Raw genomic sequence first — 54534 nt, 5'->3', positions numbered from 1 at the left:
TCGGCGTTCATGCTCTCGCTCGCGGCGGTCGTGGGCCTGTACGCCGTCGCCGTCTCCGTCCGCTTTATCGACCGCCGCAACCAGCGGACCTACTACCACCCCACCTTCCAGTTGCTGCTGGTCGGCGTCACCGGCGCCTTCCTCGCCGGCGACCTCTTCAACCTCTTCGTGTGGTTCGAGGTGACGCTGATGGCCAGTTACGTCTTCGTCGCCTTCTACGGCGGCGCCGAGCACACCGCCGCGGCGATGCGGTACCTCGTTTTGAACGTCCTCGGGAGCGTCTGCATGCTCGTTGCCGTCGGCGGTCTCTACGCGACCGTCGGGACGCTCAACATGGCCGAGATGGCCCAGCGACTCGTCGCGTCGCCGGCCAGCGTCCGGGCCGCACCGCTGGTCGGCTTCGGCGCGCTGCTCTTCGTCACCTTCGCGCTGAAGGCCGGCCTGGCCCCCTTCCAGTTTTGGGTGCCCGCCGCCTACCGGGCGGCGCCGATGCCCGTCGCGGCCGTGCTGGCCGGCGTGACCAAGAAGGTCGGCATCTACGCCATCGTCCGCCTGTACTTCACGGTCTTCGCCGGCGCGGCGGTGTCGGTCCGCGTGCCCGGGCTCCCCGGCACCTCGCCCCTCGCGGCGCTCGCACCCGTCCTCGGGGTGGCGGCGGCCGCAAGCGTCCTCGTCGGCGGAATCGGCGCGGTGAACCGCGACAGCGTCGACGGCCTGCTGGCGTACTCCTCCATCGGGCAGGTCGGCTTCATCGCCGTGCCGATTGCAGTCGCCGCGGCCGACCCGTCGCTGCGACGCCTCGGCCTCCTGGCCGCGCTGATCTACGCGCTGCACCACGCCCTGACGAAGGGGCTGCTCTTCTTCGTGGCCGCCGTCGTTCGGGACGTGGCGGGGACGACCCGCCTCGCGGAGGTGGGCGGTCTCGGCCAGCGGTCGCCGATCCTCGGGGCCGTCTTCTTCGTCGGCGGCCTCTCGCTGGTCGGCATCCCCCCGCTGGCCGGCTTCTTCGGCAAACTGCTGGTCTTCGAGGTGGCCGCCGCACGCCTGACCGCGGCGCCGACGCCCGCGGCCGTCCTCACCGTCCTCGTCCTGCTCGTCGGCGCGCTCCTGACCATCGTCTACACGACGCGGGCCTGGATGAGCAGCGTCTGGGGCGTCGAGAGCGAGCGCGTCGAGACGGGGAGCGTCGACCGCCCGCTGGTCGCGCTGGTGGCGACGCTTGCGGTGCTGGTCGTCGCCGTCGGGGTCGGCTTCGAGCCGGTGTACCGGTTCGCCGACGCCGCCGCGGGGGCCGCGCTGGACACCGACGGCTACGTCGAGGTCGTGCTGGGGGGTGCGGGGACGTGAAGGTCCGGCGGTGGCCCGCGACCGGCGTCGTGTTCGCGGTCATCTGGGTGTTCGTCACCGGGCCGGCGCTCGCTCCCGTCCCGCTCCTGCGAGCCGCCGTCGCCGGTCTCGCGGTCGGACTCCCGGTCGCGTACGTGTTCCGGCGGCTCTACGCGCCGACGGTCGACCTCGCCCGGGTCGCCGGCGCGACCCCCGCGCTCGCCCGGTACGTCCTGACCTTCGTCCGGCAGATAATCGTCGCCAACCTCGACGTCGCCTACCGGGTGCTCGCGCCGGGGATGCGGCTGGAACCGCAGGTGGTGTTCGTCCCGCTGCGCGTGGAGACGGCGCTGGGCGTCACCACCATCGCCAACAGCATCACCATCACGCCCGGGACAGTGACGCTGGACCACGACCCCGAGGAGAACGGTCTCTACGTCCACACCATCGACGGCCGCGACATCGACGCCCTCGTCGACCCCATCCGCGAGTGGGAGGACTACGCGCTGGCCATCTTCGACGAGGACGCCGACCCGGCCGACCCGACGCCCGCGGTCCGGGTCCACCCCTCCGACTACCCGCCGGAACCGAAGACGATACCCGAACCGGGCGTCGGCGAGGCGCCGGGCGTCGGGGGGGGCGCCGACTCCGGCGCGGAGACGGGAGGTGACGGCGATGGCGGGTGAGGCGCTGGCCGCGGCCGCGGTCGACGCCGCCCTGGTCGTCGTCGCGGCGCTGTGTCTCCTCTGTGGCTACCGGGTCGTCGAGGGACCGACCGTCCCCGACCGGGTGGTCGCACTCGACGCCATCGCCACCAACGTCGTCGCCATCGCGGTGCTGTTCGCGCTGAAGACGGGGCGCGGCCTCTACGTGACCGTCAGCCTCGTGCTGGCCATCATCGGCTTCCTCTCGACGGTCGCGGTCGCGAAGTACATCACCGAGGGCGACATCATCACGAGGCGGGAGTGATCATGAGGGAACCGACAACCGACGAGACGGCCGGGGCGAATCTCGGGGGAGGCGAGCCGTGAGCGCGGCGCTCGTCGAGACCGTCCGGAACCTGACCGTGGTCGCGCTGGTCGCGTCCGGGACGTTCTTCCTCGCGGTCGGCACCCTCGGACTGCTCCGGCTTCCGAACGTCTACAACCGGATGCACGCCACCAGCAAGCCGACCACGCTCGGGACCGCCGCGGTCTTTCTCGCCGGGTTCGTCCGGTTCGGCCCCGGCGGCGCCGGCCTCGCGTCGCTCATCGGCATCGTCTTCCTCTTTTTGACGGTGCCGACGGGCGCACACATGATCTCGCGGGCCGCACAGAAGACCGGCGTCGAGTTCCTCGTCGGCGTCACCTGGCCCGGCCCCGGCGAGAACGAGCGCACGCGGGACGACGAGCGGGACGACGGCGAATCGGACGATCCGGGCGAGGAGTAGGGAGTTATAGGGGACTGACATCCCACTCGCTTCACTCGTGAATCACAGCCAATCGGTAGTAATGTACGTCACTGTATTCATCGCTTCTCGACTCGGGAACCTTTCGATAACGCGCTGGATGATATGGTAGAGTTCGTGCGCGGGGAGCGACTGGTCGGAGACGTAGAATACGCCACTGTGAGAGTCTGCCGGCATCTGCACAAAGTCGTCGTCGCTGGTGACGATGAGGCGGCCCTCTCGGACGGCGTACAGACGAATCGTTGTGTCGTCGACGCCTTCGCCCAATTCGTTCACATCGACGACACGCTCTACATCGTGGCCTGCTTTGTCGAGTTTGTCGGCCAGCGGAGCCGCGATGTTCTCGTCAAGCAGAAACGACACCCGCATACCTACGATTCCGGCAGATCGTCGGGACCGGTGACGATTTTCGGGTCCTCTTTTGCGGCTTCGTGTAGCTCTCGACGGCGTTCCTCGACCGCCCGCATCTCTTCGGGGTGGTCGTGATAGTACGCCAGTGCGTGATAGACGTCCGAAGCAGTGAGGTCAAAGCGGTCTGCTACCGTCTGGGCGCTGAGGTCGCGCTCTTCGACCAGCGCGTGGATGTGGCTCACGGTGATTCGCCGGTCCCGGATATGGGGCTCGTCGTGAATACCCGACTCGTCACCCGAGATGACGGTGTTCATCTGCTTCGACATAGCGTAAAATACCATCGCAGTGGCCTTCAGTCTTTGCCGGTGCAGGCAGTCGCGGGCGTGTTGTCGTCGACCAACGAAACGTCTCCCGAACCGCTCGATACGCAGTCACGTTCGTTCGGCTACCTCTCCGAAGTGAGGGTGCAAACAAGCTCCGTGAGCGGTTCTATGACGCTCTCGGCTACAACAGCCCGCGAAGCCGGGCGAACAGCCCACCGTCGCCGTCGCCGGAGACGTCCTCGCCGGCCAGGTGCGCCAGCACGTCGTCGGTGTCGTTGGGCACCGGTTCGGGGTCGCCGCCGGCCGCCGCCGCGGCGTCGGGGTCCTTCAGCAGGTGGCCGGTCGTCAGACAGACCACATCCTCGCCCGACCCGACGACGCCCGAATCGCGGAGTTTCCGGAGGCCGGCGATGGAGGCCGCCGAGGCAGGTTCGACGCCGACGCCCTCGCCGGCCAGCGCGCGCTGGGCGTCCGTGATCTCCTCGTCGGAGACGGCGACGGCGGTCCCACCCGTCTCCCGGATGCCGGGCAGCGCCTTCGGCGCGTTGACGGGGTTGCCGATGCGGATGGCGGTCGCCACCGTCTCCACGTCGTCCCACCGCTCGATGCCGTCGGCGTCGGACTCGATGGCCTCGACCATCGGCGCCGCCCCCTCGGCCTGGACGCCGGTGAGTTTCGGCACGTCGCCGGGCGCCAGGTCGCCGCCGGCGACCATCTCCCGGAAGCACTTGTAGAGAGCGGCGGTGTTGCCCGCGTTGCCGACCGGCAGGACGATTCGGTCCGGGAACCGTCCCTCGTCGGCGTAGAACTCCTCGAGTATCTCGAGGCCGATGGTCTTCTGGCCCTCCAGGCGGAACGGGTTCAGCGAGTTCAGCAGGTACGCCTCGCCGCGGTCGGCCAGTTCCTGGACGATGTCGAGACACGAATCGAAGTTGCCGTCGACCTCCAGGATGCGTGCGCCGTGGAGGCTCGCCTGGGCTATCTTGCCGGCGGCGACCTTCCCCTCGGGCAGCAACACGAGCGTCTGCAGGCCGGCGCGGGCGCCGTAGGCGGCCAGCGCCGCCGACGTGTTGCCCGTCGAGGCACAGGCCAGTCGGTCGACACCCAGCTCCTGGGCGACACGGACGCCGACGGTCATCCCGCGGTCCTTGAACGAGCCGGTGGGGTTCATCCCCTCGTGTTTGACGCGGAGGTTTCGGACGCCGACGGACGCCTCGAGGCGGGGGACGTAGTGCAGCGGCGTGTCGCCCTCGGGAAGGGTTACCCCCGAGTCGAAGGGCAGGGCGGCGTCGTACCGCCAGACGCCCGATCCCTCGAAGTCGTCGAAGGTGGGGTACGTGTCGTAGCGAGCCTCCAGCAGGCCGTCGCACTCCTGGCAGGTGTAGCGGACCGACTCGAAGGGGGCGTGGTCGTGGCCGCACTCGATGCAGCGCAGCCAGACCCCGTCGTCGGCGACTGCCGGCTCCGTCGGGGCGTCGGGGAGCGTTAGCTCGGCCATCGGTCGATGCTGGCGGCGAGCGGGCAAAAAGGGGGCGGTCGGCGCCGGACTTGCGGCCGTTCAGACGTCCCGGACGTAGCCGTAGTGTCGCATGCACTCGGCCATCTCCTCGGGGGTGTCGTGCTTGTGGAGGGTCGTCGGCGTGTCGCAGTAGTACGTCTCCCCATCGAACCGCAGCGTCATCTCCTCGGGACTCCCGAGTACGTCGGTCCGCACGACGAGCCGTTCCCGCTGGCGGAGACGCTCCAGTAGCTCCTCGGTGTCGTGTTCGCCGGCCTCGACGACCGTTGGACCGCTCATACCGCCACGAGGACCGGGACCCACTTGACGCCTTCCAAAGCCGGCCGTCCGTCAGCCGAATGTCTGACAGGCGGTAACACTTAACACATACCCTCCTCAAGCGACGTCTGTAGGGCGATACTGCCCGGAACGAACCATGCCAGCGCCACTCCAAGACGACGGCGACAGCCCCGAGACGACGAGTACCCGCTGGGCCGAACTCCACCTCGAGAGCGGCGAGGTGGTCATCTACGACACCGAGGAGCCGACCGCCTGGATTCAGTCGTCGGGCGCCGTCTCACTGGAGGCGCTGGTCTGAACGCTACTGGCCGGGGAACTCGTCGATCCGCTCGTGGACGTATGCGGCCCACTCGTTGAGCGTCTCGTGCATCAACTCGCGGGCCTCCGCGGGCGGCGTCGCGCGGTACTGGTAGACGTGGCCGCCGCTGTCGAGCAGGCGCCGCTGTCTGTCGGCAAGCCCCTTCTCCCGGAGCGTGGCGAGCCCGCGGTTGACGTTGCTCCGGTCTCGGTCGACCCTGTCGGCCAGTTCCGCGACGGTGCTGTCCGGGACCTCGAGTAGCTCCACGTAGAGACGCGCTTCGTGGTCCTGTATCCCGAAGACACAACGGAGCACCTCCTCGAAGCCCGGCTCGGAGTCCAGCATGAGGTCTCGGAACCGCGAGGGATCCGGGTCGGCTTCCATGTCTGCCGGGTAGGTCCCGCGGGCGATAAATCCACCCGATACCGGACGGTAACCCCGTCGCCGGCCGCTCCGGGTCGACAGCGGCGGGACCGCGACCTCTACCCCTCCAGCAGGTACGTCAGAAGCGCCTTCTGTGCGTGGAGTCTGTTTTCGGCCTGGTCCCAGACGACCGCGCGGTCGCTCTCCAGCACCGCGTCCGTTATCTCCTCGCCCCGGTGGGCCGGCAGACAGTGCATCACCAGCTGGTCGTCCAGCAGTTCCTCGTCGAGTCGGAAGCCGCCCGCCTCGAAGACGTCGAGTTTCGCCTCGCGTTCGGATTCCTCGCCCATGCTGACCCACACGTCCGTGTAGACGACGTCGGCGCCGTCGGCGGCCGCCTCGGGGTCGGTCGTCGTCTCCGGCGCGTCCCCGAGTTCGGCGGCACGAGCCAGCACCTCGTCGTCGACGGCGTACTCGGCGGGCGTGGCGACCGTCAAATCGAGCCCGACCATCGCCGCGCCGAGCACCAGCGACTGACAGACGTTGTTGCCGTCGCCGACCCAGGCGACGTCGGCGTCGAAGCCGCCGAACCGCTCCCGTATCGTCAGCAGATCCGCCAGCGTCTGACACGGGTGGGCGTCGTCCGTCAGGCCGTTGACCACCGGCACCGTCGCGTACTCGCCCAACTCGACGACGTCGGCGTGGTCGAACAGCCGGGCCATGACGACGTCGACGTACCGCGAAACCGCCCGCGCAGTGTCCTTGATCGGCTCGCCGTGTCCGAGGTGGACGTCGTCGGGCCCGAGGAAGATGGCGTGGCCGCCCAGCTGGGTCGCGCCCGTCTCGAAGGAGACCCGGGTCCGCGTCGAGGGCTTCTCGAATATCATCCCGAGCGTCCCGTCGGCCATCGCCTTCGGCGTCTCGCCGTTCTTGTAGTCGGCCGCACGGCTCAACACCGTCTCCAGTTCCGCCGCGGTCAGGTCGTCGATGGTCAGGAAGTTCATTGCAGGTCCTCCGCGACGGCCTCCAGGACCGCCACCGCGCGGTCGAGTTCGCCCAGCGCGAGCCGTTCGTCCGGCGCGTGGTCCAGCGCGGAGTCGCCGGGACCGTACGTCGCCATCGGGCAGTCCCAGGAGCCCGCATAGAGGTTCATGTCGGCCGTGCCGGTCTTCCGGAGCAGACGCGGGTCGCCGCCCGCCTCCCGAATCGCGGCGCGGAACGCCCGCGCGACCGGCGTTCTGGGACTCTGCATCGTCGGTTCCACCGCGTCCGTCCAGTTAACCGTACCGGCGCCCAGTTCGCCGTCCGCCAGTTCCCGGACCTCCTCCGTCGAGTGGGCGGGCGGCACCCGCAACTGGACCTCCATCGTCGTCTCGACGGCGAGACCGTCCTCGCTGACGCCGCCCTCGACGGCGACGGGCTTGGGCGTCACCTGCTCGAAGACGGGTTCGTAGTCCTCCGCGGCGAACCGTTCCTCGACGGCCGACCACCACGCGATAGCGTCCTGGATGGCGTTGTTCTCCGGGCGGGAGGTGTGGCCCGACTCCGAGGTGGCGACGTAGGTGCCCTGGAGGATGCCCCGGTAGCCGAGCGTGATGCCGTCCCAGCCCGACGGTTCGCCGTTGACGACGGCGTCGGGCGCCTCGCGGTCGTCGACGAGGTGGCGGGCGCCACGGGAGGTCGTCTCCTCGCCGACGACGCCGACGAAGGAGACGCCGGTGCGGACAGCCGCGACCGCAAGCGCCGCGAGCGGACCCTTCGCGTCGACCGAGCCCCGTCCCCACAGGACGGGACCGTCCTCGCCGTCCTCCACCCGGACGGGAATCTCGCCCGGCACCGTGTCGATGTGGGAGGTGTACAGCACCGAGTCGTCAGCGGGCGCCCGGACGTTGCCGACCTCGTCGCGGTAGACCTCCCGGCCGTGGTCCTCGAAGAAGGCCACGAGCGCCGCGGCGCACTCGTCTTCCTCGGGCGTCGGCGACGGGATGGACACGAGCGTCTCCAGCAACGCGCGGGCCTCCTCGTCGGCCGCCAGGCGGTCGGTCGTCTCGCTCACGCGACGATCGCCTCCAGGGCGTCGACGACCTCGTCGGCGTGCTCGCGCTCGACGGTCAGCGGCGGCAGCAGTCTGACGACGCTGCGACCGGCGGGCAGCGCGAGGATGCCGTGCTCGACGGCGAGGTCCCGCAGGATGGGGTTGGCCCCCCGTTTCACCTCGACGCCGACCATCAGCCCCTCGCCGCGGACCTCCCGGACCGACTCCCCCAGGGCGTCGCGCAGTTGTTCGACGAGGTACTCGCCCACCGCGGCGGCGTGGGACGGCAGATCTTCCCGCGTGATGACGGAAAGCGTCGCGCCCGCGGCCGCCGAGACCACCGGCCCGCCCGAGAACGTCGAGCCGTGGTTGCCGGCGTCCTCGGCGATCCACTCGCGGACCAGCGTCGCACCGACCGGCAGGCCGCTACCGAGCCCCTTCGCCGTCGTCAGGACGTCGGGGACGACGCCGTGGCCGTCGGCGGCCCACAGCGTCCCGGTCCGGCCGAGACCCGTCTGTATCTCGTCGAGTATCATCGCGGCGCCGGCCGCCTCGGTCGCCTCCCGGACCGTCCGCAGGTACGCCGTCGAGGCGGGGTTGATGCCGCCCTCCCCCTGCAGCGGTTCGACGATGACCGCGGCCGTCTCCTCGTCGACGGCCTCCCGCATGGCCTCGCTATCGCCGTAGGGGACGAACTCGACGCCGCCGGCCAGCGGCTCGAAGCCCTGCTTGTACTGCTTCTTCCACGTCGTCGCCAGCGACCCCATCGTCCGGCCGTGGAACCCCTGCATCGTCGCGATTATCTTCGAACGGCCGGTCGCGTGGCGGGCGAACTTCAGCGCCGCCTCGTTGGCCTCCGTCCCGGAGTTACAGAGCCAGACGTTGTCGATGTCGCCCGGCGCGAGGTCGGCCAACTGCTCGTACAGCGCCGTCCGGGGCGCGTTCGGGTACGACGCCTGGACGTACAGCAGTTTCTCGATTTGGGCGGTCGTCGCATCGACCACCTCGGGGTGGCAGTGGCCGACCGGCGCGCAGGCGTAACTGGCGCCGAAGTCCAGGTACTCGTCGCCGTTCGTGTCGTAGAGGTGGACCCCCTCGCCACGGTCGATGCCGATGGGTTTCTCGGAGAAGACGAATCCGCTCATTGGTACGACGTATGTTGAAAATTCGGCGAATACCTGATGTTTTCCGTCGCCTCGACTACCGCAGACACCTCGGAAGCCCTCGCGCTCTCGTGTGCCCGCGGCTCGCGGCTGCGCCGCTCGCCCTTCGCGGCCTCCCTCCGGTCGGCCGCGCACGCCTCGCTGTGCTCCTCGCTCACTCCGTTCGCTCCGGTGTCCTCGCGCTGCTGCGCCGCGCGAGCGGGCCGAGGGACCTCCGGTCCCTCGCGGCTTGCTTCGCCGGGGACACGACGAGAGCGCTCGCCCTTCCAGTCCGCCAGGGGAGTGAGAGTGGTGTCGGCTGTCGCTCTCGGCTGCCTGGCAGTCTGTGCTGTATCAAAACCGGCCGCTTCGGTGTCGTGTTGTATGGAAATCGCGCCGGTGATAATGGTCATCACTCGGCACCTCCGAGTGCGGCGGGGAGGATGTGGGTGCCGCCCCCCTCCAGCGCCGACCGGACGGGGGAGTCGGCGTTGGCGTCGGCGACGACCACCTCGCTTGCGCCGCCGGCCAGCGCCTCCTCGGCGGCCATCACCTTCCGACCCATGAATCCCTCGGCGGCGTCCTGCAGTTCCTCGTACTCGTCGGGCGTCGCGACCCGTTCGATGAGCGTCGCGGGGTCGTCGGGATTCCGGTAGACGCCGGCGACGTCGGTCAGCGAGACGAGCGTCCCGCCGAGTTCGGCCGCGACGGCCGCCGAGGCGCGGTCGGCGTCGGTGTTGACCGCCACGCCGTCCTCGGCCAGCATCGGCGGCGAGGCGACGGGCGTGTAGCCGTCTTCGAGCAGCGTCTCCAGCAACTCGCCGTTCACGTCCTCGATCCTCCCGGAGTGGTCGCCGCGGCGTATCTTCTTCTTGCCGTCCTCCACGACACGGACCGCCGACTTCCGGGAACCGGTGAGGAGGCCGCCGTCGACGCCGGACAGTCCGACGGCGTCGCACCCCTCGTTCCGCAGGCCGGTCACGAGGTCGGTGTTCACCAGCCCCGCCATCGCCATCTTGAACACGTCCATCGTCTCGGCGTCGGTGAACCGGCCGACGACGCCCGACGGCGTCTCGACGTACTCCGGTTCCATGCCCATCCGCTCGAGGGCGTCGTCGACCGCCGTCGAACCGCCGTGGACGACGACGACGTCGATACCCTCCTCGACCGTGGCGGCGACATCGGCCAGCGCGCCCCCGGGGTCGACCGCGCGGGCGCCGCCGATCTTGACGACGACGGGGTCGCCGTCGGCCATGTCAGGGCGCCCCCACCGGATGCAGACCGGTGAACTCCAGGCCAGCGGTCTCCTCGAAGCCCAGGGCGACGTTGGCGGCGTGGACCGCCTGGCCCGCCGACCCCTTCATCATGTTGTCGATGGCCGAGAAGACGACCACGCGCCGGTTCCCGGGGTCGAGTTCGAAGCCGACCTCCGCGTAGTTCGAGCCGGCGACGGCCTTCGGCTCGGGGTAGCGGTAGACGCCGGACCCGCCGGCCACGAGCCGGACGAACGGCTCGTCCTCGTAACTTTCGCGGAACGCACCCCAGAGGTCGCCCTTCGAGACGGGCGAGTCGGGGTAGACGTGACAGGTCGCCGACGCGCCGCGGGTCATGTCGACCGCGTGGGCGGTGAACGACACCGAGGTGCCGAGGAACTGCTCGATTTCGGCCTCGTGGCGGTGGCCCGTCGGCGCGTAGGGCCGGACGACGCCGGACCGCTCGGGATGCGAGGAGGCCTCGCCGCCGCCGGCGCCGCCCTCCGAGGAGCCGACCTTCACGTCGACGACGATTCGCTCGTCGCCGCCCAGGATGCCGTCGTCGAACAGCGGCTTCAGCCCGAGGATGGCGGCCGTGGCGTTACAGCCGCCCGAGGCGACGATGTCGGCGCCGCGGAGGTTCTCGCGGTTGAGTTCGGGCAGCGCGTACTCCGCGTCGGCGAGCAGTTCCGGCCGGTCGTGGCCGTCGTAGTACTCCTCGTACTGGGCCTCGCTGTCCAGCCGGAAGTCCGCGCTGAGGTCGACGACCGTGTCGGCCGCCTCCCGATAGGCGTCGATGTGTTCCATCGAGACGCCGTGGGGCGTACACGCAAAGAGGACGTCCACGGATTCGAGGTCCCCCGGGTCGGAGAAGCGGAGGCCCATCCCCCGCAGGTTCGGGTGGACCGACCCCACCGTCTTGTTCTCGTAACTGCGAGAGGTCGCCTGGACCACCTCGAACTCGGGGTGGCTTTCCAGCAGGCGGAGCAGTTCCCCGCCGGTGAAGCCGCTCGCCCCGACGACGCTGGCCGTTTTCATGCGGTCACCTCGACGCCCTGCACCGTCGCCTCGAGCCAGTCGACGACGGCGGCGGGGACATCCACGTCAGTCACCTCGTTGAGCGCCTTGAACTCGACGGTGTGATTGACCTCGTGGACGGTGTACTCGCCGGAGTCGGCCCCGCCGACTTCCATGAGGTCGACGCCGAGCAGGCCGCCGCCGACGGCGTCGGAGGCGCGCTCGACGAGGTCGGCCATCGCCGGCGTCACCTCGATTTCCTCGGTCTCGGCACCCTGGGCGGCGTTCGTCAGCCAGTGCTCCGAGGAGCGGGCCATCGCGGCGACCGGCTCGCCGTCCGTGGCGACGACGCGGATGTCGCGGCCCGGCTTCTCGACGAACTCCTGAATGTAGAACACCTTGTGCTCGTAGTGGCCCAGCGTCTCCTTGTGCTCGAGGATTGCCTCGGCAGCCGAGCGGGAGTCGATTTTCGCCATCAACCGACCCCACGAGCCGACGACCGGCTTGAGCACGCAGGGGTAGCCGAACTCCTCGATTGACTCCAGCGCCGACTCCTTGGTGAAGGCGACCTCGGTCGCCGGCGTCGGAATCCCCTCCTCGGCCAGCACGAGACTGTTGTGCGCCTTGTCGGCACAGACCGCCGCCGTCTCCGGGTCGTTGACCACCGGGACGTCGTAGGCGTCGACGAACCGGGTGATGTACCGCGACCGGCTGGTCGCGAGACAGCGGTCGACGACGATGTCGACGCCGTCGAAGGCCGCCGGCGGCTCGTGGACGCCGAACCGCTCCTTGCGGACGTCGATCTTCGTCACCTCGTGGCCGCGGTCCCGGAGTTCGCTCAACAGGAGCTTCTCGTCGCGGCGGATGCGCGAGTAGAGGATTCCGACGTTCATGCGGACCCCTCGCGCGACGCTGCGGTCGTCCGGCGGGCGGTGCCGACGTACACGGCCCTACTCCCCCCAGTCCTCTTCGAGTTCGGGCGCCGTATCGAGGTCGACGGGGTCTTCGCCCACGACTTCGAGTTCGGCACCGCAGGTGGCACAGTCGACTATCTCTCCGACCTCCAGGTCGTCGTGCAGGTCCAGGTCGGCCCCGCACTCGGGACATTCCGTCATCGTACCCCCCACTCGGCCCGGGACGCACTTAAGCCCTTCGGACCTATCAGAATAAAGTAACGACATATACCTCACTCTAACGGCGTCAGAGCGCACAATTACCGCCCAAACTGAATTTGGTATCAGTATTCTGGTAGTACGTCCCCGGCAGGGGACGGCGGCGGCCCGCGGCGCGGCGGGTCCCGCGGGAAGGCGACGCACTGTGGGCCGCCCGCCACCGTCTCGTCCGTCGGTCGTCGCTCAGACATACGTCGCCACCTCCGCCTCGAGGCCGTTCTCGGCCGCCGCGAGGTCCGCACGGCGGGACTCGACGGCGGCGGCGTCGGCGTCGATGTCGTCGCGGGCCTCGGCCAGCGCGTTCTCGACGGCCGCGGGCGCGGGACCGCCGACCGAGTCCCGGGAGGCGACGCTCGTCTCGGGGTCCAAGGCCGCCTCGACGGCCTCGCGGTCGACGTAGGCGTCGAGCGACTCCGAGAGCACCGCCTCGGCAGCGGCCTCGCACGCCGCGTAGTCGCTCCCCTCCTCGGCGGCGCGGGCGACCACCTCGTGGGCCGTCCGGAACGGCACGCCGGCCATCGCCAGCAGGTCGGCCACGCCGGTCGCGGTCGAAAAGCCCTCGCCGGCCGCCGCCGAAAGCGCCTCGGTCCGCCAGTCGGCGGTGGCGACCGCGCCGGCGGCGACCTCCGTGGCCGCCTCGACCGCCTCGACCGCCTCGAAGGCGTGGGGGTGGGCCCGCTGCAGATCGCGGTTGTACGCCCGGGGAAGCCCCTTCAGCGTCGACAGCAGGCCGTTCAGGCCGGCCGCGGCGTCGCCGGCCGTCCCGCGGACCAGTTCCATCGTGTCGGGGTTCTTCTTCTGCGGCATGATGGAGGACGTCGAGGCGTACTCGTCGGCCAACTCGACGTAGCCCTGCGTCGAGTAGACGACGAGGTCCTCGGCCAGCCCCGACAGCGTCGTCGCGAGCGTCGCAGCGGCCGCGGTCGTCTCGACGAGGAAGTCCCGCGCCGAGGCGGCGTCCATCGAGTTCACGACGAGGCCGTCGAAGCCGAGCAGTTCGGCCGTCCGCTCGCGGTCGACGTCGAACGGCGTGCCCGCGAAGGCCGCCGCGCCCAGCGGCGAGCGGTTCACCCGCTCGTAGGCGTCGAGCAACCGGTCGGTGTCGCGTGCCAGCGCCGACTCGTAGGAGGACAGGTAGTGCCCCAGCGTCGTCGGCTGGGCGGGCTGGAGGTGGGTGAAGCCCGGCATCACGGTGTCGGTGTGGTCGGCCGCGGCGTCGGCCAGCACCTCCCGGGCCGCGAGCGTCGCCTCGGCGACGTCGAGGACGTCCTCCCGCAGGCGGTACCGGATGCAGGTCGCCACCTCGTCGTTGCGCGAGCGAGCCGTGTGCATCCGGCCGCCGCGGGCGCCGACCCGGTCGATGACCGCCGTCTCGATGGCGGCGTGGACGTCCTCGCCGTCCGGGAGTTCGCCGTGGCCCGCCGCCTCCACGTCGGCGAGTGCTTCGAGGATGGCAGCCGCGTCCGCCTCGTCGACGATGTCCTGCTCTGCGAGCATCACGACGTGGGCGCGGTCGACCGCCAGGTCCGCCGCGAAGATGCGCTCGTCGGCCGCCAGACTCGACAGAAAGTCGCGGGCAGGGCCGCCGCTGAACCGCTCGCGGCGGACGACGTCTCGCGGGTCGCTCCGCTCCCCGCTCGACCTTTTCGAGGCCCGCTGGGCCTCGCTCCCGTCTTCGCTGTCCTCCTCGTCGGTCATGGTCACTCCTGGCCGTCGATGATGCTGTTCGCCAGCCGTTCCTGGAAGCCGTGGTACTTGGCGACGCCGGTGGCGTCGGCCTGCTCGATACCGCCCATCACGTCCTCGGTGTCGAACGAGGAGGCCTCCGCCGAGTAGACGGCGTACGTCGAGTCCCGGCCGACCGGGCGGGCCTGCCCGCCCTCGAGCCGAATCGTGACCGTGCCCGTGACGCGGGTCTGGGTCTTCTCGATGAACGCCTCCAGCGCGCCGACGAGCGGCGCGTTCACCAGTCCCTGGTATCCCTTCTCGGACCACTCGTGGTCGACGCGCCCTTTGAACGCGCGCTCCTCCTTCGTGAGCACGAGGTCCTCCAGCGCGCGGTGGGCGTTCAACAGCACCGTCGCCGCGGGGTGCTCGTAGTTCTCGCGGACCTTCAGCCCGAGCATGCGGTCCTCCATGATGTCGGAGCGACCGACGCCGTAGGCGCCCGCCACGTCGTTCAGTTCCTCGACGAGTTCGACCGGCTCCATCTCGTTCCCGTCGAGACTGACCGGATAGCCGTTCTCGAAGCCGATCTCGAGTTCGAGCGTCTCCTCGCCCGGCGCGGTCGTCCACTCGTATATCTCCTCGCCGGGGACGTAGCTCGGCTCCTCGAGTTCCGACCCCTCGATGGAGCGGCTCCAGAGGTTCGTGTCGATGCTGTACTTGCCCTCGTCGCCGCCCGAGACCGGAAGATTACGCTCGGCGGCGTACTCCTGTTCGAAGCTCCGCGTCAGCCCGAGCTCCCGGACCGGCGCGATGACCTCCATCTCGGAGTCGCGCCAGACGGCCTCGAACCGGAGCTGGTCGTTGCCCTTGCCGGTACAGCCGTGCGCCAGGCCCGTACAGCCCTCGCGCTCGGCCACCTCGAGGATGGCCGCCGCGATGACGGGGCGAGCCAGCGCCGTCCCCAGGGGGTACCCCTGGTAGGAGGCGTTCGCGCGGACGGCGTCGAAACAGAGGTCGGCGAACTCAGCCTTCGCGTCGACGACGTAGTGTTCGAGGTCGAGCGCCTCGGCGGTTTCCTCGGCCTCGGCGAACTCCTCTGCGGGCTGGCCGACGTCGACCGTGACGCCGACGACCTCGTCGTAGCCGTACTCCTCTTCGAGCAGCGGGACGCATACCGTGGTGTCGAGCCCCCCGGAGAAGGCGAGCGTGACGCGTTCGTTATCTGACATTTGTGGTTGGTTTTGATTCGGGGACCGTCGTCCGGACGGTCGTCGTTGGAAACTGTGCGAGCGCGACGGGGAGGTGGTACTGTTCGGGCCTAACGGCCCGGTCGTCGCGGTCGCGGGAGAAGAACGGACCCGCCGGTGGCTTCGCGCGTGCCGGAGCGGTGGGTCCCGGTCATGTACATCACCCTACTCCGACGGCGGTATTAAACCCTTGCGGGTCGGCAAGAATGATTTGTGACTCGGTGCCGTGGGACAGACGGCGGCCCGGTCGCGGCGCACCCCACGGCCGTGCGGCCTACTCCCGTCGCCGTATCGCCAGCACGACGAGCGCGGCGGGAATCACGGCGAGAAGCAACGCCTGCAACACCAGCGTGGTGCCACCGCCGCCACCGCCCGCCGGTGTCGGCGTCTCCGTCGGCGTGGCCGTCGGCGCGTCGGGGTCGACGAACTCCGCGAAGAACCCCGAGAAGTCCGACGTCATCGGGTTCAGGAGGACGCTGTTCTGTCTGGCCCGGAGCGGCGAGGGAGCGGTCCGGTTCCGGCGGTACCCCTCGGGACCGTGGACGGCCACCTCGCGGTTCGGCTCGTAGCCGGCCCGGAACGGCTGGGCCACGATGACCTTCCGCCGGTCGGCGTACGCGAGGTTCTGCCAGTCGGCACGGACCTCGACGCGACCGTAGTCGCCCTGTTCGTAGGTGCGGACCGAGACGTTGTGGACGCGGGTCTCCCAGCCGGCCTCCTCGCTGGCGTTCTCGGCGGCACCGCGCAGTTCGGCGACGACCGCCGCCCGGAACGCCGCCCGCCGGCTCTCGTTGTCCGTGTAGGACTCGTAGGCCGTCCGTCCCTCCTCGGCCGAGAGGTCGAAGGCGTTGACGTAGTAGACCGTCGCGTTCCCGTCCGCCTCGAGTTCGATGCCGAGGAGCGACCGCTCGGGTTCCTCGTGGGCGGCCGCACCGACGCCGACCGCCACGGACAGACAGAGAGTCACGACGGCCAGCGCCGCGAGCGCTCGTCGCATCGCCCGTTCGTCCGTGACCCTGTGGCAAATCGGTTTCGCTCCCGTCGCATCCCGCGCCGGCCGGCGCGGGCCCGGACGCCGACGGCGTACCTCCGAAACTAGCCACAGCGCTTTTGCGCCCGCCCATCCGACCCCCGGGTATGCTCCCGAACAGAGGCAGCCTCGAGGTCGAGGACCTCCTGAAGATCATCCTCGTCTTGATCATCGTCTGGATCCTCATCGAGATCGTCATGGAGGTCATCAGCTTCGTCTTCGCGCCGCTCGGGCCCCTGGTCGGTCTCGTCATCGTCGCGCTCATCATCGCGTACTTCCTCGATTACATCTAGTGTACAGCCTCAACGCGCCGGTTCCGACGGCGGTCGCCCGCCTGGCGAGCGGTCTGGCGGCCGACCTGCTGGACGCCACCGTCCGCGAGCGCCACACCCTCGTCGTCAAGCGCCTCGGCGACGGCGACCCCGGGGCGCTGGCCCGCGATGTCCGCGAGTTCGTCGCCGGCACCGCCCCCTTCGAGGCGCGCGTCACCGGTGTCGGGGGGTTCGATGACCCACCGACCGGTTCGGCCCCGGTCGCGTACCTCCGCGTCGAGTCGCCGGCCCTCGAACGACTCCACCGGCGGCTCTGCGAGCGGTTCGGGACCGTCGACGACCTGGAGGGCGACGATTACGTCCCGCACGTCACCGTCGCCCGCGGCGGCGACGCCGCCCGCCTCGTTGGTCGAGATGCCGACGTCGAGTGGACCATCGACCGACTCCTCGTCTGGTCCGGCCGCTACGACGAACCGGTCGAGGAAATCGCGCTCCCCTAGAAGAGGAGAAACGAAAGCAGGATGCCCAGCGCCGAGAACAGGATTACGACCCCGATGGGGTTGAGCGCGTACCGGAGCGGCGTGTCGTAGACGACCCGCTCGGTCGTCGTCCGCGGTGGCCGCACCGCCCGGACGGGGCCCGAGGCCAGGAGCGCCGGCCGGACCGGGGCCTCGGCGGCGCGGTCCACGAGCACCTCGGCGTCGAGTTCGCCGGCCGCCTCGAAGCGTTCGGGGTCGTAGCCGGCCGAGAGCAGCGCACCGGCACAGGGCTTGCAGACGACGTACTCCCGGTCGTCCTGGGTGTAGGCCGCCAGTTCGGCCGCCGAATCGGCGACGTGCTGACAGCGCTGGCAGACGTGCTGTCGGTCCGACCGCATCGTCGCGACGGCCGGCGGCGCGTCCGGGTCGGGAAACAGCGGCGCGTCGGCCTTCCGGTCGCCGTAGGCCGGGTCGTCGGCGTGCAGCGTCGCGTGACAGGGCTCACAGAGGGTGACCAGTTCGTCGAGCGCCTCCATCGAGGGTGCCGAGAACGGCACGGTGTGGTGGACCTCGAGTTCCCGTCCGGCGTCGGCGCCCGCCTCGTGGCCGCACCGCTGGCAGACCCACCCGTCCCGCTCGATGGCCGCCTCCCGGAGGGCCTCCCAGCGCGGTCCCTCGCCGTCGCGGGTTCGGCGCCGCTCGGCGCGCGGTTCGAGGCTCATGGCTCCGGGGGCGACCCCCCCCAGGCGTCCACGTCGCTGTAGAAGTTCAGCATGCCTATCTTGAGTTTGTCCGGTTCGACGTCGATGTGCTCGCTGCGCTCCTCCGGCGGGAAGGCCGGATAAACGCTGTAGTCGCCCAACTCGACGCGGTTCTCGTGGGTGTACCGCTCGTCGATGAGCACCCGGACGCCATAGTCGGTCGGCGAGCGGACGACCCGGCCCAGCGCCTGCCGCGTCTTCCGCACCGTCGGTATCTCGACGGCGTAGTGCCAGCCGGCGTCCTCGTCGCCCTCGTCGTCGCCGAACGACCCCTCGTAGGCGCGCTGGACGGCCTCCATGCGGTCGTCGAGGTGGGGATAGGGAACCCCGACCACCAGCACCGTGCGGGCGGCGTCATCGTCGAAGCTGACCCCCTCGGCGAGCGTGCCCCACAGCGACGTGAACAGCACCGCGTCGTCGTCGGCGACGAACGTCTCCCGGAGATCGTCGGCACGCGTGCCGGGTTCGTCGAGGTACGGCGTCGCGTCCCCCGAGAAGCGGTGGTAGTAGCGCTCGGCCTCGGCGTAACTCGGGAAGTACGCGAGCGTGTTGCCGGGCGTGAATCGGACGGCGTCCTCGATGGTCCCGCCGACCGTCTCCTGGACGCCGGGGTCGTCCCGCTGGCTGGCGAACAGCGCGGGCGTCTCGACGGCGTAGGTCCGGCGCCGCTCCTCGGGGAACTGCTCGCCGTAGGCCATCGTCACGGGGTCGTCGAGTCCGAGGACGTCCTCGGTGACGTCGAAGGGCCGCAGCGTCGCGCTCATCAGCACCGTCGCGTGCAGCTCCTCGAACAGCGGTTCGGTCACCTGCCGCGGCAGGCAGGTGTACAGTTCCGCGCGGCCGACGACGCCCGTCTCCGTCCGCCGGACGCCGACGACGGGGTACTGGCCCGGTTCGACAGCGGCGTCCATCCACTCCTCGACGAACGCCGCGGCCGACAGCGTCGGACACTCCTTGCGGGTCGTCGCCTCGCCGTCCTTGTAGGCCTGCTCGTAGCGGCGGTCCAGTTCCTCGCCGAGCGCCAGGGCCGCCTCGAGGTCCGTCTCGTACCCCTGGCCCGTGTAGTGGTCGAGGAAGGAAACCGAGAGGTCGTCGCGGCCCGTCTCGCTCTCGACGGTGACGTCCTCCCACTCCTCGCCGACAGCCTCCCGCTCGCCGAAGCCGAACGAGTCCTCGTAGGTCTCGACCAGCGCCGTCCGGAAGGCGCCGAGGACGTTTTCCGCCGCCTCCGCACGGGCGTCGTCGCACTCCTCGAGTTCGTCGAGGGCGCCGTCGAGCGTCCGCTCGGCCAGCGTCCGGGTCGCGTGGTCGCGGGCCGCGTCCGCGACGTTGTGGGCCTCGTCGAACACCGCGATGACGTCCTCGGGGTCCCGACCCAGCCACCGGAAGAACTGCTCGCGGATCATCGGGTCCAGCAGGTGGTGGTAGTTGCAGATGGCCAGGTCGATGCCCTCCATGCCGTCCTTCAGCAGTTCGTACCCACAGAGGTCCATCTCGTGGGCGTGCTCGTAGATCTCGTCGGGCGTCCGCACGTCCTCGTAGAGCCACGCGTAGAAGTCGTCGGTGTTCTCGGTGAGGTTGTTGTAGTAGCGGTCACAGACGTTCCGCTCCTCGCGGAGCGCCGCCATCGACGCCTCCAGTTCGTCGAGTTCCTCGGCGACGGCACCGCGGGCGCCAGCGGCCTCCTCGTCGCCGTCCTGGCTGGCCTCGAGCAGTTCCCGCTCCCGTTCCTCGAGGTCGGCGGCGTCGGCCTCCATGTCGACCAGTTCGCGGGTCGTGTCCCGCAGCGCCTGACACTCCTCGTAGCCCACGTCGATGTGGCACATCGACGCCTTCCCCCGGAAGACGACGGTGCGAATCGACTCCTCGGCGTTGATGGCGCGGGCCTCCTCGATGAACTGGCGGGTCTGCTGGTGGACGTTCGTCGTGATGACGACCGTCTTGCCCGCCGCCCGGGCGTACTCCAGGGCGGGCACGAGCGAGGCGAGCGTCTTGCCGGTGCCGCAGGCGCCCTCGAAGAGGACGTCCCGCCGTTCGACCAGCGCCTCCCGAATCTCTTCCATCGCCTCCGTCTGGTGATCGTACGGCTCCTCGTAGGGGAAGAAGCGACGGGCGCCGTCCGACTCGGACACACCTACTACTCCGGGGTTTTCGGATAAAAGGGTTCGGCGACCGGGGTGGAAGTTATTCCCGGAGCCCCCGAACCGCAGCGCCGATGTCGGCCACCAGTCGGGCGTCGTACGTCCAGAACCCCGAGTACCGGTCGTCGTCCCGCTGTCGGGCGAGGAGCGCACGCGCCCGCTCGCCGTCGCCGGGGGCCTCGAAGACGAGGAACCAAAACCGGCGGACCTCCTCGGCTGGCTCCGAGTGGAACGTGACGCCCGCCGGCGCGTCGTCGGGGGACGATTCGGCGTAGACGTGGACGTCGAGGTCGGTCTCGGCCGCGAGACGCTCGTAGACGTGACGCTGGCGGTGGAACGCCTCGACCCGCTGGAAGCCGACGTCGAGTCGCCCGCGACCGACGCGCCAGGCGAACCCCTCGATTTCGCGGGAGGCGACGAGCAGGTGCCGCCGCTCCAGCGAGGCGAAGACCGCGTCGTCGAGCAGTTCGAGGACGGCCTGCCGCCCCGCCCCGTCGACGTCGTCGAGGTCCCCGGCGGGCGCCTCGAGGACGTGCCGCAACCGCGATACCGGTATCGCCCCGAGGAACTCGTCGTCGCTGCTACGGACGACGACGAACCCCGACGTTGCGCCGGCCGGGAGCCGTCGCCGGATCACCGTCGCGTTCCGCGTCTCGAACCCCCGGAGTTCGTCGCCGCCGCCCTCGCCCGCGTAGAGGACGAGCCGTTTCCGCTCGGCTTCGACCTGCCGGAGCAGGTCGGCAGGGGTCACGCCGGGTCGCTGCGAGCGTCGTACTCCCGGGCCCGTCTGAGTATCGACGACAGTTCCGACGGGAGCGGCGACAGCGCCACCCTCCGCTGGTCGGGATCGTAGGCGACGAGACCCGCGTGGTCCAGTTTCGGAAGGTCGTTGTGGTACAGCGTATGCCGGATTCGATCCCGCGTCTCCGTACCGACCGAACGCGACCGACCGACCGCCTCCCACCCGGCGAGAACGTCGCACAGCTCCCGGACGCTCGCGGTGTCGTTCTCCTGTAGATAGTAGAGCACGCGTCGCCTCGGTTCCCGCGAGAGCGCCCGGTAGAACTCGTCGGCGTCGACGGACGGCTCTCGCCGTTCGTCCTCCCGTTTCGACTCCGTTCGTTCCGATGCGTCCCCGATCATGGTAGATGCTAACGTTCTAGCTAGCGGCAAATAATACTACCGATGCGGAGCCGAGACGGACCGGCTGCTGGAGGCGTGGCGACGAACGGAAGGACGGCGAGTCGAAAAGGTCGGTCAGGCCAGCGCGTTCAGCATCAGCACGAACACGCCCAGCAGGACCCCGAAGGCGACGACTGTGCGGGGGTCCATCGTGGGCGCGTTGCGACTCTCCTCGTCGAAGTACCGGACCAGCCCCGCGCTGGACATCAGCCCGCCGGAGTTCTCACCACTGCTCATACGCCCCGATTCGCGTCGGAGGCCCTAAGGGTTTCGGCACGGACCGGCGGTTGGGCCGTCCGAGCGGCCGGTTGGGAAACCCTTATGCGCGCGGCTGGAAAAGTCCCGATAGTCATGCCCGTCACGCTCAAGGACTTCTACGCGGACTGGTGCGGCCCGTGCAAGACGCAGGACCCCATCCTCGAGGAACTCGAGGAGGACTACCCCGACGTCGCCTTCGAGAAAGTCAACGTAGACGAACAGCAGGAGGTCGCAAACGAGTACCAGGTTCGCTCGCTGCCGACGCTCGTCGTCGAGAACGACGACGGCATCGTCGAGCGGTTCGTCGGCGTCACCCAGCGGGACGACATCGAGACGGCCCTCTCGCAGGCCGGCGCCTGACGGCGGCCGTCCCGCTCGCTTCTACTCGACCAGCGCCGACTCCAGCGCCTGCAGCGGGTGCCGTATCTCGTAGCCGGTGCCGTGTTCCATCTGCATCGCGCAGGTGGGACACTCCGTCATGCCGACCTCGCCGTCGGCGGCCTCCATGTGCTCGAACATCTCGGCGCCGATCTCCATCGAGTAGTCGTACTTCTCGGCCTTCCAGCCGTAGGTGCCGGAGATGCCCGAACAGGAGTCGCCGACGTCCTCGATGTCGGCGCCCTCGACCTCGCGGAACGTCTCTACGGCCTGCCGGGCCAGCCCCTGATTGCGGGCGTGACACGGCGCGTGGTAGGCGAAGGACTCCCCGTCGAGTTCGGCCTCGGAAAGCGCCCCCTCGAGGTCCTCGTTGATGCGGAGGTACTCCAGGGCCTCGAAGGTGTGCTCGGCGACGTCGTCGACGCCGTGGAGGTCGAACAGTTCGGGGTACTCCTGGCGCAGCGCCATCGAACAGGAGGTACAGGAGGCGATTACGTCGGCGCCGTCGCCGATGGCTGCGACCAGGTTCTCGACGTTCGTCTCGGCGTGCCGCCGGGCGTCCGGCAACATCCCGTTTGCGAACATCGGCGTCCCCGAGCACTTCTGCGGCGGCACCAGCACCTCGTAGCCGAACTCCTCGTAGACCCGGACCATCGCCTTGCCCACCTCCGGGGTGTTGTAGTTCGAGTAGCAGCCGTGGAAGTACGCCACCCGCTTGTCGGGGTTCTCGACGGCGGCACCGCCGCGCTTTCGCCACCACTCGCGGAACGTCTCCTCGGCGAAGTCGGGAAACTCCCGCTCGCTCGTGATGCCGAGCAGTTTCTCGCCGGCCCACTGCGTGACGCCGAGGCCGGTCACGAAGTTCGCCAGCCGGGGCGTCTTCGAGGCGATGGCCGCGAAGAACCGGTAGTTCGAGAGGATCCGGTTGCGGACGTACTCCCGGGAGAGTTTGTCCATCTGCTCGTCGACGTACTCGCCGCGAGCCTCGTTGTGCATCTGCGACAGCGGCACCGAGGAGGGGCAGGCGTCGTCACAGCGCATGCAGTTCGAACACGAGGTGATGGAGTCGTCGATATCGGCGTCCTCCTTGCGCTTCAGGCGCCACTGCTCGGGCCCCTGGAACTTCGGGCCGGGGAACGAGTCGTCGACCTCGGCGACCGGACAGGAGGTGTCACAGGAGGTGCACTTGTAACAGGAGTCCGACCCGGCCCGCAAATCGAGGTCGCCGCCCTCGAAGACGTCGACGGCGTCGTAGTCGTCGGGGTCGAGCGGGTCGGACGCCGCCCCGGTGCGCTCCTCCTCGTCCGACCCCGTCATCCCGGCACCTCCGCTGCCGCCTCGCGGCCGGCGACGAGGCCGGTCGCCAGCGAGACGCCGCTGGCGGACTTCTCGCGGGCCACGTCGGCGCCCGACAGCGTCGCGCCGGCGACGCGGACGTTCGGGAACTGCACCTCACCGTCGGGACCGAGCGGCCGGAGTCGGTCGTCGGTCCGGACGCCGAAGCGGGCGTACGGCTGGTCGCCGAAGGCGTCGTCGACGTACCACTCGTAGCGGTCCGCCGGGTGCGGGACGTGACACCCGAGCACGGGTTCGCGGACGCCCTCCCGGTCGGCGTCGATGCCCTTCCCGACGAGGCCGCCCGTCGCCAGCACGACCGCCTCGGCGGCGTAGGGCACCTCGCTGCCCGTCCGGTCGACCAGCAGTCGCTCGATGCGGCCCGCCCCGTCGGTCTCGCAGTCGACGACCGGGACGCCGGTCTCGTAGCTGACGCCGGCCGCATCGAGCGCCCCGTAGAGGCGGTCCTCCAGGCGGAGCCCCGGCAGACTGGGCGGGCCCATCGGCACCTCGAAGACGTCGGCGCCGAGCCGGTCCGCGAGGGCGGCCCTGACGGCGGCGGCCTCGTCGTCGCCGAGGAACGCCGGGAAGCCGACGCGTTCGGCGCCGCCCTCGACGTCGTCGAGGTGCGGTTCCACCGCGGCCGCAAGCGCCGCCCGCGCGGGCGTCCCCTCGACGGGTTCGTCCCGGTCCAGGGCGTGGGCGAAGCGGGTTATCTTGGCGTCCTCGCGGAAAGCCGCGGGGAACGCGACGTCGGCGCCGGCAACCTCGAAGGGAACGTCCGCGGCCGCGAGTCGGTCGGCGACCATCCGGGCGTCGAACGCCGACAGCGACCGGAAGCCGACGACGAGCATCGGCCGGTCGTCGCTGGCGAGGCCGGCGGCGGCCGAGGCGGGGTACCGGGCGGTCGGCTTGACCGCACCACCGAAGGTCGGCACGAGGGCGTTGCGGTCGGTGTGGCCGCCGCGGTAGCCGTCGACGGCGTCGTCGAACAGCGCCAGGCCCGCCCGCAGGGCGTCGGCGCCGACCAGGCGGTAGGGGTGGCTCTCCGGCAGGCGGTCGACGGCCTCGAAGGGGTCGGCGAGCGGGCCCTCCGGGTCCGGCCGGTCGGTGACGGCGCCGGTTCGGGCCGCCGTCGGCGTCGCCGTCGGGTCCTCGCCCGGCGGGTCGACCGGCGGCAGGTAGCCCAGCGCGTCGACGAGTCCCGAGGCCTGCTGGAGCGTCGACTGCTTGTGAGAGACCAGCCGGACGTCGGCACCCTCGCGGGCCGCCGACAGCGCGGCCGTGACGCCGGCGAGACCGCCCCCGACGACCACCACCTCGCTCGCTATCGCCATCCGGTCCCCCCGTCGGTCGCGGCGGATTCGCCGGGGGGCCCGGAGCCGTCGCGGGAACGGTCGCCGTCGTCGAAAGCGCCGAAATCGACCGAATCCTCGAGGATGGCGGGGTCGGCGTCGCGGTTCATCGTCGTCGCGTGCAGCATCCGGTTCAGCATCGCCTGCGAGAGCTGGTCGCCCCACAGCGCGTGCCGCTGGCCCTTCCAGCGCTCCTGGTACAGTTCGTCCAGCGACTCGCGGGCGGTCCCGGCGTCGAAGTCGGGGTACAGTTCCGCGGCCATCCGGTGACAGCAGAACGCCCCCTGGCAGTTGCCCATCGAGGCACGCGTCCGGATGCGGACGGCGTCGAGGTCGCTGCCGGCGTCGTCGATGGCGTCGCGGAGTTCGGCGCGGGTGACAGCCTCGCAGTCACAGACCACGGGGTTGGGACCGTCGACGTCCAGCACCGCCTCGGTCCGGGAGCCGAGCCGCTGGGCCGAACGGCGCGCGACCGGCGACCGGAGACCGAACGCCCGCATGTTCGATTCGAGGACCGAGGCGTCCTCGCTGCCGGGCAGCGGCGTTTCGGCCGTCCGACAGGTCGCGGAGACGCCGAGTTTCCCGCAGACGTGGTCGGCTACCCGCTCGGCCATCAGCCGGTAGGTGGTGAGCTTCCCGCCGACGATGCTCGTCATCCCGGGCAGACCGTCGCGGTCGGCGTGGTCGAGCAGAAAGAAGTCCCGCGTGACGTCGGTGGGGTCCTCGGTGCCGGAGCCGGGCGGTTCGTAGAGCGGGCGGACGCCCCAGAAGGAACGCAGCGTCCGGGCCTCCGCGAGGACGGGGACGAGTTTCGCCAGTTCGTCGACGACGAGGTCGACCTCCCACCGCTCTTCGGGGTAGTCCTCGGGGTCCGCCACCTCCTCGTCGGTCGTCCCGAGGATGCAGGCCGTCTCGTGGGGGACGACGATGTCGGCGTCGCCCTTGGGTCGACAGCGGTTGATCACCGTGTCGACCTGCCGGCTGTTCATCACGGTCATCACGCCCTTCGAGGGCCGGACCTCGACGTCGACGCCGGCCATCGCACCCAGTTGCCCGGCCCAGGCGCCGGTCGCGTTGACGACGTGGTCGGCCTCGATGCGCTCGGTGCCGGTGCCGTCGCCGCGCTTCTCGGGGTCGGTCCCGTGGTCGAGTTCGACGCCGACCACCTCGCCGGATTCGACGAGGACGTCGGTCACCTCGGCGTGGGTGGCGACGCGGGCGCCGTGGGACTCGGCGGCGGCGGCGTTGGCCACGCAGAGCCGGAAGGGGTCGATGGCCGCGTCGGGCACCGCGATGGCCCTGTCGATGTCCGCCGCGAGGTACGGTTCGCGCTCGCGGGCCTCCTCGGCGGAGAGGACCTCGGCGGGGATGTCGCAGGCCTCCAGTCCCTCGAGTTTCTCCTGGAAGTACTCCTCGGTGTCCTCGGGCCGTTTGACGAACAGTCCGCCGGTCTCCTCGACGCAGTGGGCCGCGATGTCCCGGAGGACGTGGTTCTCCTCGATGCACTCGGTCGCGCTGGCCCGGTCGGAGACGGCGTAGCGGCCGCCGCTGTGCAACAGGCCGTGCATCCGGCCCGTCGTCCCGTGGGTCAGGTTCCCCTTCTCGACGAGCGTGACGTCGATGCCCCGCATCGAGAGGTCCCGGGCGATGCCACAGCCCGTCGAGCCGCCGCCGACGACGAGGACTTCGGTCACGTCCACCCGCGTAGGTCTCGGGAGACCTTATTCTTACCTCCGGCGGCCGCCGTCCGGTAATTATGCGGCCGAGCCCCCCGACCACCGCCGACGCCGCTCGGTTCCCCGCTGTCGCCGTACCCTCGCGTGGTAACGTCCTGCACAAACTTTATCGGATCGTGCGGTGATGTTCACGTTCGCTTCCCGTCCAGTAGTGAACTATCGGTCGGCGATTGTGAAGCACGACGGCCGCAGACACTCGAAGGAGAGACGATGGCAGCAAACACCTACGTCGGTGCGGTCGACCAGGGGACGACGGGCACCCGGTTCATGGTCTTCGACCACGGGGGCCAGGTCGTCGCAGAGGCCTACGAGAAACACGAACAGATCTACCCGGAACCCGGGTGGGTCGAGCACGACCCCGCGGAGATATGGGCGAACACCAGGACCGTCGTCAGCAGGGCGCTCCGGGAGGCGAGTCTCGACCCCGAGCAACTGGCGGGAGTCGGCATCACCAACCAGCGCGAGACGACCCTGATCTGGGACGGCGAAACCGGCAAGCCCGTCTACAACGCCCTGGTCTGGCAGGATCGCCGAACCACGGACCGGGTCGAGGAGCTACGGGCCGACGGGAAGGCCGAGTGGATACGCGAGAAGACCGGCCTCGAGTGTGACGCCTACTTCTCGGCGACGAAGGCCGAGTGGCTCCTGAACAACGCCGACCCCATCGAAATCGACCGCATCGGACCGGGGGACGTCCGCGAGCGCGCCGAGGCCGGCGAACTCATGCTCGGCACCGTCGACTCGTGGCTGATCTACAAGCTCACGGGCAACCACGTCACCGACGTCACCAACGCCTCCCGGACGATGCTGTACGACATCCGGGAGATGGAGTGGGACGACGAACTCCTCGAGGAGTTCGACGTTCCCGCCGAACTGCTGCCGGAGGTGCGACCGTCCAGCGACGACGCCCACTACGGCCACACCGACCCCGAGGGGTTCCTCGGCGCCGACGTTCCGGTCGCCGGCGCCTTAGGCGACCAGCAGGCCGCGCTGTTCGGTCAGACCTGCTTCGACGAGGGCGACGCCAAGAACACCTACGGCACCGGCGCCTTCTTCCTGATGAACACCGGCGACGAACCCGTCGAGTCCGACCACGGCCTGCTGACGACGGTCGGCTTCCAGCGCTCGGGCGACCCCGTCCAGTACGCCCTGGAGGGTGCCATCTTCGCCACCGGCGCCGCCATCGAGTGGCTCGTGGACGTCGGACTGATCGACGACCCCGCCGAGACCGCCGAACTCGCACGCGCCGTCGACTCCACCGACGACGTCTACGTCGTCCCCGCCTTCGCCGGACTGGGCGCGCCCCACTGGGACGGCCGCGCGCGCGGCACCATCGTCGGGATGACCCGCGGCACCCGCCGCGAGCACGTCGTCCGGGCGACGCTGGAGTCCATCGCCTACCGGACCCGCGACGTCGCCGAGGCCATGGAGGCCGACTCCGGCATCGAGATGGGCCGGCTCCGCGTCGACGGCGGCGCGGTCAAGAACGACTTCCTCTGTCGGCTCCAGTCGGACGTCCTCCAGACGGACATCGTCCGACCCGAGGTCGACGAGACGACCGCCCTCGGCGCGGCGTACGCCGCCGGCCTGGCCGTCGGCTACTGGGACTCCGTCGACGAACTCCGCGCGAACTGGCAGGTCGACCGTCGGTTCTCCCCCGAGATGCGCCGCGGGCAAGCCGACGCGATGTACGACCGCTGGGGCGACGCCGTCGAGCGGTCGCTCGACTGGGCCGAAGAGGAGGAGGGCGAACCGTGACCGCCGCTTCCCGCGCCCGGGCCTGCCGGGACCCCGCTTTTCGACGCTGGTCTGCCGGCGGCGCTTCGACATCGAACACGGGGGGAGCCGGGGGGTCGCGGATCACACCTGCTCGAAGTTCGCGGGCGAGGTGGCCGCTCGGACCGATGGAAAGCGAGGAAAGAAACCAACCAGAAGGCAGGATAGATTATTACGTCCGTGGACCCGATAGGTAGGTGTGATGGCCTCTTCGAGTAGCGAACCCTCGGACGAACTGGCAACCGCGGTGGGACGGTACGTTCTCGGCGACCTCTCGCTCGGACGTGCCGCCGAAGCAGCCGGTATGTCCCGCTGGGAGTTCGAGGAACTGCTGGAGGAAGCTGGCTTCACGTCGATCTATGGGCCGCGCACCGACGACCAGCTCCAAGTGGAGCTCGACGGCGCACTCGATCTCGGCGAGTAGATGCCGGACGGGTACCCGCAGCCCGTTTTCCTCGACGCAACCGTCATCAGTAATTTCGCCAGCGCGAACTCCGTCGACTTCCTCGTTCACCTCCTCGAAGCGCCATTCGTCGTCCCTGCGGTCCGTGATGAAATCGAACGGGGCGTCGATTTCGGCCACGAGTACCTGTCCGAAGCGGTCGAAGCGTTCGACGACACTCTCCCAGTCGGCGACGTTCCACCCGAAGCGGAGGGCGTAAAGCTCCGTGACCGGCTCAATCCCGGAGAGACGGAGACGTTACGCGGAGCCGTCGAACGTGACGGGACCATCGCCACGGACGACCTCGCAGCGCGCCGTCTTGCGGCGGAACTAAACGTCTCCGTTACCGGGTCAATCGGTCTCCTCGTCCTCGGCATCGAACGCGAACGCATCGACAGCGAAACCGCAGACGAATGGGTGGATGTCTGGCAGAACGAACGCGGATACTACGCCCCCGTCGAGAGCGTTACCGAACTACTGGACGAATAGAACCGGCGAGAACGGAATCGGAGAGTCGTCGCGCAGTCGTGAACCTCTCTGACGTGACTGTTTACCGGACACTCTTCGAAACCATCCGCGGGAACACGGACCGCCTCGGTGCTGCCGAAGAGTATACAACGCGCGAGAAAAGCGGAGACCAGAGATGTCGTCCCGTCGGCCTTAGGGTAAGAGAGCCAAGGGCCGGATTTGAACCGGCGTATAGCGGCTCTGCAGGCCGCCGCGTAAGGCCAGACTCTGCCACCTTGGCGCACTCGGACGTAACGCTGTGGACCGTTTAAGCGTAGCGGTCCACCCGCAGCCGCGGAACGTCGAGGAAGCCGGAGCGGGTCGAGCGGGACCGGCGGTCCCGCTGACCGTGCGAACGGCGACCGCGTCGCCGTGAGCAGAGAGTGGCTCTCCGCAGCGAGCGAAGCGAGCGAGGAAGCCCGAGGGAGTAAAAAGTGGGTCTAGTACGACCGCGGCAGGCCCAGCGTGTGCTCGGCGACGTGGTTCCGCATCATCTCGGTCGAGCCGGGCGCGACCTTGCCCAGCCGCGACCCCTTCCACATCTCGATGACGGTGTACTCCCGCGAGAAGCCGTTGCCGCCGTGGGTCTGCAGCGCCACGTCGGTCGCGTCGTGCCCGACCTCCGTCGCCCGCAGCTTCGCCATGTTGGACACCTCGGCGGTCTTCTTCGGGTCCGGTTCGTTGTCGACCATCCAGGCGGCCTTCCGGGTGAGCAGCCCCGCGGACTGTAGCTTCGCCCACGAGTCCGCGATGGGGTGCTGGACGCCCTGGTGGGCGCCGATGGGCTGGTCGAAGACCTCACGCTCGTTGGCGTAGTCGACCGCCCGCTCGATGGCGCACTTGCCGACGCCGATGGCGCCCGACGCACCCAGCAGTCGCTCGGGGTTGACCGTGTCGAACAGCTGGTACAGACCCATGCCCTCCGTGCCGATGACGTCGTCCTCGTGGGCGCGGTAGCCGTCGATGGACAGTTCGAACTGCTTTTCTGGCGTCGGGATGCCCACGTCGAGTTCCCGGCGCTCGATGGCCGAGTCCTGCGGGTCGACGAGAAATAGCGTTATTCCCTGCATCTTCGCGGACTCGTCCTTCGGCGACGTCCGGGCGACGAGCAGCATCCGGTCGGCGAGGTCGACACCGGAAATCCACTGTTTCGTGCCGTCGATGACGAACTCGTCGCCGTCCCGCTCGGCGAAGGTGTCCATGTTCGGCGCGTTGTGGCCCGCGTCGGGTTCCGTCAGCGCCATCGCGAAGTTCACGTCGCCGTCACAGATGCCCGGCAGCCACTCCTCCTTCTGCTCCTCGCTGCCGTTCTCGGTCAGCGTAATTCCCCCGAAACAGACGTTGACGACGAACAGCATCTCCGCGCCGAGACAGCCGTTGGCGCACAGTTCCTCGACGATGGCCGACAGTTCCCAGAACCCCATCCCCTCGCCGCCGTACTCGGTGGGGATGGCCGCCCCCAGGAAGCCCGCGTCGGCGCAGTCGTTCCAGAACTCCGTCGGTTCCTTGCCCTCCGAGACCTCGAGGAAGTACTCGTCGTCGTAATCCGACGCGATCTCCCGGGCCGTCTCCCGGATCATCTCCAGTTCCTGTGTCTCCTCGAAACCGACCGACGGGGATTGTGAGACTGTCATACACACCGCAAAGGACCGCAAGCACTTAAACTGTGGAACTTACCACGCTCGCAGAGTTTACAGCGATGTGACGGGTACGTAAATGAAAAACCCCCACCCAGCTGACGCTGAGTGGGGGTTGAAAACGGGAATGAATGGCAGGCGGCGAACCGGTTTTCCCAGAGGCTCGCGCACTCCAGTACTCGTCGGAACGCTGGCGGGCTTATCTTCCGTGTTCGGGATGGGTACGGGAGTGTCCCCGCCGCTGTGGCCGCCTTAACGCCGGCTCGCGGAATCGAACCGCGATGCGGTACCAACCGCCGGTGGTGTCCGTGTGTACGTGCGATCCAGTTTACGCCCGGACCCGCTTCATCGGGCGGAGCGACAATGATTGGTGGCTTCGGTCGGTTAGTGCTCGCGGGCTGAACGCCTCGTTGCCTCGGCGCGTACACCCCGAGTCTATCGAACTCCTCTTCTAGGAGAGACCTCGGTGACGCTTCTTTTCCAGGTGGGTTTCCGGCTTAGATGCGTTCAGCCGTTACCCCGTGGTGCGTAGCTGCCCGGCAGCGCCCTCTCGGACGACCGGTAAACCAGTGGCACCCAACCGTAGTTCCTCTCGTACTATACGGTCGTTCCTGTCAAGCGTCAGACACACCCAGTAGATAGCAGCCGACCTGTCTCACGACGGTCTAAACCCAGCTCACGACCTCCTTTAATAGGCGAACAACCTCACCCTTGCCCGCTTCTGCACGGGCAGGATGGAGGGAACCGACATCGAGGTAGCAAGCCACTCGGTCGATATGTGCTCTTGCGAGTGACGACTCTGTTATCCCTAGGGTAGCTTTTCTGTCATCAATGGCCCGCATCGGGCAGGCTCATCGGTTCGCTAGACCACGCTTTCGCGTCAGCGTTCCTCGTTGGGAAGAACACTGTCAGTCCATCTTTTGCTCTTGCACTCTCCGTCGGGTCTCCGTCCCGACTGAGATGGACTTAGGGCGCGCTCGATATCTTTTCGAGCGCGTACCGCCCCAGTCAAACTGCCCGGCTATCGGTGTCCTCCTCCCGGAGTGAGGGTCACAGTCACTGACGGGTAGTATTTCACGGGTGCCTGGGCGCCGTGCTAGCGCACGGGCCTCGGTAACGGCTCCTACCTATCCTGCACATCAGCGACCATGTCCCAGCGACAGCCTGCAGTAAAGCTCCATAGGGTCTTCGCTTCCCCCTGGGTGTCTCCAGACTCCGCACTGGAACGTATAGTTCACCGGGCCCAACGTTGGGACAGCGACGCTCTCGTTAATCCATTCATGCAAGCCGCTACTGAAGCGGCAAGGTACTACGCTACCTTAAGAGGGTCATAGTTACCCCCGCCGTTGACGGGTCCTTCGTCCCATTGTACTGGGTGTTCAGATACCCGCACTGGGCAGGATTCAGTGACCGTACGAGTCCTTGCGGATTTGCGGTCACCTATGTTGTTACTAGACAGTCGGAGCGTCCTAGTCACTGCGACCTGCCTCTCTCCGAGGCAGGCACCCCTTATCGCGAACTTACGGGGCCAGATTGCCGAATTCCCTAACGTCGGTTGTTCCCGACAGGCCTTGCCTTTCGCCGGCATGAGCACCTGTGTCGGATCTCGGTACGGACGTCGTGCTTGCCTTTTCACGGGCCCCAGGTTGAACCGACTTACGCTATCCTGCCGTTCGTCCGCTTCGTGCCGTTACGGCTTCCACGGATTTGGACAGTTCGACCGGGCGAAGGCCCGGTTCGGTCGACCCCAAGGCGTCGGCGTTGAGTGCACGGCGGCACTGGAATATTAACCAGTTTCCCTGTTTGACCCGCTCGAATTGCGACGAGTCTTAGGACCGGCTAACCCTCGGCTGACGAACATTGCCGAGGAACCCTTGCTCATTAGGCCGTCGGGATTCACACCCGACTATCGCTGCTACTGTAACCAGGATTTTCTTCACCAGTCGGTCCACTCGAGCTCTCGCCCGAGCTTCCACCCAACCGGAGTGCCGACCTACGGAACCACGCGGTGAGGCGTGTCGCCAGGTCTCGGTGGTGGACTTGAGCCCCGATCATTTTGGGCGCCCCGAACCTCGGCCGGTAAGCTGTTACGCTTTTCTTAGAGGGTAGCTGCTTCTAAGCTCACCTCCCGGCTGTCTAGGGCTCGGGACCACCTTCAATCGCACTTAGTCCACACTTGGGGACCTTAACCCAGCTCTGGGTTGTCTCCCTCACGCTGCACAGGCTTACCCCGCACAGCGGACTCCCTGCGTCCACGGCGTCCGTGAGTTCGGAGTTTGACAGGAGGTCCGACTCCTCTCGGAGTCGGGGCCTCCAATCAGTCTCTCTACCCCACGAACTACCTCGGCAGAGGTCATGCTTCGACATGTTTCGGTCGGAACCAGCTGTTTCCGGGTTCGATGGGCCTTTCACCCCTACACGTAGATCACGAGAGGGTATTGTAGGACACCAACTCTAACGGACCTCCACGTAGCTTTCGCCACGCTTCGTCCTGTCCACGCGTAGATCACCCGGTTTCGGGTCGTACCCGTCTGACTCCCCGCGCTTGAACACGGCGGCCCTGGCAATGCTGCGGCCATGTCGGTTTCCCTACGCCTTCCCCGATACTCGGGTTAGACTCGCCAGACAAGTACACTCCCTGGTTCGTTTTTCAAAACGTACGACGGAACACCGGCTTCCGGAGCGTCCTACTGGAGACTCGCGTCTCGGTCGTTTTGCTACGGACCTTTCGTGCCCCGTCGCTCTATCGCCACCTGATTTCAAGCCCTATTTCACCTCCCTTCTCGGGGTGCTTTTCAGCGTTCGCTCACGCTACTTGTTCGCTATCGGTCTCAGGACGTATTTAGTCTTGGCAGACGATGTCTGCCGGATTCACGAGGAATTTCCAATCCCCGTTACTCTGGAGCTGACGCACGGCGTACTAGGTCCCGATACGGGGTTGTCACCCTGTATCACGCTCCGTTCCAGGAGACTTCTCGAGACGGTTCGGCCGATGGGAGTCAGTCCGAACACCACATTGCCCGAAGGCTTCGGTTTGGACTGTGTCGCGTTCACTCGCGGTTACTAACGACATCGCATTCGCTTTCTCTTCCTGCCCCTACTAAGATGTTTCAATCCGGGGCGTTCCCCATTGCGCGAAGCAATTGCGGTGGGGATTCCCATTAGGAGATCCCAGGTTCTAAGCCTCCGTGCGGCTCCCCTGGGCTTATCGCAGCTTGGCACGTCCTTCGTCGGCGCCTGAGCCGAGCTATTCACCAGATGGCACAGTAGCCACGGTAATGATAGATCGCTCTGCGACCCGATGAAACGGGTCCAGTGAGCGTCTGGATCGCACGTACACACGGTCTCATACACTCGCCCGTCGACTGCGGGAGAGCGTCCACCCTTCCCACTCGCGCTTGCACGGAGTGGTGCATCGGTTCTGCGTACCCGAGTCGAACCGCGTTTCCCACTTAAGGGACACGGTTCGAGGCGGGTACGTGAGATGGACCCACTGGGATTCGAACCCAGGGCATCCTCCTTGCAAAGGAGGCACTCTACCACTGAGCTATGGGCCCGACCAGCTAGCCCTGACAGTTCAAAGGTGCTCGGTCGGCCACGGTCACCGAACGACGATAGACGGCCAAAGGTGGGCTGGGGCGAACCCCAGTCCCGGACGTTAGGAGGTGATCCAGCCGCAGATTCCCCTACGGCTACCTTGTTACGACTTAAGCCCCCTTGCGGAGCCCAGATTCGACCTGGGAACCAGGCCTCATCCGGACCCCACTCGGGTGCTTTGACGGGCGGTGTGTGCAAGGAGCAGGGACGTATTCACCGCGCGCTTCTGACACGCGATTACTACCGAATCCAGCTTCATGCGGGCGGGTTTCAGCCCGCAATCCGAACTACGACCAGGTTTAGGAGATTAGCTTCGCCTCTCGGCGTCGCGTCCCACTGTCCTGGCCATTGTAGCCCGCGTGTAGCCCAGCTCATTCGGGGCATACTGACCTACCGTTGCCCGTTCCTTCCTCCGTCTTGGCGACGGCAGTCCCCCTAGTGTACCCAGCCATCGCGAGATGCTGCTGGCAACTAGAGGTGCGGGTCTCGCTCGTTGCCTGACTTAACAGGACGCCTCACGGTACGAGCTGACGGCGGCCATGCACCTCCTCTCAGCAGCGTCGGGTAAGGTCATCAACCTGACCGTCATTACTGCTGTCGGAGCTGGTGAGATGTCCGGCGTTGAGTCCAATTAAACCGCAGGCTCCTCCGGTTGTAGTGCTCCCCCGCCAATTCCTTTAAGTTTCATCCTTGCAGACGTACTTCCCAGGCGGCTCGCTTCACGGCTTCCCTACGGCACAGCACAGGCTCGTAGCCTGTGCCACACCTAGCGAGCATCGTTTACAGCTAGGACTACCCGGGTATCTAATCCGGTTCGAGACCCTAGCTTTCGTCCCTCACTGTCGGATCCGTCCTCCCGAGGTGCTTTCGCCATCGGTGGTCCGTCCAGGATTACGGGATTTCACTCCTACCCCGGACGTACCCCTCGGGTCTTCCGGTCCCAAGCCGAACAGTTTTCGCCGGACGCCCACACGTTGGGCGCGTGGATTTCCCGACGAACTTGCTCGGCCAGCTACGGACGCTTTAGGCCCAATAATATCGGCCATCACTTGGGCTGCCGGTGTTACCGCGGCGGCTGGCACCGGTCTTGCCCAGCCCTTGTTCCTGTACCACCTTACGGTACAGAAAAGCGAGGGCTCTATGCCCTCGCACTCGGTGTCCCCCTATCGCACTGGCGTGCAGTGTAAAGGTTTCGCGCCTGCTGCGCCCCGTAGGGCCCGGAATCGTGTCTCAGATTCCGTCTCCGGGCTCTCACTCTCATGACCCGTACCGATTATCGGCACGGTGGGCCGTTACCCCACCGTCTACCTAATCGGCCGCAGCCACATCCTATGGCGCCGGAGCGTTTCACACATCCGCCACTCCAGGCTGGATGTGCTATCCGGGATTAGCCTCAGTTTCCCGAGGTTATTCCGGTCCATAGGGCAGTTTGGCCACGTGTTACTGAGCAGTTTGCTACGTTAGACGTACAACTCGCATGGCTAAGTCGGACACCGATAGCAATGGCCTCCGGCAGGATCAACCGGAATGTGTTCCCCGAACTTGTTACCCAGCTCGGGGAGGGTTTGGCGGGAACACACCCAAAAGGTGTGTTTCCATCAATGTCTATCGGCGTTCAGTGACGCTCGGACCGACCGAGTGTCACCGAACTGCCAGGGCTAACATCAGATCCCATCTATACGGCGGACCGCAGGGGTGGAATCCTCATTTCCTTCGGACCTAATCGTAGTCCACGACGGGTCATAAACCCACCGGAACTCGACCGGTCCGTGAGCGAGAGCGGGTTCGAACCACCCTCGACCACGTCGCGTCACGTCCGGCCGCCACGGCGGTCGCAGCGAGCCGAATCGAGCGTCGGATCGGCGGTGTGCCGAGCCGACCTCCGTACTTGGGTTCGAGCGCCCTGATACACTTAAGGGCATCGAACCGGGACGACGCCGGAATGCGATTCCACGCCGCCCTCGTACTTCAACCGAAACGCCCTGTTACACTTAAGGGCGTCGGATTGCCCGCGCCGGGCGATGGCCCGGCGAGGTGCGTACTCCGAATCGAGCGCCCTGTCGAACATAAGGGCGTCGATACGAGACGACTCGAAGAGCCGTCCCGCCCGGGGCGTCACGCCCCGCGTCCTTCGCGTTCCGTTCGATGGGAGTGGTAGTATTAAGCCCATCGAAGTACACGGACCACGTCACGCGATTTCATGGCCCTAGTGCCGTGTGAATGGTCCCCGCGTGAGTCCGGAACGCCCACCCCGAGGTCCCGGCGCGCGCGGTCGCCCATGGGCCCGTCTCACACATGTCGGGTTTCGGGTAGGAAACTGTGGCGCGGCTGGAAACCGTATCCGTCATCCCGCGCGCACACGCGAGGTCGGGACGCGTGAGGGCCGCGCAGCCCCGGCTACGGGGCGGCGATGCATAGCCGTTCGGAAAAACGTGAGTGCTTAGATTTCCTCGAGGTGCTCGATGCCCTGCTTGGAGACGTTGGCCTCCGTTATCTCCTCGGGCATCCAGTCGGGGCTGTCGTCGGGTGCCGCCTCCTGCCAGGCCCAGCCCTCGTAGATGTGGACTTTCTTCGTTCCCTTCTCGCGGAGCCGAAGCTCCTTGTGCTCGGCGTGCTGCTCGGTGTCGGCGGGGTCGAGCCGACGGGCAGCTTTCAGCGCCGCCTGTCGCGGCGTCCGTCCCGAGAAGACGCTCGTCTCGTTGCCGGTCTGGTCGCGTAGCGCGAAGTTTCGTTTGTCGTCGTCGTCGCGTGCCATGGTTTGCTCTCCTCCGTGCGACAACTGCACACACGCCGTTATAAATATATCCCCCAAGCGGGGTGTTTCCGTCCCCCGACTTATAAACGTCGCCGCGAAGCGAGTCGAAAACCCGCCGACGGAACCCGCCATCGACCCCTCTATCACCCTCCTGCGCGCTCGCGCGCACCCCGATTCCGCGGCGCGCGCACGGTACACTTATGTGTCTCGTGTTGCGAACGACCGAACGTAACCCGATGGTGCGAAAGAAGAAGCTCAGCCCCAGTGGCGCCAAAGACGAGGACGGGGAGTACCACAACGTCCACGTCAACCTTCACGAGGACGAACTCGCCGTGGCAGGGATGGAGATCGGCGACGAGGTGTTCGTCCGGGTCCGGGACGGGAAGATAATCATCCAGAAGGCCGATCCCGACGAGGTCGAACACGACTTCTGAACGCCACTGCTCCCGACGCCGCACCGCGAGACCGGGGTGCTTAAGCGCCTCGGACGGTCCCTCCCGGTAATGCCCCTCTACGACCTGGCGAAACCCCTTCTGTTCCGGCTGGACGCCGAAACCGCCCACCGGACCGTCCACGAACTCCTGGCGGCCGTCCAGGACACGCCACTCGAGGGCCTCCTCGCCGACCACTACACGGTCGTCGACTCCCGACTCCGCGTGGAGGCGTTCGACAACACCTTCCTCAACCCGGTCGGCGTCGCCGCCGGCTTCGACAAGAACGCCGAGATTCCCCCGGCACTGGCCGCGCTCGGCTTCGGCCACATCGAGGTCGGCGGCGTCACCGCCGAACCGCAGGCCGGCAACCCCCGCCCGCGGATGTTCCGACTCCCCGAGGACCGGGCGCTGATAAACCGCATGGGGTTCAACAACGACGGTGCCGACCTCGTCGGCGAGCGCCTGGCCGGACTCGACTGCCGCGTCCCCGTCGGGGTCAACCTCGGGAAGTCCAAGTCCACCCCCAACGACGAGGCGGAAGACGACTACCTGTACACCTTCGAGCGCGTCCGCGAGGGCGGTCCCGCGAGCGGGGCCTCGCCGGACGCGTCCGGCGGTGGCGACTACTTCGTCGTCAACGTCTCCTCCCCGAACACGCCGGACCTCCGGGAACTCCAGCAGCGCGACCGTCTGGAGTCCATCCTCGGGACGCTGCAGGACGCCGGCGCCGCACCCCTGCTCGTGAAGCTCTCGCCGGACCTCCCCGACCCCGCCGTCGAGGACGCCCTCGAGGTCGTCGAAGAACTCGAACTGGACGGCGTCATCGCCACCAACACCACGACGAGCCGACCCGCCGACCTCCGGGGCGCGGCCGCCGACGAGGAGGGTGGTCTCTCCGGGGCACCCATCGAAGAAGAGGCGACGAGCATGGTCCGCTTCGTCGCGGAGCGCACCGACGCCCCCGTCGTCGGCGTCGGCGGCGTCTCCGACGCCCGCAGCGCCTACGAGAAGATACGCGCGGGCGCCTCGCTGGTCCAGCTGTACACCGGCCTCGTCTACGAGGGCCCCGGCATCGCCAAGCGAATCAACGAGGGGCTACTCGAGTTGCTGGAGCGGGACGGCTTCGACTCCGTCACCGAGGCCGTCGGCGCCGACCTGTAGCGCGGCCCCCGGTCCCGCCGCTCGCCCGACGGCCGGTTCCGTCACGTTCCCGCCGACGAGCCACGTCCCCGTCGTCCGGGCGACGTCGGCCCGCATCGCCGCCGGACTCCGGGGCGGCGGCCCCTCTCCCCGCTGTGTGCCGTAGGCGCCGAACCCCGAGTGGGTGACCCCCGACAGTTCGACGACCGTGGCGTCGTCCGGCAGCAAATCGCGGCGCTGTCGTTCGGTTTCGGCGTCGATGACCGCGTCCTCGGCGCCCAGCACCGACAGCACCCGGAGGTCCGTCCCCGAGAGGTCGCGGTCGCAGTAGGCGGCGTGCAACACCAGTCCCTCGAGAGCGGCAGCGTTCCCGGCGGCGTACCGACACGCCGTCGCGCCGCCCAGCGAGTGCCCGCCGACGTACCACGACTCGACGGCCGGCGCCGCCTCGACGGCCGCGTCGGCGCTGCCCGGCGACAGTATCGCGAGGTTGAGCGGGGCGTCGACGACCACGACCACCGCGTCCCGCCCCTCGACGATGCCGGCCGCCGTCGGGACGTAACTCTCGTGGTTCACGCGCGCGCCGGGGTAGTAGACCAGGCCCGTCGTCGCCGGCGTGACCGGGCCGCTCCGGACGACGGTCCCGCCGTCAAACCGCTCGACGGTCACCGAGTCGTCGGTCTCGACCGCCGAGACAGCGGCCTCGTCGGGGCCGTAGCCGATTTCGAAGTACGCGGCCGCTCCCGCGGCACCGAGCAGCGCGGCGCCGAGCAGTACCGCGAGGATGGTTATCGCGACGTTGCGGCGAGTCCACTCCACGTTCAATCGAGGCGTGCCGAAGCGATAAACGGACGGGACTACCGGAGCGCGTCAAGCCGGAACTCGAAGCCGGCCACGGGCACTTCCAGGTCGTGTTCGACCAGCACGCGTGGGTGGACCTCGCCGACGACCCCGACCGACTCGCCGTCCAGGACGACCTCGGCGGTCCGGCCGTCGATGAAGGAGGGGTGGTCGGTCGGCGGCGTCGACAGGTCGGCGTCGAACGCGCGGGCCAGCGCCTGCAGGCGTGCCTTCGCGTCCTCGTAGGAGGCGTCGTGTCGCGCGACGACGCCGGCCACCGAACGGTGCTCGGCGACGTGCGTCGGTTCGTCGTCGTCCTCGGCGGCGACCAGCCCGATCTCGGCGAGGTCCTGCGGGTACGCGCGGTGGGTGTTGTTCTCCAGGACCATCATGAGCGACGGCAGCGCCCACGTCCGGACGACGGTGTAGTCCTCGCTGTAGGGGCCAGTGATGGTCGGCGGCTCGCGGGCGCCGACGGCATCGTCGTCCGGCGACAGCCCCATCCGGTCGAACAGTTCGGCCTCGCTCGTCATGTGGAAGTTCAGCAGGTCCTCGAAGCCGAGTCCGACCAGCGCGTCGCGGGCGGCGTCCTCCAGCCGCGACGTTTCGTGGCGACCGCCCACCGTCGAGACGTCGGGGTACCGCGGTTCGAGGTCGTTGAACCCGTAGGCCCGGCCCACGTCGTCGACGACGTCCATCGGGTGCAGCACGTCGACGCGGTACGGCGGAACCTCGACCTCGTAGGTGAGGCCGTCGTCGTCAGTGTCGGTGTCGGCGTCCGTGTCGGCGTCGGTCCCCGCGACGGAGGCAGTCTCGGTCGTCCGGGTGGGCACCTCCTCCAGTTCGACCTCGTCGGCAGGGGTGCCGCCGGTGCCGCCGGCGCCGTCGTCGGTCGTCACCCCGAGCCCGGACCGCTCCAGCAGGTCGACGACCTCCTCGCCCGCGACGTCGATGCCGAGCGTCGACTCGATGCGGTCGTGGCCGACCGTCTTCGTGTCCGTCGAGAGGTCCGGCCGCCGGAGCGTCCGGTCGGCGTACTCGACGTCGACCGCCTCGATTCGGCCGCCGCGGGCGTCCAGGGCGTAGCAGACGATGGCGAGCATCCGGTCGATGGTCCACTGGTCGGTGCCGGTCATCTCGACGAACAGGTCCCGGGAGCCGGCCTCGACCTCCGTCCGGCGGCCGTTGATGACCGGCGGGAACGAGAACAGGCCGATGTCGTCGTAGATGGCCGGATAGCGGTCCAGGTCCGCGACGAGGTCGCCGTACTTGTCCCCGATGGGGTGCCCGGAGAGCACCGCCGCGGGCGTCCGTTCGGCGTCGTCGTCCAGCGGGACGAAGGTGTCCCCGTCGGGGTCGACGCCCCGGTAGACGATGCGCTTGTCGCCGTCCTCGCCGGCCGGCTTCAGCATCGCCAGGTCGTGGACGCCGATGGCGCCCTTCGCGCGCTTGCGGCCCATCGTCGCGTGGAGTTTCTCCTGCAACTGGATGAGCGACTCCAGTTCCGCCTCCCCGAGGTCCAGCCCCCGGACGACGGCGCCGGTGACGTAGGGCCGCTCGTCGGGGACCGACCCCTCGACCTCGATGGTCCACTCGGCGTCGTTGCAGTCCGGGACGTAGACGCCGCGGTCGGCGCCGTACTGGTAGCGCAGCGAGCGGGCGATGCCCTCGACGGAGAGGCGGTCCAGCCGGTCGGGCGCGAACTCCAGTTCGAACTCGCCGTCCTCGGTCTCGCCCTCGAACTCCAGGCCGAGCGCGAAGAGGTCCGACTTCAGTTCCTCGTCGTCCTTCTCCTCGTGGCCGGTGAGCCGCCGCAGTTCGTCGGGATCGACGTCGACGACGGGCATCAGTACACCACCTCCACGTTCCGCAGGAGGTCGAGGTCACACAGCGTCCCGTGGACGTCCCGGATGTCCTCGAAGCCGTACATCAGCATCAGCAGTCGCTCGAGCGCCAGCCCCCAGGCCATCACGTCGCACTCGACGCCCAGCGGCCGGAGCACCTCCTCGCGGAAGATGCCCGAGTTGCCGATTTCGATGAGTTCGCCCGTCTCGGGATGCTTGCCGAACAGCTCGAAACTCGGCTCCGTGTAGGGGTTGTAGTGCGGCTTGAACTCGAGGTCGGTGATGCCGAACTGCTCGTAGAACTCGGTGAACGTGCCCATCAAATCCCGGACAGACAGCTCCTCGGCCATCACCCACCCCTCGATCTGGAAGAACTCCAGCAGGTGGGTCGGGTCCAGCGTGTCGTTGCGGTAGACCTTCTCGACGCTGAAGTACCGCTGGGGCGGTTCCAGTTCGCCGACGGCCTCACCCGAGAGGTACCGCATCGACAGCGACGTGGTGTGGCCCCGCAGCGCGATCGCGCGGGCGAACTCCTCGCTCCACGGCGAGTGGTAGCCGTCGCCGTCCTCGCCGACGCCGTTGCGGTGGGCGTCCTCGACGCGGTCGGCGAGTCCCTCCGGCAGGTCCTCTCCCTCCATCGCCGGCACGTCCAGCGCGAAGCGGTCCCAGTGGGTCCGCGCCGGGTGGTCCTGCGGCATGAACAGACAGTCGTTTATCCAGAAGTCCGCGTCCGCGTGGGGGCCCTCCATCTCCGAAAAGCCCATGCCGACGAGGACGTCCTTGACGCGGTTGGCGGTCTGTCGGAGGATGTGCTTCTTGCCGCCGTCGATGGTCTCGGCGTCGGCCTCGACGTTGTACTCGGCGAACTCGACGTCGGCCCACTCGCCGGAGGTGAGCAACTCCGGCGTGACGGCGCCGACCGTCTCTGCGACCTCGACGCCCTCCATCAGCGCGGTGACGCCGTCGTCGGACAGCGTCACCGACCGGACCGTCGTCTCGGTCCGCTCGACGAGTCCGCGGGACTCCAGGCGCTCGAGGACGCCCGCGTCGTGGTAGCCCGCAGAGCCGTCGGCGACAGCCGACAGCGCCTCGACTTCGGGGTCGTCGCCGCCCGCGTCGGGGTCGGCGACGACCTCGCCGCCGTCGATATCGCCGAGACCCTTCCGGGCGAAGTTCGTCAGCGCGATGTCGACCGCCCCGCCCTCGAGGCCCGAGGCACCGACGAGACGGCCCATCTCGACGGGTTCCTCGTCGGCGCCGGCCTCGATGGCGGCCTCGTAGAGGCGGCGCTCCGGCAGGCCGTCCTCGAGGTAGCGTTCGCCCTCCTCGGTCAGCGAGAGTTCCTCGGCGACGTGTTCGTCGACCTCCAGCAGGCCCGCCGATTCGAGTTCGAAGGCGGCTCCGGTGACGGCGGCGGGGTCTTCCTCGAGTTCCTCGGCGAGCTGTGCGATCGTCTTCGTCTCGGTCGCGCTGGCGGCTCGAAGCAGCGCGACCTGCGTGTCGGGCAGTCTCATTGGCGGATGTGTAGGCGGCTGGCTGTTAGCGGTTCCGACTCGACGACGGGGTTTCTCCGGCCGACCGCTCGGGGTCGGCCGGGTCCACCCCGTCTACGGCGAGAAAAAGCCGAACCCGACAGCGACGGGGCGGTCGGAAGCGACGCCGTCCGTGGCGGGTTCGGGTGCCATGTGCGACCGATTGCCGCTCGGGAACAAAAGCGTTGTGTCCGCCCCTCACCGCATCGAGCCGGCGTCCACGAACGAGCCCTGCTCGGCGGTCAGCCAGCGGGTCGTCGCCGCCGCCTCGTCGGGGTCCGGCGGGTGCAGCGTGCACTGGAGCAGGCCGTCCTCGACGGTGGTCAGGCTCGCACACAGCGGCGGTCGGTCCGCCCGTCGCAGGGGCCGGTCGGCGTCGTGGTCGGTGGTCGACATCGGTGAGTTCTCCTCCGGGCGTGAAGAGAGGCCCGACCACCTTCAACCGGGACGACGGTTGCCGCGAATTCAATCGTTTTCGGGACGTTTCGAGCCGTTTTCGGCCGTTTCAGGTCCCGTGCTGCCAGCTGTCCATGTACTCGGTCTGCTCGTCGGTCAGTTCGTCTATCTCGACGCCCTCGGCGGCGAGTTTGATTTCGGCCACCTCGCGGTCCAGTTCGTCGGGCACCTCGTGGACGCCAGGGCCGTACTCGTCGCTGTGTTCGACCATCTCGCGGACGCAGACGGCCTGGACGCCGAAGCTCTGGTCCATCACCTCGACGGGGTGGCCCATGGCGACCGGCGACGCCAGGTTCACCAGGCGGCCGTCCGCGAGCACGTTGATGCGGCGGCCGTCGTCCATCCGGAACTCCTCGATACCATCCCGGACCTCCTGGCGCGACGCCGCGAGGTCCTCGAGGGCGTCGAGGTCGATTTCAACGTTGAAGTGGCCGGCGTTGGCCAGCACGACCCCGTCGGACATCCGCTCGAAGTGCTCTTCGACGATGACGTCGCGGTTGCCCGTCGTCGTGACGAAGACGTCGCCCTTCTCGGCGGCCTCGGCCATCGTACAGACCTCGTAGCCCTCCATGTGGGCTTCAAGCGCCCGGCGGGGTTCGACCTCCGTGACGACGACGTGGGCGTTCTGTCCCTTCGCCTTCTTGGCGACGCCGCGCCCGCAGTAGCCGTAGCCCGCGACGACGACCGTCTTGGAGGCAAACGAGAGGTTCGTCGTCATCGCGATGTTCGACAGCGTCGCCTCGCCCGTCCCGTGGACGTTGTCGAACAGCCGCTTCATCGGCGTGTCGTTGACGGCGAACATCGGGTACTTCAACTCGCCGTCGTCGTCCATCGACCGGAGGCGGTGGACGCCCGTCGTCGTCTCCTCGCAGCCCCCGACGATGGAGTCGATGAGTTCGGGGTAGTCCTCGTGGATGGCCATCACCAGATCGCCGCCGTCGTCGACCGTGATGGTCGGTTCGTGGTCGATGGTCGCCTCGATGGCAGCGTAGTACTCCTCGTCGTCGACGTCGTGTTTCGCGTAGGAGGTGACGCCGTCGACGGCGTCCAGCGCCGCCGACACGTCGTCGTGGGTCGACAGTGGGTTACAGCCCGTGATAGCGACCTCCGCGCCGGCCGCCGCGAGCACCTCCGTCAGGACCGCGGTCTTGGCCTCGACGTGCATCGCCATCGCCACGACCTCGCCGGAGAGCGGTTTCTCGGCGGCGAACTCCCCCTCGATGGCCGTCATGATTGGCATGTGCTGGCGGGCCCAGGCTATCTTCTTCCGCCCGGACTCCCGGGCGCTCGCGGGGTCGTCGAGCTGTTCGGTTATCGTCGGGTGGGTCATGTCCGCCACGAGGGGCGAACGCGGGAAAACGCTACCGCAACGGGACGAACCGCAGAAGGGAACGTCGCGCGTCAGTGAAACCGAACGGCGTCAGGCGCCGTTGCCGGGCGTCTCGTCGTCGTCGGCCTCCTCGTCGTCGCTCTCTTCGTCGTCTTCGTCATCCTCTTCGCTCTCCTCACTGTCGTCCTCTTCGTCGTCCTCGCTCTCTTCGGTGTCGTCCTCTTCGCTCTCTTCGTCATCGCCGCGGTCGTCCGGCGGGCCACGCTCGCCGTCCTCGGGGCCACGGTCCTCCGGCGGACCGCGCTCGTCGTCGCTCTCGTTACCCGCGTCCTCCGGCGGGCCACGCTCGCCGTCCTTCGGTCCGCGGTCCTCGGGCGGGCCGCGTTCGTCGTCGCTCTCGTTACCGGCGTCCTCCGGCGGACCGCGCTCGCCGTTCTCGCCGCCCTTGTCCTCCGGCGGACCGGCGTGGTCGGGCGCGTTGCCGGGGTTGTTCTCCCGGACGAAGTCCGCGATGGCCTGTCCGACGCTCTCGTTGCTGTCGCCTTCGAGGAGCTGCTGGACGAACAGCGAGACGCGCTGACCGAACGGAACGGTCGCGCCATCGTTCAGCGTGACCTCCGAGGTCGTCGTCCGGTTGCCGTCCTCGACGCTTATCTCCAGGCGAACGCCCTCGTCGGGGGCCGGAATCTCGACGGTGCCGTTCTCGTCCGTCGTGTACGTGCCCGTGCCCTCGTAGACGCTCTCGTTGTCGTCCGTGTCGGTCTCGTTGTCCGACGTCTCGTTGAGATCGTCCTCGTCCGTGTCGGTCTCGTTGTCCGACGTTTCGTTGTCGTCGACCGTCTCGTCGTCGTCCGTGTCGGTCTCGTTGACCTCCTCGTCGTCCGTCTCGTTCTCGTCGTCCGTCTCGTTCTCGTCTTCGTCGTCGGTGTCCTCGACGGCCGACACCGTCACGGTGGCTCCTTCGACGGAGCCGTTCGCGTCCTCGACGACGATGACCACGGTGTCGTTACCGGCGTCCCTGACGTCCATCGTCAGGTCGCCGTCGGTCTCCGTCTCCGTCTGTGCGACCGCGAAGGCGGGGCCGACCACCGACAGCACCAGGAGTGCCGCCAGTGCGACCGCCGTGATGCGCTGTTTCGAACTCATCTCACCTCGACCACAGGAACGATTCCTCGATAAAGGGGGTATCTCGTTCAGGGAGTTCACCCGGGTTTGCGTCTCGAATAGAGACTTTCAGATTCGTTTAGAAGATTCAAAAACGATTCTCGTCGTTTAATCCGCTATTCTGACGCCCGGTCGATCGCGGCCCGCGCGTGCCGCTCGGCCTCCCGTCGAACCGCGCCGGCGTCGAACGGAACGACCGCCCGGTCCCGCATCAGCACGTCGCCCCCCACGACGGTGTGGCGGACGTCCGACCCCCGGGCGGCGTACGCGAGGTGGCTGACGAGGTCGTGTGCGGGCGTGAGGTGCGGCGCCTCGAAGTCGACGACAGCGAGGTCGGCGGGCGCACCTTCCTCGATGCGGCCCGCCTCGAACCCGAGCAGGTCGGCGCCGCCCCCGGTCGCCGCCCGGACGGCCGCCCCGGCCGGGACCGCGCTGGCGTCGTCGGCCGCGAGTTTCCCGACCATCGCCGCGTCCCGGAGTTCGTCGAGGACGTCGAGGTCGTTGTTCGAGGCGGCGCCGTCGGTCCCGAGACCGACCGTGACGCCGGCGTCCAGCAGTCGCTGGACGGGTGCGATGCCGCTTGCGAGTTTCATGTTCGAGGCCGGACAGTGGGCGACGCCCACCTCGCGGTCGGCGAGCAGTTCGATCTCGGCCCCGTCGAGGTGGACGCCGTGAGCGATGAAATCGCCGGCAGCCAGCAGCCCCCGGTCGTCGGCGTACTCCAGCGGCCGGGCGCCGTGCTCCTCGACGATCGGCGTCACCTCGGCTTCGGTCTCGTTCGCGTGGTAGTGGACCGGAACGCCCGCATCGCGGGCGCGGGGGACGAACTCCGCGAGGAGGTCGCCGTCGACCGTCGTCAGCGAGTGCGGCATCAGCGCGGTCCGGATTCGGCCGTCCGCGGCGCCGTCGAGTTCGCGGGCGACGGCGAGACCCTCCTCGAAGTCGGCGCGGGCGTCGGCGTCGTCCTTGCCGACGGTGACGATGCCGTGGCCGAGTCGGGCACGGAGGCCGGCCTCCTCGACGGCCGCCGCCACCTCCGGGACGTGGAAGTACATGTCGCCGAAGGCGGTCACGCCGTTGCGTATCATCTCGAGGAGGCCCAGTCGGGCGCCGGCCCGCACGTCCTCGGGTTCGAGGGCGGCCTCGACCGGCCAGATGTCCTCCTGCAGCCAGGGGTCCAGCGGCTTGTCGTCGGCGTAGCCGCGAAGGAGCGTCATCGCGACGTGACAGTGGGCGTTGACCAGCCCCGGAACGACGAGACAGCCGTCGGCGTCGAGCGTCTCGTCGGGACCGTCGGCCGGGTCGCCGACCGAGACGATGCGGCCCCGCTCCCGGTCGACCACCACGTCGGCCTCGGTGACCGTCAGGTCGGGCGCGAGAACGTGCCCGCCCGATATCGCCAGTGTCTCCATGCCGCGCCGTTCGCCCACCGGGGGATTGAAACTGCCGACACGGCGCCGGCGGCGGCCTCATCGCTCGATTCCGGGGGCGCCTTTTTGACGGCCGACGGAAAACGGCCATCAATGATGGCGTGGCTGTTGCCGGTCTGTCTCCTCCTGACGGTGGTCGCCGGCAGCCTCTTTCTCGTCGCCTATCTCTGGTACCGTCACGCGCTCAGGCTCCACGCCGAGTCGCTGTTCCCGGAAGACGCCCTCGGCGTCCGGTTGCTCCGCTACGGCGGGGCGGCGGGACTGGCCTCCTTCGGCGGCTTCCTCCTGACGTTCGTCTTCTACCTGCTCGCTGCCGGGACCGGTAGCACGGCCGTCACCGCGACCGTCCCGCTGCTCGAGGTGGCGGTCGGCCTGTTCCTCCTGTCGCTGTCGACGTTCCTCGTCGCCGGCGTCGGCTACGGGACCGACGCGCTTCGTGAGCGATTCGGTGGCGTCCGATAGGGCAAAGGCCCGCCCCCCACAACCGGGGGTATGCACGTTGCCGTGCCCAACAAGGGGCGCCTGCACGACCCGGCGTTGAACCTGCTCGAGCGCGCCGGCCTGCACGTCCAGGACGGCGCCGACCGGAAGCTCTACGCCGACACCGTCGACCCCGAGGTGTCGCTGCTGTTCGCCCGCGCCGCCGACATCCCCGAGTACGTCGCCGACGGCGCGGCCGCCCTCGGGGTCACGGGACTGGACCAGGCACGGGAGTCCGACGTCGAACTGGTCGACCTGCTCGACCTGGAGTTCGGCCGGTGTCGGCTGGTGCTGGCCTCGCCCGAGGACGGCGGCGTCACCGCCCCCGAGGAACTGGCCGGCGGGACCGTCGCCACCGAGTTCCCCCGCATCACCGAACGGTACTTCCGGGACCTCGGCGTCGAACCCGACATCGTCGAGGTGTCCGGCGCGACGGAGTTGACCCCCCACGTCGACATCGCCGACGCCATCGTCGACATCACCTCCACGGGCACGACCCTCCGGATGAACCGGCTGTCGGTCGTCGACGAGGTGCTGGAGTCGTCGGTCCGGCTGTTCGCCCACCCCGACGTCGCCGACGACCCGAAGGTCCGGCAGGTGAAGACCGCCTTCCGGTCGGTGCTGGACGCCGACGGCAAGCGCTACCTGATGATGAACGTCCCCGAGGACGCCCTCGAGGACGTCGAGGAGGTCATTCCCGGCATGGGCGGGCCGACCGTGATGGACGTCGCCGGCACCGACCACGTCGCCGTCCACGTCGTCGTCGACGAGCGGGAGATCTTCGAGGTGGTGCCCGACCTCAAGGCGGCCGGCGCGAGCGACATCCTCGTGACCGAAATCGAGCGGCTGGTCCCGTAGCCGTCTGTGAAACGGCCGTTTGAGTTATCACAAGGGACTCGGTGCCGACCCCGGTAGGACCGGGCATGGACGCGACACGCAGACGGACGCTCCGGGCGCTCGGCGCGTCGGCCGTCGCCGCGACGGCGGCCGGCTGTCTCTCCGGCGACGGCCAGGAGGTGCCGACCGAGGACGGCGACGGGACCGGCACCGACGACGGAAACGGAACGGACGACGGGGACGGACCCGACACCGACGCGGACGGCGTGACGGTCGACGCGGTGAGCGTGCGACCCGAACTGGTGACGCGGAACAGTCCGGACTCCTACGGGACCTACGGCGGCCGGAACGAGCAGTACGTCGTCGTCGAACTGTCCGTGGAGAGCCCCGAGGCCCACCCGCCCGACTCCTTCGCCGTCGAGGCCGGCGACGAGACCCACGGCGTCGTGACGGACGTCGGCGAGGGCAACGGCTTCCTCGCGGAGTTCGACACGGCCTACGACCCCGAGGACGGCGACTCGGGGTGGCTGGCCGCCCGCCTCCCGAAGCCGCTGGAGGCCGAAAGCGCCGCGCTGACCTGGGACGGCGGCCGCCACGAGTTCGACGACCCCGTCCTGGAACGGCTCCGGCGGCCGCCGGCCGAGTTCCAGGTCGGCTTCGAGGCGCCCGAGTCGGCGGCCATCGGCGACACGGTGACCGCGACCGTCACCGCCGAGAACGTCGGCGACGTCGACGGCACCTTCGTCGGCGCGCTGAACCGGGTCGGGCCGCTCGTCGCCTACGCGCCCGAGGCCGCCGTCGTCCTCGACGTCGAGGCCGGCGACAGCGCCACCTGGGAGTTCACCCACGAACTCGACGAGAGCCTCGACGACCGCGAGGACCCCCGGATGCGACTCCATCTCGTGTGGGACGAGCAACGGACCACGAGAGAGGTCGACGTCGAACGACCCTGAACCGACTACTGAAACGAATTTCAGTAAACCCGCCTACAGAAATATCATTCAGATTAGGGTTAAGGGCCATCGGTCCGTACTACCGGATGTGATGAGACGGACCGGAACACCACGGCGGAAACGGACGGACGAACACGGCACGAGGGTGGTCGCGCTCACGGCGGTCGGCGTCGTCGCGGCGCTGGTCGGGGCGGTGCTCCTGGCGGCGTACCCGATCGTGACCGTCGCGGTCGGCGTCGCGGCACTGGTCGTCCGCGAGGCGTACCGTCGCCGGCCGGCGACCCGAACCGAGACGCGTCGGCCCCGCCTCGCCCGCGAGGCGCGTGCCGACCCCCGGTAGAACCCCCGCTTCGGCCCTCCACGACCGCGCCGACTTCCGATAGCAGCCACACCGACCGCCTTTTTGCTGTTTCGCCGTTTTCCGACCGCCAGAAACGGGGATAAAATCCGCACTCTTTTTTGCAAAAGATACTCAAACAGCGGGCGTGTTCCGGGAGGTGTGAGACCGACACGCAGACGGGTCCTCAGGTCACTCGGTGCGACGGCTGCCGGCGTCGCGCTGTCCGGCTGTTCGTTCCGGACTGGAGAGAACGGCGACGGCACGCCAACGAGGACGGACACGGAGACCCCGACTGGGACCCCGCCCGGGACTGCCACGGCGACTGAGACGCGGACACCGACCGATGAGAGCGGAGCGGCGGTCGTGTACGACACGACGGTCCGCCCGGAACTCGTCGACACGAACACGCCCGACTCCTACCGGGTGTATGGCAGCCGTGACACCCAGTGGATAGTCGTGGAAATCGTCACCGAGGAGAACGGGCCAGCGCCGGACACCTTCACCGTCGAAACGCCGACGGCGACGTACGAGACGACTACCGATGTCGGGGGGTGGAGCGGTATCTTGGCGGGTTTCGGACGGGCCTACGGTCGTGGGCGAATCGGGCGGGCCGGCTGGCTCGCTGCCCGCCTCCCGAAGCCGCTGGACGACGAGCGCGTCGCGCTGTCCTGGGACGGCGGCCGCCACGAGTTCGACGAGAACCTCGTCCGGAAACTGCGACGCCCCCCGGCAACGTTCGAGGCGTCCTACCGGGTATCCCGGGTGGAGGCAGTCGAGCAGGCAGCGGTCTCGACCGTCACCGTCCGCAACACCGCCGACGTCCCTGGCACCTTCGTCGCCGGTATCCACTACGCCGGGCCGCTCGTCATGGTGGGGCCCCGCATCGCGTTTCAGGTCCCTCCCGACGGGACCGAATCCACCTCTCGCCTGCACACCATAGACGACGTCTTCGAGGACGACTACGAGAGCGTGTCGCTCCGGTTGCGGTGGCGCGGCGGCGACGCCAGGCGGGAGGTCGAGTTCGTGGAGGGCGAGTGAGGCCAGACGGCGCCTCCGGTACCGACTCACCGACTACACGAGAAAGAGGTTGGCGAACGCGAAGGCGAAGATGGTGCTGATGGCGAAGTAGAACACCGAGACCAGCGCCGCGCCACGGGTCGTCAGCCCGTAGGCGTACCGGACGGCGGCGACGGCGCCGACGAAGGCGAAGGGAGCGATGAGTGCGGGGCTGTACTGGCTGAACAGCATCGCGATGAGGACGGGGACGGGTGCGGCCTTGACGGCGTGCTGGTGTGGCTCGTCGCCGAGCACCCAAAGCGCGGCGAGGTGGAGGGTGACGGCCGAAAAAGCCGTCGCCACGAGGAACGTGACGACGAGCGCGAGCGGGCCGCCGCCGACGATTTCTGCCTGCAACGGGACCATACGGGCGGTAGGTGGTGGTGACGGGAGTAGGTGTCGCTACCCGTCGAGCAGGCCGAGTTCCTCGAGGCGGGAGACGATCTTGTCGACGGCCTCCTTGGCGTCCTCGGGCTTCTTGCCGCCGGTGATGACGAGTTTCCCGGAGCCGAACAGCAGCGCGACGACGTCGGGTTCGTCCAGCCGGTAGACGAGACCGGGGAACTGCTCGGGTTCGTACTCGATGTTCTCCAGACCGAGGCCGATGGCGATGGCGTTCAGATTGAGGTTCCGGCCCAGGTCCGCCGAGGTGACGATGTTCTGGACGACGATTTCGGGGTCCTCGTCGACCTGGATCTCGAGGTCGCGTAGCTTGTCGAAGACGATACGGAGCGACTCGTGGACGTCGTCGGTGGACTTGGCGCCGGTACAGACGATCTTGCCGGAGCGGAAGATGAGCGCGGCCGACTTGGGTTCCTGCGTCCGGTAGACGAGGCCGGGGAACTGCTCGGGGTCGTAGTCCGCACCCTCGAGGTCCATGGCGACGCTCTGTAGGTCGAGTTCCTGTCCGATCCCCGTCGAGGCGACGACGTTCTCGATGTTGATGGTCTCCTTGGGGTCCTGCATGACTCGACTTAAAACACGTATTTAAGCTTTATAAATGTAGGTGGTCGTTTCCCGGGCGACGCACGACCGGCGGGGCGACCGCGCCGTTTAACAGCCGGCGGCGGCGACGGAGTGACGTGTACCTGCTGGAGCTGGCCGGCGACGACGACGCCTTCGCGCGCCGGGAGGCCGCCAGTCGCGGCTCCGGCGTCGAGGCGCTCGCGCCGGGGCTGGCGACGGCTCGCGGTGTCCGCCGGCCGGAGACGCTGGCCTACACCCGGCGGGTCTGCCGGCTGGTCGGCACCTGCGAGTCGACCGTCGAGGACGCGGTCGCGCTGCTGTCGGCGGCGTCGATCGACCACCCGCCGGCGGACACCGTCGCCGTTCGCGCCCGCGACGTCCGGGGAGTTTCCGGCGTCGACACGCAGGCCGCCGAGCGCCGACTCGGGTCGGTCCTCGTCGACCGCGGCTTCGCCGTCGACCTCGACGACCCCGACCACACGCTCGTCGCGCTGTTCTCCGAGACGGCGGCGCTGGGGTGGCTGGAGACCGAGACCGCTCGCGGATTCGGTGCCAGACGACCGACCGACAGGCCGTTCTTCCAGCCGGGGAGCATGGCCCCGATGGACGCGCGGGCCCTCGCCAACGTCGCCGGGGCCGGCCCCGGTGCGCGGATTCTGGACCCGATGTGCGGCACCGGCGGCATCCTCGTCGAGGCCGGCCTCGTGGGCGCCTCGGTCGTCGGCGTCGACGCGCAGGCGAAGATGGCCGCGGGCGCCCGCCGGAACCTCGCCCACTATCTCGACGGCGGCTTCGAGGTCTGTCGCGGCGACGCGACCCGGCTCCCCTTCGAAGCCGACGCCTTCGACGGCGTCGTCGTCGACGCGCCCTACGGCCGCCAGTCGAAGGTCGAGAGCGACTCCCTGGTGGCGCTCGTCGAGGGCGCCCTGACCGAGGCCCGCCGCGTCGCGCCGCGGGCCGTCCTCGTCGGCGACCGGCCCTGGAACGGGGCCAGCGAGGCCGCCGGCTGGACCGTCACCGCGCGGTTCGACCGCCGGGTCCACGGCTCGTTGACCCGGTTCGTCCACGTCCTGGAGTAGCGGCCGAGCGAGCGCTGCGGCAAGGACAAAGGCCAAGCGGTTCGCGCCGAAAGCGCCTGCATGGACAGTGATAACGACCGCCAGGTGGAGGACGTGATGACGCCCTCGGTGGCGACGATAGCCAGCGACGCGACGGTCAGCGAGGCGGCGACCGCCATGCACGAGCGGAACATCAGTTCCCTGCTGGTGCCGGGCGGCGAGACCGGCATCATCACGAGCACCGACGTCATCGGGGCGGTCGCGGAGGGGCGCGACCCCGAACGGACCCACGTCGCCGACCTGATGACGTCGCCCGTCGAGTCGATAAACGTCGGCATGCGGCTCGAGGAGGTCGCTGCGATGATGACCAACTACGGCATCAACCACCTCCCGGTCCGGGACACCGACGGCGACTACGTCGGCATCGTCTCCTCGACCGACCTCAGGGAGAGCATCGCCAGCCGCTCGGCCGAGCAGTAGGGCGGCCGACCGGAGCGAGGCCGCGGGATTGCGAGCGGTGACGAACGAGCCGAAAACGGTCGCGCCTATCGCCCGAGTTCGGCCAGGAGGCGACCGATGTGGACCCGGTCGCCGTTGCCCTCCGACATCTCGAAGTCGACCTCGCCGGCCAGCCGATAGAGACGGGCGAGTTCCTCGCCGTCGTAGCGGCCGCGGGCGGTCTCCAGCAGTTCCCGCAGCACCTCCTCGCCCTCGAAGCCCTCGTCGTAGAGCAGTTCGTCGAGACCGTCGCGGGCGTCGGCGAACTCGCCGGCGTCGGCGGCCTCGAGCATCGCCTCCAGTTCGTCGGCCATCCCGACGTCGCCCAGCGCCTCGTAGGCCGCCGTCATCGTCACCTCGCCGGCGGCTTCGGCGGCCATCTGTGCGCCCAGGAGCGCCTTCCGGAGGTCTCCGTCGCCGTAGCCGGCGACGTACTCGAGGCCGTCGGCGTCGTGGTCGACGCCCTCCCGGTCGACGACCCGCTGGAGGACCTCGACGGTCTCGGCGTGGGTCGGCGCCCGCATCGGGATGGGGAAGCAGCGCGACTCGATGGGCGGGATGAGCTTCGAGGGCTGCCGCGTCGCGATGACGAACTGCGTCGCCTCGTAGTGTTGCTCCATGACGCGGCGCAGCGCCTGCTGGAAGTCCTCGCGGATGGCCTCGGCGTTGTCCAAAAGGACCGTCCGGAAATCCCCGGAGACCGGCTGGTAGGAGGCCTGTTCCTTCAGGACGTGGCTTATCATGTCGCGCTTCGAGAGCTTCGAGCGGCCCTCGAGGAACTGCGAGAACCGAGGATCGGACCGGATCTCCTTCTTCGTCCGGTCGAAGAAGTCCGCGACGTTCAACTCCACGAAGTCGTTGTCGGGGTCGGCGTGGGTCGCCGCCGCGAGCGCCCGGACGGCGGCCGTCTTGCCGGCGCCGCGGGGGCCGTAGACGACGAGGTTCATCGGCTCCTCGACGGCGCGCTGGAGGCCCTCGCGGGCCTCCGGCTGTGGCAACTCCGACAGCGTGGGGGCGTGGGTCTCCGTCCACAGCGGCGCGTCCATGCCTCCGGTTCGGTCCCGCCCCGGCAAAAGCCCTCCTCTCCGCGTCGGC

General features: G+C 68.5%; 55 protein-coding genes, 2 tRNA genes, 3 rRNA genes and 2 pseudogenes (1 of these 62 only partly in view). 20 read left to right on the top strand and 42 right to left on the bottom strand.

Annotation, left to right across the window (positions count from 1 at the left end; all coding sequences use genetic code 11):
• The 4 genes in view from NLF94_RS00305 to mnhG are tightly spaced (at most 58 nt apart) and all read left to right on the top strand, a layout consistent with a single transcriptional unit that may run on beyond the window.
• A protein-coding gene (locus NLF94_RS00305; protein WP_254839465.1) for a complex I subunit 5 family protein crosses the window boundary here: on the top strand, positions 1–1347 show its 3' portion. 246 nt of this gene lie to the left of the window's left edge; the window shows 1347 of its 1593 coding nt (coding positions 247–1593); the start codon falls outside the window, past its left edge; its stop codon occupies positions 1345–1347.
• A complete protein-coding gene (locus NLF94_RS00300) occupies positions 1344–2012 on the top strand; it encodes a Na+/H+ antiporter subunit E (protein ID WP_254839464.1) in 669 nt (222 codons plus the stop codon). Before NLF94_RS00305 ends, NLF94_RS00300 begins: the two co-directional genes overlap by 4 nt.
• Positions 2002–2295 carry an MrpF/PhaF family protein gene (locus NLF94_RS00295; RefSeq protein WP_254839463.1) on the top strand — a complete coding sequence of 98 codons (294 nt, stop codon included), beginning with the start codon at positions 2002–2004 and terminating at the stop codon, positions 2293–2295. The genes NLF94_RS00300 and NLF94_RS00295 overlap by 11 nt, the downstream gene beginning before the upstream one ends.
• A 58-nt stretch (positions 2296–2353) precedes the next feature.
• A complete protein-coding gene (gene mnhG, locus NLF94_RS00290; RefSeq protein WP_254839462.1) occupies positions 2354–2755 on the top strand; it encodes a monovalent cation/H(+) antiporter subunit G in 402 nt (133 codons plus the stop codon).
• Positions 2756–2797: 42 nt separating this feature from the next.
• Here mnhG and NLF94_RS00285 read toward each other — a convergent pair whose 3' ends face one another.
• From NLF94_RS00285 to NLF94_RS00270, 4 genes are all read right to left on the bottom strand, one after another.
• A complete protein-coding gene (locus NLF94_RS00285; RefSeq protein ID WP_254839461.1) occupies positions 2798–3142 on the bottom strand; it encodes a DUF5615 family PIN-like protein in 345 nt (114 codons plus the stop codon).
• Positions 3143–3144: 2 nt separating this feature from the next.
• Positions 3145–3450, bottom strand: a complete 306-nt coding sequence (locus tag NLF94_RS00280) for a DUF433 domain-containing protein (protein ID WP_254839460.1) — start codon at positions 3448–3450, stop codon at positions 3145–3147.
• 178 nt (positions 3451–3628) lie between these two features.
• Positions 3629–4945, bottom strand: a complete 1317-nt coding sequence (gene thrC / locus NLF94_RS00275) for a threonine synthase (protein ID WP_254839459.1) — start codon at positions 4943–4945, stop codon at positions 3629–3631.
• Positions 4946–5005: 60 nt separating this feature from the next.
• On the bottom strand, positions 5006–5245 hold the full coding sequence (locus NLF94_RS00270; RefSeq protein ID WP_254839458.1) for a DUF8001 family protein: 240 nt from the start codon (positions 5243–5245) through the stop codon (positions 5006–5008).
• A gap of 136 nt (positions 5246–5381) precedes the next feature.
• Here NLF94_RS00270 and NLF94_RS00265 point away from each other — a divergent pair, with 136 nt between their 5' ends.
• Positions 5382–5543: a DUF7331 family protein gene (locus NLF94_RS00265; RefSeq protein ID WP_254839457.1), complete on the top strand. Its 162-nt coding sequence runs from the start codon at positions 5382–5384 to the stop codon at positions 5541–5543.
• A gap of 3 nt (positions 5544–5546) precedes the next feature.
• Here NLF94_RS00265 and NLF94_RS00260 read toward each other — a convergent pair whose 3' ends face one another.
• The 12 genes from NLF94_RS00260 to NLF94_RS00205 form a co-directional block, all read right to left on the bottom strand.
• Positions 5547–5927, bottom strand: a complete 381-nt coding sequence (locus tag NLF94_RS00260) for a helix-turn-helix domain-containing protein (RefSeq protein WP_254839456.1) — start codon at positions 5925–5927, stop codon at positions 5547–5549.
• A gap of 98 nt (positions 5928–6025) precedes the next feature.
• Positions 6026–6910: an ornithine carbamoyltransferase gene (argF, locus tag NLF94_RS00255; protein WP_254839455.1), complete on the bottom strand. Its 885-nt coding sequence runs from the start codon at positions 6908–6910 to the stop codon at positions 6026–6028.
• Entirely contained in the window at positions 6907–7962 is a 1056-nt protein-coding gene (locus NLF94_RS00250; protein WP_254839454.1) for a [LysW]-lysine hydrolase, read from the bottom strand. Before NLF94_RS00250 ends, argF begins: the two co-directional genes overlap by 4 nt.
• Positions 7959–9086, bottom strand: a complete 1128-nt coding sequence (locus NLF94_RS00245; protein ID WP_254839453.1) for an aspartate aminotransferase family protein — start codon at positions 9084–9086, stop codon at positions 7959–7961. Before NLF94_RS00245 ends, NLF94_RS00250 begins: the two co-directional genes overlap by 4 nt.
• Positions 9083–9496 carry a hypothetical protein gene (locus NLF94_RS00240; RefSeq protein WP_254839452.1) on the bottom strand — a complete coding sequence of 138 codons (414 nt, stop codon included), beginning with the start codon at positions 9494–9496 and terminating at the stop codon, positions 9083–9085. The genes NLF94_RS00245 and NLF94_RS00240 overlap by 4 nt, the downstream gene beginning before the upstream one ends.
• Positions 9496–10338: an acetylglutamate/acetylaminoadipate kinase gene (locus tag NLF94_RS00235; RefSeq protein ID WP_254839451.1), complete on the bottom strand. Its 843-nt coding sequence runs from the start codon at positions 10336–10338 to the stop codon at positions 9496–9498. Before NLF94_RS00235 ends, NLF94_RS00240 begins: the two co-directional genes overlap by 1 nt.
• A gap of 1 nt (position 10339) precedes the next feature.
• A complete protein-coding gene (gene argC, locus NLF94_RS00230; protein WP_254839450.1) occupies positions 10340–11374 on the bottom strand; it encodes an N-acetyl-gamma-glutamyl-phosphate reductase in 1035 nt (344 codons plus the stop codon).
• Entirely contained in the window at positions 11371–12246 is an 876-nt protein-coding gene (lysX, locus tag NLF94_RS00225; protein ID WP_254839449.1) for a lysine biosynthesis protein LysX, read from the bottom strand. Before lysX ends, argC begins: the two co-directional genes overlap by 4 nt.
• A 57-nt stretch (positions 12247–12303) precedes the next feature.
• A complete protein-coding gene (gene lysW, locus NLF94_RS00220; protein WP_254839448.1) occupies positions 12304–12468 on the bottom strand; it encodes a lysine biosynthesis protein LysW in 165 nt (54 codons plus the stop codon).
• A gap of 240 nt (positions 12469–12708) precedes the next feature.
• On the bottom strand, positions 12709–14223 hold the full coding sequence (gene argH / locus NLF94_RS00215) for an argininosuccinate lyase (protein ID WP_254839447.1): 1515 nt from the start codon (positions 14221–14223) through the stop codon (positions 12709–12711).
• 2 nt (positions 14224–14225) lie between these two features.
• Positions 14226–15422 carry an argininosuccinate synthase gene (locus NLF94_RS00210; protein ID WP_254839446.1) on the bottom strand — a complete coding sequence of 399 codons (1197 nt, stop codon included), beginning with the start codon at positions 15420–15422 and terminating at the stop codon, positions 14226–14228.
• A 292-nt stretch (positions 15423–15714) separates the two neighbouring features.
• Positions 15715–16437, bottom strand: coding sequence for a DUF7345 domain-containing protein (locus tag NLF94_RS00205; protein ID WP_254839445.1), 723 nt, complete (start codon positions 16435–16437; stop codon positions 15715–15717).
• A 140-nt stretch (positions 16438–16577) separates the two neighbouring features.
• Here NLF94_RS00205 and NLF94_RS00200 point away from each other — a divergent pair, with 140 nt between their 5' ends.
• Both NLF94_RS00200 and NLF94_RS00195 read left to right on the top strand, forming a co-directional pair.
• Entirely contained in the window at positions 16578–16763 is a 186-nt protein-coding gene (locus NLF94_RS00200; protein ID WP_254839444.1) for a DUF7554 family protein, read from the top strand.
• Complete coding sequence (locus tag NLF94_RS00195; protein WP_254839443.1) at positions 16763–17242, top strand: 2'-5' RNA ligase family protein; 480 nt, start codon at positions 16763–16765, stop codon at positions 17240–17242. The genes NLF94_RS00200 and NLF94_RS00195 overlap by 1 nt, the downstream gene beginning before the upstream one ends.
• On the opposite strand, the gene NLF94_RS00190 is transcribed toward NLF94_RS00195, so the two are convergent.
• The 5 genes from NLF94_RS00190 to NLF94_RS00170 all read right to left on the bottom strand — a co-directional run bounded on the left by NLF94_RS00190 (position 17239) and on the right by NLF94_RS00170 (position 21542).
• Positions 17239–17943 (bottom strand): HNH endonuclease, encoded by a 705-nt coding sequence (locus NLF94_RS00190; protein WP_254839442.1) that lies wholly within the window; start codon positions 17941–17943, stop codon positions 17239–17241. The two genes, NLF94_RS00195 and NLF94_RS00190, sit on opposite strands and share 4 nt — an antisense overlap.
• Entirely contained in the window at positions 17940–20114 is a 2175-nt protein-coding gene (locus NLF94_RS00185; RefSeq protein ID WP_256558665.1) for an ATP-dependent DNA helicase, read from the bottom strand. The genes NLF94_RS00190 and NLF94_RS00185 overlap by 4 nt, the downstream gene beginning before the upstream one ends.
• 52 nt (positions 20115–20166) lie before the next feature.
• Positions 20167–20874 carry a DICT sensory domain-containing protein gene (locus tag NLF94_RS00180; protein WP_254839441.1) on the bottom strand — a complete coding sequence of 236 codons (708 nt, stop codon included), beginning with the start codon at positions 20872–20874 and terminating at the stop codon, positions 20167–20169.
• Positions 20871–21266, bottom strand: a complete 396-nt coding sequence (locus tag NLF94_RS00175; protein ID WP_254839440.1) for a DUF7344 domain-containing protein — start codon at positions 21264–21266, stop codon at positions 20871–20873. Before NLF94_RS00175 ends, NLF94_RS00180 begins: the two co-directional genes overlap by 4 nt.
• A gap of 114 nt (positions 21267–21380) precedes the next feature.
• The gene (locus tag NLF94_RS00170) at positions 21381–21542 is read right to left on the bottom strand and encodes a preprotein translocase subunit Sec61beta (protein WP_254839439.1); all 162 of its coding nucleotides are present in this window, start codon (positions 21540–21542) and stop codon (positions 21381–21383) included.
• 114 nt (positions 21543–21656) lie between these two features.
• On the opposite strand from NLF94_RS00170, the gene NLF94_RS00165 reads away from it, so the two are divergent.
• A complete protein-coding gene (locus NLF94_RS00165; RefSeq protein WP_254839438.1) occupies positions 21657–21923 on the top strand; it encodes a thioredoxin family protein in 267 nt (88 codons plus the stop codon).
• Between the two features lie 21 nt (positions 21924–21944).
• Here the strand turns inward: NLF94_RS00165 and NLF94_RS00160 are convergent, their stop codons facing one another.
• From NLF94_RS00160 to glpA, 3 genes are read right to left on the bottom strand one after another with little or no spacing between them, the layout of a single operon-like run.
• Positions 21945–23258 (bottom strand): anaerobic glycerol-3-phosphate dehydrogenase subunit C, encoded by a 1314-nt coding sequence (locus NLF94_RS00160; RefSeq protein WP_254839437.1) that lies wholly within the window; start codon positions 23256–23258, stop codon positions 21945–21947.
• On the bottom strand, positions 23255–24613 hold the full coding sequence (gene glpB, locus NLF94_RS00155; RefSeq protein ID WP_254839436.1) for a glycerol-3-phosphate dehydrogenase subunit GlpB: 1359 nt from the start codon (positions 24611–24613) through the stop codon (positions 23255–23257). Before glpB ends, NLF94_RS00160 begins: the two co-directional genes overlap by 4 nt.
• Complete coding sequence (glpA, locus tag NLF94_RS00150) at positions 24604–26331, bottom strand: anaerobic glycerol-3-phosphate dehydrogenase subunit GlpA (protein ID WP_254839435.1); 1728 nt, start codon at positions 26329–26331, stop codon at positions 24604–24606. The genes glpB and glpA overlap by 10 nt, the downstream gene beginning before the upstream one ends.
• 246 nt (positions 26332–26577) lie before the next feature.
• Here glpA and glpK point away from each other — a divergent pair, with 246 nt between their 5' ends.
• The 3 genes from glpK to NLF94_RS00135 all read left to right on the top strand — a co-directional run bounded on the left by glpK (position 26578) and on the right by NLF94_RS00135 (position 29074).
• Positions 26578–28125: a glycerol kinase GlpK gene (gene glpK, locus NLF94_RS00145; protein ID WP_254839434.1), complete on the top strand. Its 1548-nt coding sequence runs from the start codon at positions 26578–26580 to the stop codon at positions 28123–28125.
• 220 nt (positions 28126–28345) lie between these two features.
• Complete coding sequence (locus NLF94_RS00140; RefSeq protein ID WP_254839433.1) at positions 28346–28567, top strand: UPF0175 family protein; 222 nt, start codon at positions 28346–28348, stop codon at positions 28565–28567.
• Positions 28568–29074, top strand: a complete 507-nt coding sequence (locus tag NLF94_RS00135; RefSeq protein ID WP_254839432.1) for a PIN domain-containing protein — start codon at positions 28568–28570, stop codon at positions 29072–29074.
• A gap of 183 nt (positions 29075–29257) precedes the next feature.
• Here NLF94_RS00135 and NLF94_RS00130 read toward each other — a convergent pair.
• The 7 genes from NLF94_RS00130 to NLF94_RS00100 all read right to left on the bottom strand — a co-directional run bounded on the left by NLF94_RS00130 (position 29258) and on the right by NLF94_RS00100 (position 37081).
• Positions 29258–29333, bottom strand: a tRNA-Cys gene (locus NLF94_RS00130).
• Positions 29334–29532: 199 nt separating this feature from the next.
• Positions 29533–30726, bottom strand: a complete 1194-nt coding sequence (locus NLF94_RS00125) for an acyl-CoA dehydrogenase family protein (RefSeq protein WP_254839431.1) — start codon at positions 30724–30726, stop codon at positions 29533–29535.
• 136 nt (positions 30727–30862) lie between these two features.
• Positions 30863–30984 (bottom strand): 5S ribosomal RNA (rrf, locus tag NLF94_RS00120).
• A gap of 110 nt (positions 30985–31094) precedes the next feature.
• Positions 31095–34008, bottom strand: a 23S ribosomal RNA gene (locus NLF94_RS00115).
• Positions 34009–34214: 206 nt separating this feature from the next.
• Positions 34215–34286 (bottom strand) — tRNA-Ala (locus tag NLF94_RS00110).
• A gap of 103 nt (positions 34287–34389) precedes the next feature.
• Positions 34390–35855, bottom strand: a 16S ribosomal RNA gene (locus NLF94_RS00105).
• Together the 16S, 23S and 5S rRNA genes with 1 tRNA gene alongside form the textbook arrangement of a ribosomal RNA operon.
• Before the next feature lie 911 nt (positions 35856–36766).
• Positions 36767–37081: a non-histone chromosomal MC1 family protein gene (locus NLF94_RS00100; RefSeq protein WP_254839430.1), complete on the bottom strand. Its 315-nt coding sequence runs from the start codon at positions 37079–37081 to the stop codon at positions 36767–36769.
• 236 nt (positions 37082–37317) lie between these two features.
• Between NLF94_RS00100 and NLF94_RS00095 the strand changes: the two genes are divergently transcribed.
• Both NLF94_RS00095 and NLF94_RS00090 read left to right on the top strand, forming a co-directional pair.
• Positions 37318–37515: a hypothetical protein gene (locus tag NLF94_RS00095; RefSeq protein ID WP_254839429.1), complete on the top strand. Its 198-nt coding sequence runs from the start codon at positions 37318–37320 to the stop codon at positions 37513–37515.
• Between the two features lie 69 nt (positions 37516–37584).
• Positions 37585–38676 (top strand): quinone-dependent dihydroorotate dehydrogenase, encoded by a 1092-nt coding sequence (locus NLF94_RS00090; RefSeq protein ID WP_254839428.1) that lies wholly within the window; start codon positions 37585–37587, stop codon positions 38674–38676.
• Here the strand turns inward: NLF94_RS00090 and NLF94_RS00085 are convergent.
• The 8 genes and pseudogenes from NLF94_RS00085 to NLF94_RS00055 all read right to left on the bottom strand — a co-directional run bounded on the left by NLF94_RS00085 (position 38611) and on the right by NLF94_RS00055 (position 47233).
• On the bottom strand, positions 38611–39474 hold the full coding sequence (locus NLF94_RS00085) for an alpha/beta hydrolase (RefSeq protein ID WP_254839427.1): 864 nt from the start codon (positions 39472–39474) through the stop codon (positions 38611–38613). The genes NLF94_RS00090 and NLF94_RS00085 overlap by 66 nt on opposite strands.
• Before the next feature lie 38 nt (positions 39475–39512).
• Positions 39513–40256 (bottom strand): annotated as a pseudogene (locus tag NLF94_RS21035) (tRNA ligase subunit PheS family protein); the annotation flags it as partial.
• Between the two features lie 141 nt (positions 40257–40397).
• Positions 40398–41342: pseudogene (locus tag NLF94_RS21030) on the bottom strand (phenylalanine--tRNA ligase subunit beta); the annotation flags it as partial.
• Positions 41342–42853, bottom strand: coding sequence for a phenylalanine--tRNA ligase subunit alpha (pheS, locus tag NLF94_RS00075; protein ID WP_254839425.1), 1512 nt, complete (start codon positions 42851–42853; stop codon positions 41342–41344). The gene pheS and the pseudogene NLF94_RS21030, both read right to left, overlap by 1 nt.
• Positions 42854–43069: 216 nt before the next feature.
• The gene (locus NLF94_RS00070; RefSeq protein WP_254839424.1) at positions 43070–43267 is read right to left on the bottom strand and encodes a DUF7511 domain-containing protein; all 198 of its coding nucleotides are present in this window, start codon (positions 43265–43267) and stop codon (positions 43070–43072) included.
• A gap of 109 nt (positions 43268–43376) precedes the next feature.
• Complete coding sequence (locus NLF94_RS00065; RefSeq protein WP_254839423.1) at positions 43377–44657, bottom strand: adenosylhomocysteinase; 1281 nt, start codon at positions 44655–44657, stop codon at positions 43377–43379.
• Between the two features lie 90 nt (positions 44658–44747).
• Complete coding sequence (locus NLF94_RS00060; RefSeq protein WP_254839422.1) at positions 44748–45803, bottom strand: hypothetical protein; 1056 nt, start codon at positions 45801–45803, stop codon at positions 44748–44750.
• A gap of 134 nt (positions 45804–45937) precedes the next feature.
• Entirely contained in the window at positions 45938–47233 is a 1296-nt protein-coding gene (locus tag NLF94_RS00055) for an amidohydrolase (RefSeq protein WP_254839421.1), read from the bottom strand.
• A gap of 111 nt (positions 47234–47344) precedes the next feature.
• Between NLF94_RS00055 and NLF94_RS00050 the strand changes: the two genes are divergently transcribed.
• The 5 genes from NLF94_RS00050 (at position 47345) to NLF94_RS00030 (ending at position 50899) form a co-directional block, all read left to right on the top strand.
• Positions 47345–47713, top strand: a complete 369-nt coding sequence (locus NLF94_RS00050; protein ID WP_254839420.1) for a hypothetical protein — start codon at positions 47345–47347, stop codon at positions 47711–47713.
• Positions 47714–47743: 30 nt separating this feature from the next.
• The gene (gene hisG / locus NLF94_RS00045) at positions 47744–48589 is read left to right on the top strand and encodes an ATP phosphoribosyltransferase (RefSeq protein WP_254839419.1); all 846 of its coding nucleotides are present in this window, start codon (positions 47744–47746) and stop codon (positions 48587–48589) included.
• Between the two features lie 65 nt (positions 48590–48654).
• The gene (locus tag NLF94_RS00040) at positions 48655–49521 is read left to right on the top strand and encodes a hypothetical protein (protein WP_254839418.1); all 867 of its coding nucleotides are present in this window, start codon (positions 48655–48657) and stop codon (positions 49519–49521) included.
• 91 nt (positions 49522–49612) lie between these two features.
• Entirely contained in the window at positions 49613–49861 is a 249-nt protein-coding gene (locus NLF94_RS00035; RefSeq protein ID WP_254839417.1) for a hypothetical protein, read from the top strand.
• Between the two features lie 159 nt (positions 49862–50020).
• A complete protein-coding gene (locus NLF94_RS00030) occupies positions 50021–50899 on the top strand; it encodes a hypothetical protein (protein WP_254839416.1) in 879 nt (292 codons plus the stop codon).
• Positions 50900–50932: 33 nt separating this feature from the next.
• Here NLF94_RS00030 and NLF94_RS00025 read toward each other — a convergent pair whose 3' ends face one another.
• Positions 50933–51283, bottom strand: coding sequence for a DUF7473 family protein (locus NLF94_RS00025; protein WP_254839415.1), 351 nt, complete (start codon positions 51281–51283; stop codon positions 50933–50935).
• A gap of 36 nt (positions 51284–51319) precedes the next feature.
• Positions 51320–51883, bottom strand: coding sequence for a TATA-box-binding protein (locus tag NLF94_RS00020; protein WP_254839414.1), 564 nt, complete (start codon positions 51881–51883; stop codon positions 51320–51322).
• 116 nt (positions 51884–51999) lie between these two features.
• On the opposite strand from NLF94_RS00020, the gene NLF94_RS00015 reads away from it, so the two are divergent.
• Both NLF94_RS00015 and NLF94_RS00010 read left to right on the top strand, forming a co-directional pair.
• Positions 52000–52962 carry a methyltransferase domain-containing protein gene (locus NLF94_RS00015; RefSeq protein WP_254839413.1) on the top strand — a complete coding sequence of 321 codons (963 nt, stop codon included), beginning with the start codon at positions 52000–52002 and terminating at the stop codon, positions 52960–52962.
• A gap of 60 nt (positions 52963–53022) precedes the next feature.
• The gene (locus NLF94_RS00010; RefSeq protein ID WP_254839412.1) at positions 53023–53421 is read left to right on the top strand and encodes a CBS domain-containing protein; all 399 of its coding nucleotides are present in this window, start codon (positions 53023–53025) and stop codon (positions 53419–53421) included.
• Between the two features lie 65 nt (positions 53422–53486).
• On the opposite strand, the gene NLF94_RS00005 is transcribed toward NLF94_RS00010, so the two are convergent.
• Positions 53487–54485, bottom strand: coding sequence for an AAA family ATPase (locus tag NLF94_RS00005; RefSeq protein WP_254839411.1), 999 nt, complete (start codon positions 54483–54485; stop codon positions 53487–53489).
• Between the last annotated feature and the right edge of the window lie 49 nt (positions 54486–54534).

Origin of the sequence: Natronomonas marina (genome assembly GCF_024298905.1) — an archaeon.
Lineage (GTDB): Archaea > Halobacteriota > Halobacteria > Halobacteriales > Haloarculaceae > Natronomonas > Natronomonas marina.
The sequence above is the reverse complement of the archived record's forward strand: the minus strand, read 5'-3'. Positions and strand labels throughout refer to the sequence as shown.

Coding starts and splice junctions, on each gene's coding strand:
- NLF94_RS00295 (WP_254839463.1), top strand. CDS start 2,002: ATGGCGGGTGAGGCGCTGGCCGCGGCCGCGGTCGACGCCGCCCTGGTC.
- NLF94_RS00285 (WP_254839461.1), bottom strand. CDS start 3,142: ATGCGGGTGTCGTTTCTGCTTGACGAGAACATCGCGGCTCCGCTGGCC.
- NLF94_RS00280 (WP_254839460.1), bottom strand. CDS start 3,450: ATGTCGAAGCAGATGAACACCGTCATCTCGGGTGACGAGTCGGGTATT.
- thrC (WP_254839459.1), bottom strand. CDS start 4,945: ATGGCCGAGCTAACGCTCCCCGACGCCCCGACGGAGCCGGCAGTCGCC.
- NLF94_RS00270 (WP_254839458.1), bottom strand. CDS start 5,245: ATGAGCGGTCCAACGGTCGTCGAGGCCGGCGAACACGACACCGAGGAG.
- NLF94_RS00265 (WP_254839457.1), top strand. CDS start 5,382: ATGCCAGCGCCACTCCAAGACGACGGCGACAGCCCCGAGACGACGAGT.
- NLF94_RS00260 (WP_254839456.1), bottom strand. CDS start 5,927: ATGGAAGCCGACCCGGATCCCTCGCGGTTCCGAGACCTCATGCTGGAC.
- argF (WP_254839455.1), bottom strand. CDS start 6,910: ATGAACTTCCTGACCATCGACGACCTGACCGCGGCGGAACTGGAGACG.
- NLF94_RS00245 (WP_254839453.1), bottom strand. CDS start 9,086: ATGAGCGGATTCGTCTTCTCCGAGAAACCCATCGGCATCGACCGTGGC.
- NLF94_RS00240 (WP_254839452.1), bottom strand. CDS start 9,496: ATGACCATTATCACCGGCGCGATTTCCATACAACACGACACCGAAGCG.
- NLF94_RS00235 (WP_254839451.1), bottom strand. CDS start 10,338: ATGGCCGACGGCGACCCCGTCGTCGTCAAGATCGGCGGCGCCCGCGCG.
- argC (WP_254839450.1), bottom strand. CDS start 11,374: ATGAAAACGGCCAGCGTCGTCGGGGCGAGCGGCTTCACCGGCGGGGAA.
- lysX (WP_254839449.1), bottom strand. CDS start 12,246: ATGAACGTCGGAATCCTCTACTCGCGCATCCGCCGCGACGAGAAGCTC.
- lysW (WP_254839448.1), bottom strand. CDS start 12,468: ATGACGGAATGTCCCGAGTGCGGGGCCGACCTGGACCTGCACGACGAC.
- argH (WP_254839447.1), bottom strand. CDS start 14,223: ATGACCGACGAGGAGGACAGCGAAGACGGGAGCGAGGCCCAGCGGGCC.
- NLF94_RS00210 (WP_254839446.1), bottom strand. CDS start 15,422: ATGTCAGATAACGAACGCGTCACGCTCGCCTTCTCCGGGGGGCTCGAC.
- NLF94_RS00205 (WP_254839445.1), bottom strand. CDS start 16,437: ATGCGACGAGCGCTCGCGGCGCTGGCCGTCGTGACTCTCTGTCTGTCC.
- NLF94_RS00200 (WP_254839444.1), top strand. CDS start 16,578: ATGCTCCCGAACAGAGGCAGCCTCGAGGTCGAGGACCTCCTGAAGATC.
- NLF94_RS00190 (WP_254839442.1), bottom strand. CDS start 17,943: ATGAGCCTCGAACCGCGCGCCGAGCGGCGCCGAACCCGCGACGGCGAG.
- NLF94_RS00175 (WP_254839440.1), bottom strand. CDS start 21,266: ATGATCGGGGACGCATCGGAACGAACGGAGTCGAAACGGGAGGACGAA.
- NLF94_RS00170 (WP_254839439.1), bottom strand. CDS start 21,542: ATGAGCAGTGGTGAGAACTCCGGCGGGCTGATGTCCAGCGCGGGGCTG.
- NLF94_RS00165 (WP_254839438.1), top strand. CDS start 21,657: ATGCCCGTCACGCTCAAGGACTTCTACGCGGACTGGTGCGGCCCGTGC.
- NLF94_RS00160 (WP_254839437.1), bottom strand. CDS start 23,258: ATGACGGGGTCGGACGAGGAGGAGCGCACCGGGGCGGCGTCCGACCCG.
- glpB (WP_254839436.1), bottom strand. CDS start 24,613: ATGGCGATAGCGAGCGAGGTGGTGGTCGTCGGGGGCGGTCTCGCCGGC.
- glpK (WP_254839434.1), top strand. CDS start 26,578: ATGGCAGCAAACACCTACGTCGGTGCGGTCGACCAGGGGACGACGGGC.
- NLF94_RS00140 (WP_254839433.1), top strand. CDS start 28,346: ATGGCCTCTTCGAGTAGCGAACCCTCGGACGAACTGGCAACCGCGGTG.
- NLF94_RS00135 (WP_254839432.1), top strand. CDS start 28,568: ATGCCGGACGGGTACCCGCAGCCCGTTTTCCTCGACGCAACCGTCATC.
- NLF94_RS00125 (WP_254839431.1), bottom strand. CDS start 30,726: ATGACAGTCTCACAATCCCCGTCGGTCGGTTTCGAGGAGACACAGGAA.
- NLF94_RS00100 (WP_254839430.1), bottom strand. CDS start 37,081: ATGGCACGCGACGACGACGACAAACGAAACTTCGCGCTACGCGACCAG.
- NLF94_RS00095 (WP_254839429.1), top strand. CDS start 37,318: ATGGTGCGAAAGAAGAAGCTCAGCCCCAGTGGCGCCAAAGACGAGGAC.
- NLF94_RS00090 (WP_254839428.1), top strand. CDS start 37,585: ATGCCCCTCTACGACCTGGCGAAACCCCTTCTGTTCCGGCTGGACGCC.
- pheS (WP_254839425.1), bottom strand. CDS start 42,853: ATGAGACTGCCCGACACGCAGGTCGCGCTGCTTCGAGCCGCCAGCGCG.
- NLF94_RS00070 (WP_254839424.1), bottom strand. CDS start 43,267: ATGTCGACCACCGACCACGACGCCGACCGGCCCCTGCGACGGGCGGAC.
- NLF94_RS00065 (WP_254839423.1), bottom strand. CDS start 44,657: ATGACCCACCCGACGATAACCGAACAGCTCGACGACCCCGCGAGCGCC.
- NLF94_RS00060 (WP_254839422.1), bottom strand. CDS start 45,803: ATGAGTTCGAAACAGCGCATCACGGCGGTCGCACTGGCGGCACTCCTG.
- NLF94_RS00055 (WP_254839421.1), bottom strand. CDS start 47,233: ATGGAGACACTGGCGATATCGGGCGGGCACGTTCTCGCGCCCGACCTG.
- NLF94_RS00050 (WP_254839420.1), top strand. CDS start 47,345: ATGATGGCGTGGCTGTTGCCGGTCTGTCTCCTCCTGACGGTGGTCGCC.
- hisG (WP_254839419.1), top strand. CDS start 47,744: ATGCACGTTGCCGTGCCCAACAAGGGGCGCCTGCACGACCCGGCGTTG.
- NLF94_RS00040 (WP_254839418.1), top strand. CDS start 48,655: ATGGACGCGACACGCAGACGGACGCTCCGGGCGCTCGGCGCGTCGGCC.
- NLF94_RS00035 (WP_254839417.1), top strand. CDS start 49,613: ATGAGACGGACCGGAACACCACGGCGGAAACGGACGGACGAACACGGC.
- NLF94_RS00025 (WP_254839415.1), bottom strand. CDS start 51,283: ATGGTCCCGTTGCAGGCAGAAATCGTCGGCGGCGGCCCGCTCGCGCTC.
- NLF94_RS00020 (WP_254839414.1), bottom strand. CDS start 51,883: ATGCAGGACCCCAAGGAGACCATCAACATCGAGAACGTCGTCGCCTCG.
- NLF94_RS00010 (WP_254839412.1), top strand. CDS start 53,023: ATGGACAGTGATAACGACCGCCAGGTGGAGGACGTGATGACGCCCTCG.
- NLF94_RS00005 (WP_254839411.1), bottom strand. CDS start 54,485: ATGGACGCGCCGCTGTGGACGGAGACCCACGCCCCCACGCTGTCGGAG.